The organism is Sediminibacterium sp. (genome assembly GCF_051861365.1).
Taxonomy (GTDB): Bacteria; Bacteroidota; Bacteroidia; order Chitinophagales; family Chitinophagaceae; genus Sediminibacterium.
In genome coordinates this window covers 1-47,196 of record NZ_JBHYCW010000027.1, presented here as the reverse complement: position 1 = coordinate 47,196, position 47,196 = coordinate 1, and the positions used below count along the sequence as shown (strand labels likewise).

The 47,196-nt window shown below is 37.8% G+C and carries 39 protein-coding genes; 5 read left to right on the top strand and 34 right to left on the bottom strand.

Going from position 1 to position 47,196, the window contains the following annotated elements; all coding sequences use genetic code 11:
* Positions 1-75: 75 nt before the first annotated feature.
* The 6 genes from ACTIEV_RS12185 to ACTIEV_RS12160 form a co-directional block, all read right to left on the bottom strand.
* Positions 76-474 (bottom strand): DoxX family protein, encoded by a 399-nt coding sequence (locus tag ACTIEV_RS12185; RefSeq protein WP_322196623.1) that lies wholly within the window; start codon positions 472-474, stop codon positions 76-78.
* A gap of 22 nt (positions 475-496) precedes the next feature.
* Positions 497-958, bottom strand: a complete 462-nt coding sequence (locus ACTIEV_RS12180; protein ID WP_322196624.1) for a YHS domain-containing (seleno)protein — start codon at positions 956-958, stop codon at positions 497-499.
* Positions 959-1,040: 82 nt separating this feature from the next.
* Positions 1,041-2,231 (bottom strand): NAD(P)/FAD-dependent oxidoreductase, encoded by a 1,191-nt coding sequence (locus tag ACTIEV_RS12175; RefSeq protein WP_322196625.1) that lies wholly within the window; start codon positions 2,229-2,231, stop codon positions 1,041-1,043.
* Positions 2,189-2,878: a methyltransferase domain-containing protein gene (locus ACTIEV_RS12170; RefSeq protein ID WP_322196626.1), complete on the bottom strand. Its 690-nt coding sequence runs from the start codon at positions 2,876-2,878 to the stop codon at positions 2,189-2,191. The genes ACTIEV_RS12175 and ACTIEV_RS12170 overlap by 43 nt, the downstream gene beginning before the upstream one ends.
* Entirely contained in the window at positions 2,875-3,960 is a 1,086-nt protein-coding gene (locus ACTIEV_RS12165) for a type III polyketide synthase (RefSeq protein ID WP_322196627.1), read from the bottom strand. Before ACTIEV_RS12165 ends, ACTIEV_RS12170 begins: the two co-directional genes overlap by 4 nt.
* Positions 3,953-4,762 carry a UbiA family prenyltransferase gene (locus ACTIEV_RS12160; protein ID WP_439516556.1) on the bottom strand — a complete coding sequence of 270 codons (810 nt, stop codon included), beginning with the start codon at positions 4,760-4,762 and terminating at the stop codon, positions 3,953-3,955. Before ACTIEV_RS12160 ends, ACTIEV_RS12165 begins: the two co-directional genes overlap by 8 nt.
* Positions 4,763-5,347: 585 nt before the next feature.
* Between ACTIEV_RS12160 and ACTIEV_RS12155 the strand changes: the two genes are divergently transcribed.
* Positions 5,348-6,994, top strand: a complete 1,647-nt coding sequence (locus ACTIEV_RS12155) for a sensor histidine kinase (RefSeq protein ID WP_439516555.1) — start codon at positions 5,348-5,350, stop codon at positions 6,992-6,994.
* Between the two features lies 1 nt (position 6,995).
* Here ACTIEV_RS12155 and thrC read toward each other — a convergent pair whose 3' ends face one another.
* The 13 genes from thrC to ACTIEV_RS12090 form a co-directional block, all read right to left on the bottom strand.
* Positions 6,996-8,297, bottom strand: coding sequence for a threonine synthase (gene thrC / locus ACTIEV_RS12150; protein ID WP_322196630.1), 1,302 nt, complete (start codon positions 8,295-8,297; stop codon positions 6,996-6,998).
* Positions 8,298-8,306: 9 nt separating this feature from the next.
* The gene (locus ACTIEV_RS12145) at positions 8,307-9,239 is read right to left on the bottom strand and encodes a homoserine kinase (RefSeq protein ID WP_322196631.1); all 933 of its coding nucleotides are present in this window, start codon (positions 9,237-9,239) and stop codon (positions 8,307-8,309) included.
* Positions 9,240-9,242: 3 nt separating this feature from the next.
* The gene (gene thrA / locus ACTIEV_RS12140; protein WP_439516554.1) at positions 9,243-11,687 is read right to left on the bottom strand and encodes a bifunctional aspartate kinase/homoserine dehydrogenase I; all 2,445 of its coding nucleotides are present in this window, start codon (positions 11,685-11,687) and stop codon (positions 9,243-9,245) included.
* A 196-nt stretch (positions 11,688-11,883) separates the two neighbouring features.
* Positions 11,884-13,131: a threonine ammonia-lyase gene (gene ilvA, locus ACTIEV_RS12135; protein ID WP_439516553.1), complete on the bottom strand. Its 1,248-nt coding sequence runs from the start codon at positions 13,129-13,131 to the stop codon at positions 11,884-11,886.
* Positions 13,132-13,141: 10 nt separating this feature from the next.
* Entirely contained in the window at positions 13,142-14,215 is a 1,074-nt protein-coding gene (gene ilvC / locus ACTIEV_RS12130) for a ketol-acid reductoisomerase (protein WP_439516552.1), read from the bottom strand.
* Positions 14,216-14,249: 34 nt separating this feature from the next.
* Positions 14,250-14,840 (bottom strand): acetolactate synthase small subunit, encoded by a 591-nt coding sequence (ilvN, locus tag ACTIEV_RS12125; protein ID WP_439516551.1) that lies wholly within the window; start codon positions 14,838-14,840, stop codon positions 14,250-14,252.
* Positions 14,841-14,844: 4 nt separating this feature from the next.
* Positions 14,845-16,578: a biosynthetic-type acetolactate synthase large subunit gene (gene ilvB, locus ACTIEV_RS12120; RefSeq protein ID WP_439516550.1), complete on the bottom strand. Its 1,734-nt coding sequence runs from the start codon at positions 16,576-16,578 to the stop codon at positions 14,845-14,847.
* Positions 16,579-16,601: 23 nt separating this feature from the next.
* Complete coding sequence (gene ilvD, locus ACTIEV_RS12115) at positions 16,602-18,284, bottom strand: dihydroxy-acid dehydratase (protein WP_439516549.1); 1,683 nt, start codon at positions 18,282-18,284, stop codon at positions 16,602-16,604.
* A gap of 26 nt (positions 18,285-18,310) precedes the next feature.
* Entirely contained in the window at positions 18,311-19,204 is an 894-nt protein-coding gene (locus ACTIEV_RS12110; protein WP_439516548.1) for a branched-chain amino acid transaminase, read from the bottom strand.
* A gap of 355 nt (positions 19,205-19,559) precedes the next feature.
* On the bottom strand, positions 19,560-20,672 hold the full coding sequence (gene leuB, locus ACTIEV_RS12105; protein ID WP_439516547.1) for a 3-isopropylmalate dehydrogenase: 1,113 nt from the start codon (positions 20,670-20,672) through the stop codon (positions 19,560-19,562).
* Between the two features lie 10 nt (positions 20,673-20,682).
* Entirely contained in the window at positions 20,683-21,267 is a 585-nt protein-coding gene (gene leuD, locus ACTIEV_RS12100) for a 3-isopropylmalate dehydratase small subunit (protein WP_439516546.1), read from the bottom strand.
* Positions 21,268-21,304: 37 nt separating this feature from the next.
* On the bottom strand, positions 21,305-22,705 hold the full coding sequence (gene leuC, locus ACTIEV_RS12095) for a 3-isopropylmalate dehydratase large subunit (RefSeq protein ID WP_439516545.1): 1,401 nt from the start codon (positions 22,703-22,705) through the stop codon (positions 21,305-21,307).
* Positions 22,706-22,752: 47 nt separating this feature from the next.
* Complete coding sequence (locus ACTIEV_RS12090; RefSeq protein WP_439516544.1) at positions 22,753-23,919, bottom strand: 2-isopropylmalate synthase; 1,167 nt, start codon at positions 23,917-23,919, stop codon at positions 22,753-22,755.
* Positions 23,920-24,217: 298 nt separating this feature from the next.
* Here ACTIEV_RS12090 and ACTIEV_RS12085 point away from each other — a divergent pair, with 298 nt between their 5' ends.
* Both ACTIEV_RS12085 and ACTIEV_RS12080 read left to right on the top strand, forming a co-directional pair.
* Positions 24,218-25,681, top strand: coding sequence for a hypothetical protein (locus ACTIEV_RS12085; RefSeq protein ID WP_439516543.1), 1,464 nt, complete (start codon positions 24,218-24,220; stop codon positions 25,679-25,681).
* Positions 25,682-25,779: 98 nt separating this feature from the next.
* Positions 25,780-27,360 carry an amidohydrolase family protein gene (locus ACTIEV_RS12080; protein ID WP_439516542.1) on the top strand — a complete coding sequence of 527 codons (1,581 nt, stop codon included), beginning with the start codon at positions 25,780-25,782 and terminating at the stop codon, positions 27,358-27,360.
* A 78-nt stretch (positions 27,361-27,438) separates the two neighbouring features.
* On the opposite strand, the gene ACTIEV_RS12075 is transcribed toward ACTIEV_RS12080, so the two are convergent.
* The 15 genes from ACTIEV_RS12075 to ACTIEV_RS12005 form a co-directional block, all read right to left on the bottom strand.
* Positions 27,439-29,673 (bottom strand): PAS domain S-box protein, encoded by a 2,235-nt coding sequence (locus ACTIEV_RS12075; RefSeq protein ID WP_439516541.1) that lies wholly within the window; start codon positions 29,671-29,673, stop codon positions 27,439-27,441.
* Positions 29,674-29,761: 88 nt separating this feature from the next.
* Complete coding sequence (locus ACTIEV_RS12070; protein WP_439516540.1) at positions 29,762-31,624, bottom strand: PAS domain S-box protein; 1,863 nt, start codon at positions 31,622-31,624, stop codon at positions 29,762-29,764.
* Positions 31,625-31,681: 57 nt separating this feature from the next.
* A complete protein-coding gene (locus ACTIEV_RS12065) occupies positions 31,682-33,466 on the bottom strand; it encodes an AMP-dependent synthetase/ligase (RefSeq protein ID WP_439516539.1) in 1,785 nt (594 codons plus the stop codon).
* Between the two features lie 58 nt (positions 33,467-33,524).
* Positions 33,525-33,800: a 2TM domain-containing protein gene (locus tag ACTIEV_RS12060; RefSeq protein ID WP_250687187.1), complete on the bottom strand. Its 276-nt coding sequence runs from the start codon at positions 33,798-33,800 to the stop codon at positions 33,525-33,527.
* Positions 33,801-33,891: 91 nt separating this feature from the next.
* Positions 33,892-34,905: a tetratricopeptide repeat protein gene (locus ACTIEV_RS12055; RefSeq protein WP_322196648.1), complete on the bottom strand. Its 1,014-nt coding sequence runs from the start codon at positions 34,903-34,905 to the stop codon at positions 33,892-33,894.
* Between the two features lie 31 nt (positions 34,906-34,936).
* A complete protein-coding gene (locus tag ACTIEV_RS12050; RefSeq protein ID WP_322196649.1) occupies positions 34,937-36,172 on the bottom strand; it encodes a DUF1015 domain-containing protein in 1,236 nt (411 codons plus the stop codon).
* Between the two features lie 53 nt (positions 36,173-36,225).
* The gene (locus ACTIEV_RS12045) at positions 36,226-37,164 is read right to left on the bottom strand and encodes a phosphatase PAP2 family protein (RefSeq protein WP_439516538.1); all 939 of its coding nucleotides are present in this window, start codon (positions 37,162-37,164) and stop codon (positions 36,226-36,228) included.
* Between the two features lies 1 nt (position 37,165).
* Complete coding sequence (locus tag ACTIEV_RS12040) at positions 37,166-38,476, bottom strand: DUF4833 domain-containing protein (RefSeq protein ID WP_439516537.1); 1,311 nt, start codon at positions 38,474-38,476, stop codon at positions 37,166-37,168.
* Between the two features lie 31 nt (positions 38,477-38,507).
* Complete coding sequence (locus ACTIEV_RS12035; RefSeq protein ID WP_322196652.1) at positions 38,508-41,060, bottom strand: DUF5686 and carboxypeptidase-like regulatory domain-containing protein; 2,553 nt, start codon at positions 41,058-41,060, stop codon at positions 38,508-38,510.
* An 8-nt stretch (positions 41,061-41,068) separates the two neighbouring features.
* Positions 41,069-41,440 (bottom strand): GtrA family protein, encoded by a 372-nt coding sequence (locus tag ACTIEV_RS12030; protein ID WP_322196653.1) that lies wholly within the window; start codon positions 41,438-41,440, stop codon positions 41,069-41,071.
* A 3-nt stretch (positions 41,441-41,443) separates the two neighbouring features.
* Positions 41,444-41,893: a phosphatidylglycerophosphatase A family protein gene (locus ACTIEV_RS12025; protein WP_250687180.1), complete on the bottom strand. Its 450-nt coding sequence runs from the start codon at positions 41,891-41,893 to the stop codon at positions 41,444-41,446.
* The gene (locus ACTIEV_RS12020; protein WP_250687179.1) at positions 41,893-43,218 is read right to left on the bottom strand and encodes an inositol-3-phosphate synthase; all 1,326 of its coding nucleotides are present in this window, start codon (positions 43,216-43,218) and stop codon (positions 41,893-41,895) included. The genes ACTIEV_RS12025 and ACTIEV_RS12020 overlap by 1 nt, the downstream gene beginning before the upstream one ends.
* A gap of 73 nt (positions 43,219-43,291) precedes the next feature.
* Positions 43,292-43,888, bottom strand: a complete 597-nt coding sequence (locus tag ACTIEV_RS12015) for a TetR/AcrR family transcriptional regulator (protein ID WP_250687178.1) — start codon at positions 43,886-43,888, stop codon at positions 43,292-43,294.
* A 70-nt stretch (positions 43,889-43,958) separates the two neighbouring features.
* Positions 43,959-45,029, bottom strand: a complete 1,071-nt coding sequence (serC, locus tag ACTIEV_RS12010; protein ID WP_439516536.1) for a 3-phosphoserine/phosphohydroxythreonine transaminase — start codon at positions 45,027-45,029, stop codon at positions 43,959-43,961.
* Positions 45,030-45,190: 161 nt separating this feature from the next.
* Positions 45,191-45,832 carry a DUF502 domain-containing protein gene (locus ACTIEV_RS12005; RefSeq protein WP_439516535.1) on the bottom strand — a complete coding sequence of 214 codons (642 nt, stop codon included), beginning with the start codon at positions 45,830-45,832 and terminating at the stop codon, positions 45,191-45,193.
* 211 nt (positions 45,833-46,043) lie between these two features.
* On the opposite strand from ACTIEV_RS12005, the gene ACTIEV_RS12000 reads away from it, so the two are divergent.
* Together ACTIEV_RS12000 and ACTIEV_RS11995 are read left to right on the top strand one after the other, a co-directional pair.
* Positions 46,044-46,658: a TetR/AcrR family transcriptional regulator gene (locus ACTIEV_RS12000; protein ID WP_439516534.1), complete on the top strand. Its 615-nt coding sequence runs from the start codon at positions 46,044-46,046 to the stop codon at positions 46,656-46,658.
* A 10-nt stretch (positions 46,659-46,668) separates the two neighbouring features.
* Positions 46,669-47,136, top strand: a complete 468-nt coding sequence (locus ACTIEV_RS11995; protein WP_439516533.1) for a TolC family protein — start codon at positions 46,669-46,671, stop codon at positions 47,134-47,136.
* Positions 47,137-47,196 lie beyond the last annotated feature (60 nt).

Sequence of the window (47,196 nt, the reverse complement as noted above, 5' to 3'; positions counted from 1 at the left end):
TATTAAAATCTTTCAAATTGACGACCCGCTGCAGTTTACAAAGAATTTACAATAAATTTAGTCGGACAATAATGATTACTTATGATTCAGTTTTTTTGCCAATTGTATTATTTTTTCTTTTTCCATCCAGATTATTATGGCACTACAAATCCAAACAACAAGTGCATACGCAAAAAGTTGCCCTCCGTCATCTTTGACTTCAATCCCTAAAACAGTCAGATGAGAAAGTATAGCACCACTCATAATACCGGCCGCTATAATGGCTCCAAAAAATTTTGTTGGACTATACAGTATTAAAATGGAAGCAATCAATTCAAATATTCCGGTTGCTATACGCCCCCAAGGTTCAATACCCATTTCTGTGAAAATAAAAACAGATTCTTCCGCTGCTGAAAACTTGAAATAAAGTGTTTGTAACATAATAACTGCAGCGATGATTCTTAATACCCACAATAGTATAATAGACGATTTCATTGATTTGTTTTTTAAATACGCATTAGTTGATAAATTTTTTCCATGCTATATCAGCCTTGGATTTTAAGTTAGCCTCATCTTTATTCCAATCTTTCAGTGTATTATTAAAGAAGCGGTTATAAAAGAGATAGAGTTTATTGTTGACAATCTTAAAAGTTTCTGGATCAACCGGAACTTTTTCACCGGTAGCGCCCATGGCATACGCACACCAGCCGCCATATTCAGGTTCATACGCGGAAGGATTTTTTTGAAAAGCCTCTAAGTTTTCCTTTGAAGAAAAATAATATGTAACACTCTTTTCAGTGACTGAATATGTTGATTTCCCTTTTATGGCTTTTTTGGCCGTGAAATAGGCAACAGGGTCATATCCACTGATGGCAAGATTATTGGAAAGATTATACTGCTTTTTTCGAGTTTCCGGTGTTTGGCTGAATAGAGAAAATGCCAAAATCATAGAAAAGAATAGCAAAAAGGATTGTTTCATATAACAGTTGTTGATTGATTATCCATAAAGACGGATCATCTTTTAATCCCTTACAACTGAATATTATCAAATTGTTAAAGCCCTAACTAAAAGAACTGCCATGAGTCTGGCGAATTAACCAGTTAGCAAGTTTGGGTGTCTTCGATATGGTGGACAAGAAAATTCTTGTCACAAAAGGATTTCCAAAAAAAGACTGTACAAGTCTTCCTATAGCCAATCTTTTTGAGAATTGATTCTTCCAAGCTTTACTGTATTGGTTTTCCATTTGCTCACGAGTAATACTTCCTTCGAGGAAAAGTTTCATCTGTTGAAATGCCAGACTTGAAGCATGCATCGCCATACTCATTCCATTGCCACAAAGAGGCGTAATAAGACCGGCAGCATCTCCTACCATTAATATACCGTTTTCAACTTGTTTTTTTTGATCAAAACTAATTTGAGCAATTGTAAGCGGCTTCTCGTACAAAAACTGTGCTTTTGAAAAAATATCAGCTAAGGCTTTATTTTTAGACAAAACAGTAGCTTCTAATTTCTCAATCGTATTTCCTGCAGATGAAAGTTGATCAGTCGTGGTTAGGTAGCATACACAACATATATCGTCCTCAATTTTAGATATGCCACAATATCCATTTTGAAAATTATGCAGCGCTATCAAATCCTTAGCTATATCATATTTGATATGATACTTTACTCCGATATAGTTATTCAATCTATTCTTACTCTTTAAAGAAAATCTTCTTCTCCATTTGATATCTAGATTAGACCTTTTGCCAAATGATCCAGCTACCAATTTTGTGGTATACTTTTTATTTTTGGTATCTATTGTAAACAAATCATTTTGAAATAGTACATCTTCCACTTTCGTCTCTTCACATAGCTCCACCTGTTTTTGCTTGGCAATTGTAGCCAAAGTGTTATCCAATTTAAATCTGCTAATACCAAAGCCACCTAAAGGCAACTGAAATTCGTATAGCTTTCCTTCACAATCGGAAATATGTAATTTAGAAATCATTGGTAAATTCCATTCTTGTAAAGGCACTCCACATTGCGATAAGAAATCATGGCTCTCCATACTGATATATTCGCCACAAACTTTATGAAATGGGTAGCTTTCTTTTTCAAAGAGAATGGTTTGATATCCTGCATTGGCAGATTGTATGGCAAGTGTAAGTCCGGCTAATCCACCGCCAATAACCGCTATGTCATATATTTTATCTTTTTCGCTCAATTCTATTTTTTTGACAGCACTAAATATCTGAATGCCCATTCCCATGATACCTCAGCGTTAATGAAAGCCTTGCCGAGTAAATACACCCACTCCTCTTTTCTAAATCCACGTTTAACACTTAAGGGTGCATCATTTTTCACTAAATAAGATTTAGAGAATACTTGCGTCAGAATTTTTATTGAATAATAAGCCAGCCTATGTCTGTGGAGATCATTGATGAAGAATCCCTTCGTTGAATTTTGATGCATCCATTGAAGTTGTTCTATAAGAGCTTCATCCGTGAAATGATGACAGAATAAACTTGAAAAAATAATATCGGGATACTCAGAAAAATTGACATTACGATAATCATTTGTAATCCATTTTACTTTAGAACCAATATCTTTTCTATTGGCAGCAACGTCTATACAATTATGATTGATATCTATACCCGTCATTTCAAGTTGAATATTTTTACTACTTGCCCATCGTGCAATAGCAGCTAGATTATCTCCTCCGCCACAACCTATTTCACAAACATGTATAACTTCTTGTTTACCGGCTAATAGTTTTACTCCTTTTATCGTGATACGATGCCCTCCTAAGTAAGTATTAATAGTGTCCAATTCAAGCATATTCAGACGAATAGCTTCAAAGGGTATAGTAATGTCATCTAAGAGTTCCTGTTCATATGATCTCTTTGCTAAATTCATACAAAATGTGCTGTAAAAGTTTCCATGGTTAAGCCCGGACCAAAAGCCATTCCCAATATGTTTTCATTAGGTTGATACTTATTTTCAAAGATATTTTTGAGTACAAAAAGAATGGTGGGTGATGACATATTCCCATATTCTTTCAATACAGCTCTAGACTGATCAAGCGTATCGCTTGATAAGTTTAATTTTCGTTGAATGCTGTCAAGAATTCTTTTTCCGCCGGGGTGGATACACCAATGATGAATAGATTCTTTAGTTATCCCTCTTTCTTCTAATACACCTGATAACAAGGATTCAATATCAGCTTCAATTAACTGGGGAATATACCCACTTAACCTCATTTGAAAGCCCTTAGACCCCAATTCCCAGGCCATATCTGATTTTCCTTCGATAGCAATTTGAGCATGAAATCCATCCATCCTGATCTTATTTGCTCGATGTATATTATTTGATATTAAAACAGCTGCACAACCATCAGCAAATAAAAGACTACTAGCTATATTATCTTCAGTCATCGTAGTTTGAAAATGAAGCGTACACAATTCAACCGCAACTATTACAATATTGGCACTGGGAGTTCCTTGTGCAATCATGTCTGCTAACTTCAAAGCATGTATAGCAGCATAGCAACCCATAAAATTGACTGAAGTACGAAAAATATTTTTATTCAGTCCCAATTCCTCCATCAATTTAATATCTAAACCCGGAGCTGTCATTCCGGTACAACTAACCGTTATTAAATGAGTAATCTCCTGTTCCGATATAAACCCACTGATACATTTTTGTATTGCATCAACAGAAAGTTCCAGAGAAGACTCATCGTAAATTTTCAGACGCTCTTCCAAACTAGGCTCTATTTTTTTACTATTGTTTAAAGAGAAAAATTTTTCAGCCGCTATTGATGAAAAATCTGGCACTACAGAATATCGCTGTTCTATTCCGCTTTGATGATACATGAACTTGAGTTTTCGTTTTTCTGTATCATCGAGTTGGAAAGCATCTCCCATATAAAGAAGAATATCATCTTGCGGATGACAGTATTGAGGTACGGTCGTTGCTATGGAAATAATATCAGTCAAAATATTTAATTAAGAGTATGGTTATAAATGCCAATGAAGTACAGGTTGATGCTATCCAATTCATTTTCATGGTATGTTCATAATCTGCTTTTTGAGGATTTCGCCAAACTTTTGATGCCCAAATAAGAAAATATACGGCCACGGGTAAAAAGAAGATTTGTACAACAGCAAATAGATGGAGCTGCTGTTGCTGATTAAAAAAAAGAAACAACAAACCAAAAGCCAGCAGATACAATAAACTACAGAAAATAAAAGTACCTCGCTTCCCCAATAGCATAGAGATGGTTGTGACATGATCATTTTCATCTGAATCGTGCTGATAAATTTGAGTAATAGGATAAAAGCCTCCAATCAATAAACAAGCTGTAATACAGCCAATAAAAGGAAAATCGAGATGAATATTATTAGTAACACCATTATAAATCATCAAAAAAACAATTCCTCCCTGATTAAGAATAACGGTCAGGTATCCTAAAACCGGATATTTTTTCAATCTCACACCTCTGTAACTATACAACCGAGAGCATACTATATAAATGACTAGCATTCCTGCAAACGATAATGAAATGATCAAAGACAATAACAAAGAAATGATATCCAAAATAATGGTGATAATAAATAATTCTTTCTCGGCCTTCGGAGGATTCTTAATACCACCTATACTGGATGTATCCTGATCCATGAAAGAATTATAGCCATTACTAGATGGATAAACGAATACATGTAATATGATAAAACTTATAACCGCATTCATCAAATGGATATTTTCAACAAAACTCAGACTAAACCAAAATACTGGCATTAAAAAGTAAGAAAACGGGATACGCAAAAGTTGTATGCTCGATTTTTTTATCATAGATTGATAGAAAGCTTATTTAGATACTGCTTTACTAGACGAACAATAAAATGATTCCTTTCACAGTATACGCTTTATTCAACATTATTGTTTAATTATGGCTTAAAAACATTGCAGATCAATTTATAATCTGAATAATTAATCATATTTTACCTTATCAGAATGGTTTTTTAAAACATGACTCAACAAAAAATAACATTCTTCATAAAATCTACATGCATTTTTGTATTTGCATTAGGTTGTATGGTATTATTAGGATGGCTATTGAATATTCCTTTACTGACTAGTATTATCCCTGGGTATGCGAATATGAAAGCCAATACTTCAATTCTTTTCATTTTATCATCTATTGAGTTATATAGGATAGCATCTAAAAAATGGTCTTTTTTAAATAGAATACTTTGCTTTTTTATAGCGTTAATTGGTTTAGCAACTTTAATCCAGTATGAATTTCAATTGAACTTTTCAATTGACGAATTATTTGTCAAAGATTTTTTATACAATCAAGACATAGATTCCTATCCCGGAAGAATGGCCAGAGGTACTGCTTTGTCTTTTTGTTTATTAGGATTTTCTTTTTGTTTAGTCAAGGGTACGCAAGAACGCTCGAGAAAAATTGCCCAATATTTATTGCATACCATCTCCCTTATTTCATTTCTAGCAATCATTGGTTATTTATTGGGGGTACCTGTATTCTATAAATTATCATCTATTGGGTCAATGGCCATACACACGGCTTTCGGTTTTTTAATATTATCAATTGCGACTTCTCTTTTAAATAGCAATCTAGGCATCACTGGTTTATTAACAGGGAATAAAATTGGGAATAGAATGGCGCGTCAGCTATTCCCAACATTAACTTTATCTGTGATTTTTCTAGGCGTCATTAGAGTTTATTTACATAGGTCTAATTTGGTAAGTGTAGAATTCGGAATTGGAATATTTGCTACTTCATTCATTTTAATAGGCCTGTTATTGATCAGTATTTCTGCCCGTCAGCTCAATAGAATTAACTATGGAAAAACTCAAGCAGAGGAAAAACTTGAAGCATTAAATAAAAATCTGGAACATACCATCCTTCAAAGAACAAATGAATTACGAAAAAAAGAACAACTACTAAACGCAATCATTAATAATACTTCAGCAGCCATTTTTGTAAAAGACATATCCGGAGACTATATTTTGGTCAATAAAAAATTTGCTTCAGATTTCGGACTTGAACCTGAATCAATGATCGGTAAAAATGCCTATGATATTTTTCCAAAAGAAACTGCTGATCAACTAACACAGGATGAGAATCAAATTATTCAATCTGCTAAGGGAATAACAAATGAAGTGAATGTTCAGGCCTATGAAAGTCAGAAAACAATGATGACGAATAAATTCCCATTAATCGATGAGCATAATCAGGTATTCGCTATTTGCTGTGTAGCAACAGATTTCACTGAGATGAAAAATGCTAAAACAGAGCAGGAAATCTTATCCTTACAACTGCAAAAGAAAAATCAGCAATTATTAAACTTTGCACATATTACTTCTCATAATCTTCGCTCTCCGGTTAGTAACCTCAATTCATTATTGTGGCTATATAAAGAAAGTGAAACCAGTGAAGAGAAAGCACTTTTATTCGAAAAGTTTGAAACCGTTATTCATAATCTATCTGAAACCCTGAATGAATTGGTTGATGCATTAAAAATTCAAGAAGATACAGATAAAAAAAGAGAAGTGCTTCTTTTTGAAGAAGTGTTCAAAAAAGTAAAAGAAAGTATGGTAGGTAAGATATTGGAAACTGAAGCCGTTGTAAGTTATAATTTTACCAAAGCACCTACTATTGAATATCCAAGACTTTATCTGGAAAGTATTTTGCAAAATCTGTTATCGAATTCCTTAAAATACAAATCACCTAACAGAACGCCTGTTATACATGTAGAAACGCTGTTTCAAAATGGTATACTCACTCTCAAATTTAGCGATAATGGCATGGGTATAGATCTTAAAAGACATGCTGATAAACTATTTGGACTCAACAAAACCTTTCATAAACATGCGGAAGCCAAGGGTGTTGGACTCTTTATTACCAAAACACAAGTTGAAGCCATGGGTGGATCTATTACAGCAGATAGCGAAGTGAATAAGGGCAGTGTTTTTACGATCTTCTTTAATAAGAAAGAAGTATAAGTCATAATCCACTTCGATACCAGATCCACTCTTTAAAACATTCATAAGAAGCTTCCATATCAATCATTTGCTGAGACAATGTATATAATGGCTTGATAGATTCCGGTATTGGAATAGATGTACCAATAACTTTCTCGACAATCTCCGGAAACTTTACCGGATGAGCAGTAGCCAATAGCACCCCTTTCCCTCCTTTTCTGAGTACTTGTTTCAAAGCACTATAACCAACTGCTGCATGTGGATCTAAAATATACTTATTGTTTTCATATACTGATTGTATGGCATAAATAGTTGCCTCATCCGTTTGTGTACTACTACTTACTTGTGATTTGATGAAGCTGAGATTATGCTGATACATTTCTAGGATTCGAATCAGGTTGCTCGGGTTTCCTACATCCATTGCATTAGAATAAGTCATCACTGCTTGTTTAGATGTATGGATTCCTGTTTCTAAAAAATCAGTGATACTGTCGTTGATATTACATGCCGCAATAAAATTACCCATCCCCAACCCGGATCTTTTTGCCAATAAGCCCGCCGCTATATTACCTAAGTTACCACTGGGAACTGCCATAACAGGAGCTGTTTGTGATGCCGGCCATTGTTGCATTGCCAGAAAATAATAGAGTTGTTGAGGCAACCATCGGGCAATATTAATAGAATTGGCAGAAGTGAGTTGTAGGCGTTCAGCCAACTGTTGATCCATAAACGCTTCTTTCACTATTTGCTGGCAGTCATCAAAAGTTCCGTTAATACGCACTGCAGTAATATTGTTACCGCAAGTGGTCAGTTGCAACTCTTGCACACGACTTACTTTACCAGCCGGATACAGAATTATGACTTCTACACCTTCTACATTCAAAAAACCGTTGGCTACGGCCCCGCCTGTATCTCCTGAAGTAGCTACCAAAACAGTAGTCTTAGTGGTCTTGTCATGCGAAAAATAGCCCAAGCAGCGACTCATGAACCTTGCACCAACATCCTTGAATGCGAGTGTTGGACCATGAAACAATTCCAATACATAAATATCTTCTTCCAGTTGAGTCAAAGGGAAATCAAAATCGATGGTTTCTGTCACAATCTGATACAATTGCTCTGCTGAAATATCTCCTCCTACATAAGGTTGCATAATTTGATAGGCAAGCTCTATTTTAGGAATAGATCGAATATTATTCAGCCATTGCTGATTTATTACAGGGATTCTTTCAGGAAAATAAAGTCCCTTATCTGGTGCTTGTCCTCTTAATGCAGCTTCTTTAAAACTGACGACCGGTGATTGTCTATTGGTACTATAATATTTCATGGTTGGTGATTATGCAGAAAACAACTGTACGCCGTTTGAACTAACAGTCGTAACATACGTATAGTGTAGCAAATTCATTTGTTGAAATACTGCTTTCATTTGTATCTCCACTAATTGGGCAGTTTCCAGACTGCGACTCAACATAAAAACAGAAGGACCCGAACCTGAAATACCACCACCTAATGCCCCTACTGATTTCGACCTTTCTTTTATTTCATCAAACCCGGGAATAAGAATACTTCTTACGGGTTCTATGAGTACGTCCTCTAATGATCTTCCAATCAATGCATAATCGCTCTGTAATAATCCGGATACCAATCCGGCGATATTCCCCCACTGTTTAATGGCATCTTTCAAATAGACTTGCTTTTTTAAAATACTTCGTGCATCAGCTGTTTTTACTTCAATCTGTGGGTGTACAATGGTAACAAATAATGGAGGTGGTTGTAATGGAATGATATCTAATGGAAAAATAGATCTGATCAATGTAATACCTCCATAAATACATGGAGTAATATTATCAGCATGTTTTACACCGGATGCTAATTTTTCACCGTGCATCGCAAACTGAACTAAGGATTCTTTATTGAATACTTCGCCTAATAAATAATTAGCTGCTACTACTGCCCCTGCTGCACTTGCAGCACTTGAACCCAATCCACTTCCCGGTTTGATATGTTTATGAATAATTACATCAAACCCAACAGGCATGGTTAGCTCAGACAACATAGCTTGTAATGCTACACCTGCAACATTATCATTGGGTTCAGTTGGCAATTGATGATCATCTGTATGAACGATGGAAATACCAGGTTCTTTTTTAAGCGTAATCGTCATTTCATCATACGGTTCTGCAACTGCGAATCCCAGTATATCAAAACCACAAACCATATTCGCGATGGTTGCCGGTGCTTTTATTTTTATTGATTGTCCGTATTCCATAGTTTATATTCTTGCTACACGAATAATATCTGCGAAAACACCGGATGCTGTTACTTCAGCACCCGCGCCGGCTCCCTTAATCACCAATGGCTGTTGATGATATCGATGCGTATGAAATAATACAAGATTGTCTTTACCGTATAAATGATAGAAATCGGACTCAGGGGCAACCGTTTCCAATCCAACTTTTGCCGTTCCATTTTCATAAGTAGCGATAAATTTTAGTTTACCGTTTTTTGTTGCAGCTTCTTTATATAGTTGTTGGAAATGAGCTTCCTGCTTGGCTAACTCTTCGTAAAAATCATCTACAGTTCCATCGAAACAACTGGAAGGAAGAAAAGAAGTATTGATAATATCCTGCATCTCCAAAGGCTGACCTGTTTCTCTGGCCAGTATCATTATTTTACGCATCACATCTGTACCACCTAAATCGAGTCGAGGATCCGGTTCAGTATATCCTTCTGCTTGGGCTTTTCTAACTACTTCTGCAAAAGGGATTGAAGTATCATAATGATTGAACACATAATTCAAAGTACCTGATAGTACTGCTTGTATTTTTTGGATCTGATCCCCACTTCTTAAAAGATCATTTAAGGTTCCGATGACTGGGAGCCCTGCCCCCACATTGGTTTCAAAAAGAAATAAGGCATTGTAGGATTTAGCCAAAGATTTCAAACGTTGATAAGAAGGATAAGAAGAAGAACATGCAATTTTATTACAAGCTACTATGGATATACTTTTTGTTAACAGAGATTCATAAACACCTGCTACTACATCACTTGCTGTAACATCTACAAACACACTGTTTCTTAAATTCTTGTCCTTAATAATAGCAAAATAATTCTCAATGGAGCTGAGTGGTGCATCTGCTAATCTCGACTGCCAAACGTCTAGGTCAATTCCATTTTCATCAATCAGTGCTTTTTTACTGTTAGCAATACCTATAACCCTAATCTGCACATGCAGTTGATCTCGAAGAATCGTTTGTTGCTGTCTAATTTGTTCCAATAATTTACCTCCAACATTTCCCGCACCTGCAACAAAAATGTTCAGTTGTTTATAAGTTGTTTCAAAAAAAGTTTCATGTAATACATTGATCGCTTTTTTTACATCTCGTGACGCTATAACAGCTGAAATATTTTTTTCTGATGAACCTTGTGCAATCGCTCGAACATTGATACCATTACGTCCTAATGAACCAAACATTTTTCCACTAATACCCGGATGGCTTTTCATCTGCTCACCCACCAATGCTAAAATTGACAGATTTGTTTCTACAATAAGCGGCTCTACTTTTCCACTTATAATTTCAATATGAAATGCAGCATCAATGGCTCTTTTTGCCTTCAACGTATCTGATTCATTAATAGCCACACAAATAGAGTGTTCCGATGAACTTTGCGTTATCAATATCACATTGATCTTTTCATTGGCCAATGCTTCAAACAGTCGCTTAGAAAAACCGGGAATTCCAACCATGCCACTTCCTTCCAAACTCAATAAACTAATACTATTGATACTGGATATGCCTCGAATGAAATCTGCAGAAGCAGCTGAATAGTTTTCAATCAATGTTCCATGCTCTTCAGGCGCAAAAGTATTTTTTAACCATACCGGTATTCGCTTATGCATAACAGGCTGTATGGTTGGCGGATAAATGATTTTAGCACCAAAATGAGAGAGCTCCATAGCTTCCTGATAAGAAATTTGTGCAATAGGCTTTGCATTGATGACCAATCTTGGATCTGCAGTCATCATGCCACTTACATCTGTCCATATTTCCAATACTTCAGCATCTAACGCTGCAGCATAAATGGCAGCAGAATAATCAGACCCGCCTCTCCCCAATGTTGTGGTATACCCTGCCAAACTGGATGCAATAAATCCGGGAGCGATGTAATATTTGTAGTCATGGCTTTTAAAATAGGTCTGTATCTTTTCATTAGTAGCTGAAAAATCTACAGCCGCATTACCGTGCTGCGTATCTGTGATAATCAAAGATCTGGAATCAATCCATTGCTGATTCATTTGCAATGATTGAGTTTTTGCAGACAGTATAACTGATGAAATTATCTCTCCGAAAGCAACAATTTTGTCTTGTGTACGAGCAGATAATTCTTTGAGTCGATACACTCCATCCAGCAACTCCTCTAACTCATTACAATACTGTTTGACCTTACTCAGTACTGAACTTTGTTGTTCTAATGGTAAAAGTTCTCTCACTGCTGTAAGATGTTGAAGTGCTAATAACTCTGCTTCTTTTGTATAGGACTCATCAGCACTGGCTGCCATTACAGCCATTTTGAGCAAATGATCTGTAACACCGCTCATGGCTGAAACGACTACCAGTAGACTATCTGTAGTAGACTGATTCAATAAAACGGATACGACTTTTTGAATATGATCGGAATTGGCCATTGATGTACCACCGAATTTGAGCACTTTCATAATAATAATTTGAAATAGAATGAAGAAAGGATGATCCCTGAAAACGATCCTAAGATCCTTGGATAATATAAAATGTATAACCCCTTACAGGGTCGTAGTAGTAATAGCAGTACCTGTCGCTGTGGAAGCGAAAGAGGAGGAAATATATAACTGCTTTTGATTCATTACAGAATAAAGATAAGGACTTATTAGATTATTAAACCAAATAACCAAAAAGATTATCGTTCTTATTGAGTTCCGTATAATTTATTTGATGAGCAATCAGGTTATCAACTAACAGCTGATAGTCTTTTCTTGATTTCAATTCAATACCTACCAATGCCGGGCCTGTTTCTTTATTATGTTTTTGCATGTATTCAAAGCGGGTAATATCATCATTTGGACCTAATATATCATTGACAAACTGTTTTAATGCGCCGGGTCTTTGTGCAAAACGGATCAGGAAATAATGTTTTAATCCTTCATGCTGCAATGATCTTTCCTTGATCTCTTGCATCCTATCAATATCATTATTGCTACCACTCACTACACATACCACTACTTTTCCTTTGATCTGTTCTGCATAATCGTCTAAGGCAGCTACCGATAATGCTCCGGCAGGTTCTACCACAATCGCATCTTCATTGTATAATTTGAGGATACAAGAACAGATTTTCCCTTCCGGAACCAGACATACATCATCCAATACATCTTTACAAATAGCAAAATTGAGTTCGCCTACTTTCTTTACGGCAGCTCCATCCACAAACCGCTCTATTGCTTCTAGTTCAACAGGCATACCGGCTTTCAAAGCTGCTGTCATAGAAGGTGCTCCTTCCGGTTCAGCCCCGATAATTTTTGTATGGGGAGACATGGTTTTAAAGACAGAACCGACTCCTGCACTCAATCCACCACCACCAATTGGTACAAACAAGTAATCAATATTACTTTGCTCTTCAAGTATTTCCACGGCTACAGTAGATTGTCCTTCTATAATCTTCAGATCATCGAAGGGTGGAATAAACGTCATTCCGTTTGCTGCTGTATATGCTTTGGCAGCCATCGCACAATCATCAAAAGTATCTCCGGTAAGAATGACTTCAATTGCATCTGAACCAAACATTTTAGTTTGGGTAATTTTTTGATTCGGCGTGATCACCGGCATGAAAACAACTCCACGAATTCCTAGTTTTTTACAACTGTATGCAAAGCCTTGCGCATGATTACCCGCACTGGCACACACGACCCCTTTCGATAATTGAATAGGGTCTAAGCTACTCATCATGTTATAAGCACCTCTCAACTTATAGGAACGAACGATTTGTAAGTCTTCTCTTTTCAGATACACATCACAATCATACTTTCTAGATAGGGAATGATTATAAGTAAGCGGTGTTTTAACTACTATTTCTCGCAAACGATTAGCCGCTGCATTAAAATCTATCGAATAGCTCATTGTTTTCATGCCGATACCTTTATGGAAGCACTACGGTCTCTTCTACTTTTTGATTTTCGGGGCGAAGACTTCTCACTGTTTTTCCTGCTTGCCACAACTCGCTCTCACGTAACTCTTTTAATTCTTCTTCCAGCTTTTCTCTATAATCAGCCTTGCTATTGCTTTCGATTGATTTAGCTGCTTCTTTTCCGGTGGCTACACTTTCATACAATTCTGTAAAAACAGGTAGTGTTGCATCTCTGAATTTTTTCCACCAATCCAAAGCACCCCTTTGAGCAGTGGTAGAACAATTGGCGTACATCCAATCCATCCCATTTTCAGCAACTAGTGGCATCAGTGATTGTGTTAGTTCCTCTACTGTTTCATTGAAGGCTTCTGAAGGTGTATGTCCTTTGGAACGTAAAACTTGATATTGCGCTGCAAATATGCCCTGAATCGCACCCATCAATGTTCCTCTCTCTCCCGTTAAATCGCTGTACACTTCTTTTTTGAAATCAGTTTCAAATAAATAGCCACTACCAATGGCAATACCCAATGCAATCACTCTGTCAAAAGCTTTGCCTGTTGCATCCTGAAAGATTGCATAACTACTATTCAATCCTCTTCCTTGCAAGAACATTCTGCGTAAAGATGTGCCTGACCCTTTGGGTGCAACAAGAAATACATCTACGTCTTTAGGAGGTACGATTCCGGTTTGATCTTTATACGTTACACCAAAACCATGAGAGAAATACAACGCTTTTCCGGGTGTAAGGTATCGTTGTACCGTTGGCCATAACTTTATTTGCGCAGCATCACTCAAAAGATAGCAAATGATGGTACCTCTTTGTAATGCCTCTTCAATTTCAAATAAAGATTCTCCCGGAATAAAACCATCACGTACAGCTTTATCCCAGCTCTTTGAATTTTTTCGTTGACCAATGATCACATTGATTCCGTTTTCTTTTTGATTCAATGCCTGTCCCGGACCTTGAACACCATATCCAATTACGGCTACTACTTCATCTTTTAATACTTCCTGCGCTTTTTCCAGCGGGAATTCTTCTCTGGTGACTACATTTTCTACAACGCCTCCAAAATTTAACTTTGCCATGTTGCTTGTTTTATATTTTAATAGATTGGGTTGATTACATACTAAATACTTCTTGTTGTTTTCCCAGGTATTCATTTTCGATCAAATCATCACTCGGGTCGGTTGCTTCAAATTCTTTGATCTTTTCATGAAAACCGCTACTGGCTTTGATAATCGCCACACGTGCGCTTCTCACAAACTCAATGAGTCCGTAAGGTTCTAAAACATTAATGAGTCTGTTGATTTCTTCGCGGTGACCACTGGTCTCAAAAATGGTATAGTCTTTTCTGATCACTACCGCTCTTGCACCATATTCTCTCAGTAATCGTTCAACTTTTACCTTCTCGGCAATTTCATCCGTAGATACTTTATAGAGTGCCAGCTCCTGCCAAATGATTTCATCATTGGTATTGTAATAAGCTTTTAAAACTTCTACTTGTTTTTCGATTTGGCGTACCAATTTTCTTACCACTTCTTCCAATTCATCGATAACAATCGTAAAACGATGAATACCTTCTACCTCAGAAGGTGAAGTATTCAGACTTTCGATATTGATCTTTCGTCTGGAGAATATAATTGCGATTCGATTCAGTAACCCAATATGGTTCTCTGTATAAACTGTGATGGTAAATTCTTGTTTTTGCATAAGTTTACTTTAATCTGATTTCACTAACACTGCAGCCTTGAGGAACCATCGGGAATACATTGTTTTCTTTCCCAACCATTACTTCCAGCAAATAAGTTCCCGGATGTAACAACATTCTCTGTAATGCATCTTTTAAATGACTTCGCTCTTTTACCGTTTCCCCGCAGATGCCATATCCTTTAGCCACTGTTACATAATCAGGACTGGCTATATCAACAAAAGAATATCGTTTATCATGAAACAATTGCTGCCATTGACGTACCATTCCTAAAAACTGATTATTAAGAATGAGAATTTTAATATCAATACCTGTTTGCATGATAGTTCCCAATTCTTGAATGGTCATTTGAATACCACCATCTCCAATAACAGCTACAACCGCTCTTTCCGGTGCTCCAAATTTTGCTCCGATAGCAGCGGGCAATGCAAATCCCATGGTACCCAATCCACCCGAAGTAATATTGCTTCTGGTCTGGTTGAATTTGGCATACCGACAAGCCACCATCTGATGCTGCCCTACATCTGAAACTACAATAGCTTCTCCTTTTGTTAATTCATTCAATACACGAAGCACTTCTCCCATCGATATTTGTCCCTCGCTAGGGTACAACTCATTGATGATAACTTCCTTTTCTTCCTCTTTTTGATAAGCCCTGAATTTTTCGATCCATTGAGGATATACTTTGGTTTGTATCAATCGTGTGAGCATCGGCAATGTCTCTTTACAATCGCCCCACACACCTACGGTTGCTTTTACATTTTTATCGATTTCAGATGGATCGATATCCAGATGAATCACTTTTGCTTGTTTAGCATATTTGTCTAATCTACCCGTAACCCTGTCATCGAAGCGCATACCAATCGCAATCAACACATCACATTCATTGGTCATCACATTCGGCCCATAGTTTCCATGCATACCCAACATGCCCATATTTAGTGGGTGATCTGTAGGCAGTGCACTCAAACCTAAAATAGTCCATGCGGCAGGTATCCCTGATTTTTCCAGAAAAGCCTTAAACTCTTGTTCTGCGTTACCTAGTATCACACCCTGACCGAAAATCACAAATGGTTTCTCTGCTGTATTGATCAATGCTGCCGCCGCTTCAATAAATTCTTTTCTGATATACGGTTTGGGTCGATAGCTTCTGATATGATCACAAGATTGATACCCATTATATTCAAATAGTTGCAACTGCGCATTCTTAGTGATATCAATCAATACCGGACCTGGCCTACCGCTTCTGGCGATATAAAAAGCTTTCGCCAATACTTCAGGGATTTCGCAAGCATCTGTGATCTGATAATTCCATTTGGTTACCGGAGTAGTAATATTAATGACATCTGTTTCCTGAAATGCATCGGTTCCTAAAAGATGCGCAAATACTTGTCCGGTAATACATACCAGAGGTGTACTATCTATTTGTGCATCTGCTAACCCTGTAACCAAATTGGTAGCACCCGGACCACTTGTTGCAAAAACCACTCCCACTTTACCGGATGTTCTGGCAAACCCTTGTGCAGCATGTATTCCACCTTGTTCGTGTCTTACAAGGATATGTTTTAGTTGTTCATGATAATCATACAACGCATCATAAATAGGCATGATGGCTCCACCCGGATATCCAAATATGGTGTCTACCTGCTCAGCAATCAATGTTTCGAGTAATGCTTGTGATCCGGTAATTTGTATGGTTTCTTTTACCGGCTTTTCTATGATATCCATTGCTGTTTCCATTATCATTACTTGTTCATGATTAATTAAATTTCATCGGTAACGCAACCCTCGGATGCATCTTTTACTGTTCGTGCGTACTTAAATAATAATCCCTTGGTTACAGCAAGAGAAGGTCGTTTCCATTGCTGCTTTCTTTGTTGTATTTCTTCCTCAGCTAGTTTTACATTGATCGATCTTGTTGTAACATTTAACTCTATGATATCTTCATCGTTCACCAACGCAATCAGCCCTCCATCATAAGCTTCGGGAGTAATATGCCCAACAACAAAACCATGTGTGCCCCCGCTAAATCTTCCATCAGTAATCAATGCCACTGATTTACCCAGCCCTGCTCCAATGATGGCTGATGTAGGTTTCAACATTTCAGGCATACCCGGCCCCCCTTTAGGTCCTACATAACGAATCACGACCACATCTCCTTTTTTGATCTTTCCGCTATTGATCCCTTCTATCAGTGCATGCTCCCCATTAAATACACGTGCAGGACCAATGAATAATTCACCTTCTTTACCGGATATTTTTGCTACACTTCCTTTCTCTGCCAGATTCCCATATAATATTTGCAGATGTCCTGTTGCTTTTACCGGGTTTTCGATTGGGTAAATGATTTTTTGTTCCTCAAAATTTAAATCTGGGACAGCTGCAAGATTTTCTGCGATTGTTTTTCCCGTAACAGTCAAGCAGTCACCGTGCAATAATTTTTTTGATAAGAGATACTTCATCACAGCAGGAAGTCCACCATATTGATGCAGATCTTGCATTAAGTATTTTCCACTTGGCTTAAAATCTGCCAGCACCGGGATACGATCACTGATGGTTTGAAAATCATCTTGTGTTAATGAAACATTCACCGCTTTAGCCATAGCAATTAGGTGTAACACTGCGTTGGTACTACCACCAAGAACCATAATGACTGTCATGGCGTTTTCAAAAGCCTTACGTGTCATGATATCACTGGGTTTGATATCTTTTTCCAATAATAATCGGATGGCTTTCCCTGCTTCCAAACATTCTTTCTTCTTTTCATCACTCAAAGCCGGATTTGAGGAAGAGTAAGGTAAACTCATCCCCAAAGCCTCAATGGCTGATGCCATGGTATTGGCCGTATACATACCTCCGCAGGCTCCAGCACCCGGACAAGCATGTTGAATGATACCTTTAAAATCTGCTTCAGAAAGTTCACCGGCAATTTTTTGTCCCAACGCTTCAAATGCAGATACGATGTTGAGATCTTGTCCATTATAATGACCCGGTGCAATAGTGCCCCCATATACCATAATGGATGGACGATTCAATCGACCCATTGCTATCAATGATCCGGGCATATTTTTATCACATCCGGGTAAAGCAATCAATGCATCATAATACTGTGCTCCACAAACAGCTTCAATTGAATCTGCAATCACATCTCGACTCACCAAAGAGTAACGCATGCCATCGGTTCCATTACTCATACCATCACTCACGCCGATGGTGTTGAAGATGAGACCTACCAGCTCATTATCCCATACACCTTGTTTCACCAATTTCGCCAAATCATTCAGGTGCATATTACATGTATTACCATCATACCCCATACTGGCAATACCCACCTGTGCTTTTTTTAAATCATCTTCCGTTAATCCAATACCATAAAACATAGCCTGTGCTGCAGGTTGCGTAACATCTTGTGTAATGGTTTTGGAATATTTGTTTAGTTCATTCATACTTATTATTTGCAAACAGATACTAATTAAGCTTCTGTCATTTCTCTTGTATATTCTTTTTGTAACACTTTTGCTTTATAAGCTTGTTGGAGAATAGCGCCTAATGACTCTTCCCATCTTTTCTGAAACGGAATATTATCCAGCGACTCTAATGCCACTACTTCTGCTGCTGTACCACAGTAAAAAGCACTATCTGCTCCACGTATTTCTTCAGGTCTGATCTTTTTTTCTACTACGGTAATATTCAATTCATCACATAGTTCCAATAAAGTAGCTCTCGTAATTCCGGGCAGTATATTGCCTACCGCAGGTGTATAGAGAACACCCTCTTTCTCAAAAAAAACATTTGCTCCGGGACCTTCTGCTACATAACCATCAATATCCAAGAGTAAAGCTTCATCAAAGCCTTGATCTTTTGCTTCTTGACAAGCTAATATTGAGTTTACATAATGACCCGATACTTTTGCGTTGATCTTAAATCCACTTGGATTGGGTCTTCGGTAAGAAGATGTCATCACACGCATTTGATTACTCAAATAACCATTGGTCCATTCCCATGCAGTAATGGCCAGATAACTTTCTTTTCCTTTTGATAAGGACATATTCGGAGAACAAAGAATAACCGGTCGTATATAAGCATCAGTAAACTCATTTTTTTGAAGCAGCTCATACGTGATATCAATCAATTCTTCAACGCTTACTGAGAAGGGAATACCCATAACCTGTGCTGAATAACAAAGCCTTTCGTAATGTTCTTTTGCCTTGAAAATAACCGTTCCCTGATCCGTATGATAGGAGCGAATTCCTTCAAATACAGCATACCCATAGTGTAGCGATTGACTATATATATCAATGCTTGCCTCTGTCGCTTTTACAAAGTTGTCTTTGAAGTAAATAATTGTTGATGACCCGTAATACATATATCTGTTTTGTGTAAATAAAAAAGCCCCGCCTTTTGGAGGCGGGGCTGTATAATTCAGTTAATTGATATTATAGTAAAACTCCTCCTCCGTTAGGTACAGGGATAATAATGACAACCACAATAATAATTGTGCTGATGATGTTGACAATATTAGTACTGTTACTAAACATGAGGAGATTCTATTCAACGAATATACTCCCACCTCTGATAAAAACAAAGAACTCTTCTATTATTTTTTCAGATAACGAACAACTGTTTGTTATCTGATATCCGAAAACAACAAGTGCAATACCTATGTATCGCACTTTAGTACTGACTTTAAAACTATACTTTACTCATTATCTGAAAGCCTATTAGATAATAGTAGATTTATTCAAACTAGCATTGGCACTCACGCTTAATCCAATGTTTCTCTCAATATGATCCGCTATCAAATCCCCAATAGCACTGGTGGAATAATTATTGACAGGATCAATATCCTTTGATACGAATCCATTCAATAAAGTCCATTCTACGGCTTTTCGAACCGTATGCGCCTCTTCAGTTAATCCGAAATGATCTAACATCATAGCTGCTGAAAGTATAGACCCTATTGGATTTGCGATATCTTTTCCCGCTGCTTGTGGATAGGATCCATGAATAGGCTCAAACAATGCTGCTTTATTTCCAACTGAAGCCGATGGCAATAAACCAAGCGATCCCGATAATACACTGGCTTCATCACTAATGATATCACCAAACATATTTTCTGTTAGCACTACATCGAATTGTGCAGGATTTAAAATGATTTGCATGGCTGCATTGTCCACATACATATAATTTACTGTCACTGTTGGATAGCTGATAGCAATCTCCTGAACAACAGTTCTCCAGAGTCGCGATGTTTCTAATACATTGGCTTTATCAATGAGGGTCAGCTTATTTTTTCGTTTTTGCGCATATTGAAAAGCCAACTGTGCAATTCTTTCGATTTCATACTTTGAGTAAGTACATTCATCAGTAGCCGCGTCTCCGTCAGCGGACTTTTCTTTTTTTCCAAAATAAATCCCTCCTGTCAATTCTCTAAAGATCACAAAATCTACATTTTCCAATAGTCTTGCTTTTACCGGAGACAAATGATGCAATGCTTTATAAGTATCAATCGGGCGAATATTGGTGTACAACTCCAATACTTTTCGCAATTTCAATAAACCTTGCTCCGGTCTTACAGTTGCTGAAGGATTGTTATCGTATTTAGGATCACCAATCGCACCAAATAATACAGCATCACTACTTAAACAAGTATCAATCGTTGCATCAGGTAATGGATTACCTGTTTGGTCAATAGCAATAGCCCCCACCACTGCAAAATGATAATCAAATGAATGCCCGAATCTTGCTGCAATAACATCCAGCACTTTAATACTCTGATTGGTGACTTCAGGACCAATCCCATCTCCCGGCAAAACAGCAATTTTCTTATTCATATATTTTTCTTTAGGCTACCTTTTGTTCAAACTGTTCAATTGCTGCTCGCATATTGATGAGATAATCAATATCATCATACCCATGTAACAAGCAGGTTTTTTTATAACTATTGATCTCGAAACTTTCTTTTTGACCAGATTTATCGATACAAACCGTTTGTGCTTCTAAGCTCACAGTCAGTGTATCTGCAGGTGACAACTGAAATAACTGTTGCAGAAACATATCACTAACGGTGATGGGTAATAAGCCGTTATTCAATGCATTGTTTTTAAAAATATCAGCAAAAAAACTAGATATCACTACTTTGAATCCATAATCCTTGATAGCCCAAGCTGCATGTTCTCTCGATGAACCACATCCGAAATTTTTACCCGCTACCAATATCTCACCACTGTATATTTTATGATTCAATACGAAATCTACTTTGGGTTGTGACTCATCATCATTGCTATATCTCCAGTCTCGAAAAAGGTTCTTACCAAAACCGTCACGTGTGGTGGCTTTTAAGAATCGTGCAGGAATGATCTGATCTGTATCGATATTCTCGATTGGCATGGGAACAAATCTGCTTTGTATGGTGGTTATTTTATCCATTTTTATTTTAGTAGTGTTTGGCTGATGGCTTATAGCATTACATTAATTCTCTTACGTCTGTTACAACACCTGTAATAGCGGCGGCGGCGGCTGTGAGTGGACTAGCCAATAATGTTCTTGCACCTGCTCCTTGTCTGCCTTCAAAATTTCTGTTGCTGGTACTGATGCAATATTCACCGGCAGGAATTTTATCTTCATTCATCCCTAAACATGCGCTGCATCCAGCTTGTCTGATTTCAAAGCCGGCGTCCTGAAAAATTTTATCCAATCCTTCTGCCTGTACCTGTTTTGATACCTGCTGCGATCCCGGAACAATCATTACTTGAACATGCTCATTCTTTTTTCTTCCTTTCACCAATAATGCCACTTGTCTGAGATCTTCAATACGAGAATTCGTACAACTGCCAATGAATATATGTTGTACCGGTAATCCTAATAAACACTTACCGCTTTCTAGTCCCATGTACTGTAATGCTTTTTCAATGGTATGACGCTCACCTTCATCGGGTATACTTTCGGCAACGGGAATGAAACCATTGATGGCAATACTTAATCCGGGATTCGTGCCATAAGTAATCATAGGTTGAATAGCAGTTGCATCAATATGAATTTCTTGATCAAAAACAGCATCTGCATCACTATACAATGCAGACCATTCTTGTATTTTTTGATTCCAAGATTCACCGGATGGCGCAAACTGACGACCTTTTATATATTGAAAAGTAGTTTCATCCGGAGCAATCATACCACCCCTGGCACCCATTTCAATACTCATATTACAAATGGTCATTCTTGCTTCCATAGACAATGATCGAATAGCTGAACCTGCATATTCAACAAAGTATCCGGTTGCTCCACTCGCAGATATCTGTGCAATTATGTATAAGATGATATCCTTTGCTACGACACCTTTATTTAATTCACCCTCTATATTGATACGCATTAGTTTGGGCTTAGTCTGCATCAAACATTGTGATGCAAATACCATTTCTACTTCACTCGTTCCAATGCCAAACGCGATGGCACCAAACGCTCCATGAGTAGAAGTATGACTATCGCCGCAAACAATCGTCATACCCGGTTGTGTAATACCTAACTCAGGACCAATCACATGAACAATACCCTGAAAAGGATGTCCCAATCCATATAACTCGATTTGATGCTTTTTACAATTCTCAATCAGTTGTTGTACTTGTATTCTCGATAACTCATCTTTGATCGGTAAATGTTGATTCAAAGTAGGTACATTATGATCTGCAGTTGCCACTACTTGTTGAGGTCTAAATACAGACAAGCCTCTTTTCTCCAGTCCTTTGAAAGCTTGTGGACTGGTCACTTCATGAATGAAATGTTTGTCGATATACAAAATAGAAGGCCCTCCTTCAATCTGTTTAACGACATGTTTGTCCCAAATCTTTTCAAATAATGTTTTAGCCATTGTATCGTATTACTTTCCAATCATTTAAATAGTTGCTATCTCAACACTTAAGCAGTAACAGGTTCTACCTGATAAGCCTGTGCCAGTACATGCAAGTCTGATTCTTCTACTTCTTTCTTTTTATCTGCTACTTTAAGAAACTCTTGATACAGAATATCGATATCGTTTCGATTGTACCGGTATCCAATCTTTTGAAACCGGTATGCCAGTGCACTTCTACCGCTTCTGGCCGTTAAAACGATCTTACTTCCTTCTGCTCCTACTTCTTCCGGATTGATGATCTCATAGCTTTGAGCATCTTTTAAAAATCCATCTTGATGAATTCCGGATGAATGAGAGAAGGCATTCGATCCAACAATAGCTTTGTTTGGTTGCACAGGCATTCGCATGATTTCTGCTACTTCTCTACTGATCGGATTTAATTGCTGTGTATGTACCTGTGTGTAAAAACCAAGATCTTTGTGTTGTTGTAAAATCATGACCACTTCTTCCAATGAAGTATTGCCCGCTCTTTCTCCGAGCCCATTGATGGTACATTCTATTTGTCTGGCACCATTGATCACACCTGCGATGGCATTGGCGGTGGCTAATCCGAGATCATTATGACAATGGCATGAAATAATGGCACGGTCAATATTAGAAACATGATTTTTGAGGTAGGCGATCTTTTCGCCATACTGATGCGGCAAACAATAACCGGTAGTATCCGGAATATTGACCACTGTAGCACCGGCTTTGATGACAGCTTCAATAACTGTTGCCAAATATGCATTTTCTGTTCTGCCCGCATCTTCTGCATAAAACTCAACATCATCCGTAAAATTTCTTGCCCATTTTACTGCTTGCACAGCTCTTTGTAAAATTTCCTCGCGAGTAGCATTGAATTTTGAACGGATATGATAATCAGATGTTCCGATGCCTGTATGTATTCTTGGTCTTTTTGCGTACTTCAACGCCTGGGCAGCTGTTTCAATGTCTTTTTGAACGGCGCGACTCAATCCACATACTGTTGCATATTTAACCGCTTTTGAAATCTGTTCCACCGATTCAAAGTCACCTGGTGATGAGATAGGAAAACCAGCTTCGATTATATCAACCCCCAGTGCTTCCAGTTGAAGTGCCAATTCCAGCTTTTCTTTGGTATTGAGTTTACAACCCGGAACCTGTTCACCATCTCGCAAAGTGGTATCAAATATGTGGACCTGCTGAGCCATGAATGGTTTATTATTTTTTTATGTAGGATAAAAAAGCAAGCTGTTTATATTTGTTAACGATTGCCTGTATTAACAAATTCACAGCCTGCTCATCATCGAATATAGATGCTCTGACCAGCGGCTTGAGATCAATTTTGCTGTTATTTTACGCCGTATGGAATGAGTTGTATTTGCTGAAACCCTTACTAGTAAAGGATCATAATCGTTTTGAATTACCATGCCCAACCGTAGTACAGATACTCTTTTTCAACTGATTCAGTCGCTTTCAGCCTCTGAAAAAAGGCATTTTAAACTGTATATGAAGTCCAGGTCGGGAGAATCAAGGGACTTGAAAGTGGTACAGCTCTTTGACGCTATCGATAAAATGAAGCAGTATGATGAAGACGCATTGCTCAAAAAGAACAAAAGCATTCTCAAACAACAGCTTTCGAATCTCAAAGCACGTTTATACCATGAAGTGCTCAGCAGTTTACGTTCATTAAAACAGGAAGAAAATATAGACCTGCAATTACATGAGCAACTCGACTTTGCTCGCTTACTCTATAATAAAGGACTCTATCTGCAGAGTTTGAAAGTATTGGATAAGATCAAGGAACTTGCTAAAGCGAATAATCAGGTTACTTATATTTTACAGGTTGTTTTTCTGGAGAAAAAAATAGAAGCCTTACATATTACAAGAAGTATGCAGGATCGTGCTGAAAAATTAAGTCTGGAATCTACGGAAGTTAATGAAAGACTGAGACTGATCGGTGCTTTATCTGATTTATCACTTCAATTATATAGCTGGTATATTCAGCATGGACATGCCAGGAACAATCATGACAGAGAGCAACTGGATGCTTTGATGAGCCAACCTATGATGGAAGCAGCTTCCAAAGCTGATAGTTTTTATGAGAAGTTATACCGATATCAATGTTTTTGTTGGTATGGTTTTATTGTTCAAGATTTTCTACTGTATTATCGTTATTGCCAGAAATGGGTTGATCTTTTTCATAAAGAACCTAAAATGATTGAAGTAGAAACCATGCATTATATCAAGGGTATGCACAATTTAATGGGGGCCCACTTTGATCTGCGTAATTATCAAAAATTTGATGAGACACTCAAACAGTTTGAAGCATTTTCAGAAAATCCGGGTATACAGCAAAATCAGAATAATCTGATTCAAATTTTTATCTATCTCTATACTGCAAAGCTGAACAAACACTTTATGGAGGGTACTTTTACCAAGGGGTTGGCATTGGTACCTGAGATTGAAGACAAGCTAAAACACTATGAGATCTATCTGGATCGCCATCGTATCCTTGTTTTTTATTACAAGTTCGCTTCCCTTTATTTTGGATCAGGCGATCATGAAAAGAGTATCGACTACCTGAATAAGATCATCAACTGGAAAGTAGATCTCAGAACAGACCTGCAATGTTATGCGCGACTTTTACATCTGATTGCACATTATGAATTGGGAAATTTCGACTTGCTGGAGTATTTGTTGAAATCAGTATATCGCTTCATGTCGAAAATGAATAATCTGAGTATTGTGGAATTAGAGATATTCGCTTTCTTAAAACAATCGTTCCGATTAACTCCGAGACAATTAAAACCTCATTTTGAAAAATTATTAGCCAAGCTTCGTAAGTTATCTAAGAATAAAATGGAAAGCCGTGCATTTATGTATTTAGATGTACTCTCTTGGCTGGAGAGTAAAGTGGAGGGTAAAGACGTACAAAAAGTGATTAGAGAAAAGTATTTGCACAATAAGTAATAGCTGGTAGTTACCACTGTTTGACAACTCTTTTATTAACCGATTTTCTCATACAGCTTCGGTTTTCTTTCTTACATTCATTGTTATAATTATGCTGTATGAAAAAGTTATTACTCCTGCTCAGTTTTCAGCTTTCCCTTTTCACTTCTTTCGCCCAAATTCCAAAAGCTCCTGAAGTAAAAGAAGGTGACGGACCTTACACACAATTAATTATTCGTGGTGTAACACTTATCAATGGTACCGGCGCACCACCGGCAGGGCCTGTTGATATTGTGATTGAGAATAACCGAATTGTTCAGATACAGACTGTTGGGAGTCCGGGTTTACCTATTAATCAAAGTAGGAGACCTGCTTTAAAAGAAGGTGGAAAAGAACTGAACTGTGAAGGTATGTTTGCCATGCCCGGATTTATTGATATGCATGGACATATCGGTGGTACTGCACAAGGTACGCCTGCAGAATATGTGTTTAAATTATGGATGGCACATGGTATCACTACCATCCGTGACCCATCGGCGGGCAACGGATTGGATTGGGTATTGGAACACAAAAGAAAAAGTGCTGCTAATACCATTACTGCTCCAAGGATTTTTGCATATACGGCTTTTGGACAGGGTCATCGTGGTCCGATCAGCAATGCAGAGCAAGCCAAAAACTGGGTTCGTGAAAATGCCAAGAAGGGTGCGGACGGAATTAAATTTTTTGGCGCTGCTCCCGAAGTCATGTATGCTGCTATTACCGAGAATAGTGAATTGGGATTACGTTCAACTGCACATCATGCACAAACAGATGTTGCTCGATGGAATGTATTGAATTCTGCTCGTGCAGGCATGACCAGTATGGAACATTGGTATGGTTTACCGGAAGCTTTGTTCACCAATAAAACGATTCAAGATTATCCTGCAGATTACAATTACAATAATGAACAACATCGCTTTGAAGAAGCCGGTAAATTATGGAAACAAGCAGCTCCTCCCTATTCAGATCATTGGAATAAAGTGATGAATGAACTGATCGCATTAGACTTCACAATAGACCCTACATTCAATATTTATGAGGCCAATCGTGATTTACACCGTGCGAGAAGAGCGGAATGGCATGAAGATTATACATTGCCTTCTTTGTGGAAATTCTATGAACCCAGCTATCAAAGCCATGGCTCATACTGGCATCAATGGGGAACAGAACAGGAAGTAGAATGGAAAAATAATTATCGTTTGTGGATGACTTTTATCAATGAATATAAAAACCGTGGTGGAAGAGTAACAGCAGGTTCTGATAATGGATTTATTTATCAAACCTATGGTTTTGGTTATATACGTGAACTAGAGTTATTACGTGAAGCGGGCTTTCATCCCTTAGAAGTAATACGCTCCGCCACCTTATATGGCGCACAAGCTTTGGGAATGGAAAAAGAATTGGGCAGCGTTGAAGCAGGTAAACTTGCCGATCTAGTAATCATTAACGCAAACCCATTGAAAAATTTACAAGTACTATACGGTACCGGTGCTATTGAGTTGACAAAAGACAATAAAATCGTAAGAACCGGCGGTGTACAATTCACTATTAAAGACGGCATTATATATGACGCCAAAAAACTACTTGCAGACGTAAAGAAAATAGTAGATGAGCAAAAAGCAAAGACCGGCTGGAAGTTGAAACAGCCGGGGGTGGAGTAGTTGATGGTTGACAGATGACAGATGACAGATGACAGTTGTGTATTGATGAAGAAGCTGTCAACTGTCAACTATAAACTGTCAACCAATCTCTCCCTGCTTTACTAAAATATCATTCGTAATCGGGAACTCAATTCTAAGTTGACATCCTTTTCCGGGTTCGGAATGGATATTGATTTGTCCGCCATAAAGTCCAACCCTCGTTTGGATATTGTGTATACCGATACCCTTTCTTTTCTTTTTAGTATCAAATCCAACACCGTTATCATTCACAGATAACCTGATAACTTCATCACGATACAATTCAATGACTACTTCTTTGGCTTTTGCGTGCTTTAAAATATTATTCATTTGTTCTTGCACTATTCGATAGATACTCAATTTGAATTCATAATGAATATCTTCTTCATAAAAGTTTTCACAAAAGAAATCAAAGTGTAGACTATTATTTGCGAGTTGAATATCTTCTAGCAAACCCTCAATAGCTTTGCAGAGTCCAAAGTCTTTAATGAGTGGCGTTACGAGTGCTTTTGAAAGTTTTCTAATCTCTTCAATAGCGTTGTATATAAAACTTGAAGACTGTTTCAGTAAAGCTTCCGCATTATTAGTTCCTTTTTCAGCAGTAGCAATGTACATCATGGCAACGGTTAGTTGCTGATTTACGTTATCATGCAATTCTCTACTTATTTCATATCGCTCTTTTTCTTGAACCCTGATGACTGCTTCTGTAATTTCCTTTTGTTTTGCCTCACGTTCTTCTTCTAGTTTACTTTCAAGTCTTACTTTTTCATCGATATTATTTGCCAATGCTAACACAGCAGTTCTTTCTTTAAAAAATATTTTCTGTGAATAGATTTCCATTGTCATCTCTTCCCCGTCCTTTCTCAGGTGCTTCCAAACACCTTGCATAATAGTATCCTGTCCTGTTTTTTTGAACTCCTCTACGAATAGTAGATACTTTTCAACATTTTCCTTTTTACGTAAGTCTTTCATATTTTTTGAAAGAAACTCATCTCGTGAGTACCCATATTCTTTCTGTGCGGTATCATTTACTTCTAGAATTTCTAAAGTATCAATATCCCATATATAAATAGACATGGGATTATTAAAAAACAAGCTACGATATCTTGCTTCAGAAGCTAAGATCGCTTCTTCTGCTTTCTTTTTTTCTGTTACATCCCTTGAGTTCGACACGATACCTTGTACAGCTGGATCTGCAAGTAGATTTGTAAGTTTTGTTTCCAGCCAACGCCACTCTCCTTTTTGATTTTTGAAACGGAAATACGGAATCTCATGATAGTCCGTTTTTTTGATGACTTCAAATCGATGAAGAATTTCCTGTAAATCATCCGGATGAATAAAATCAAATGTGCTTTGTCCTACAATCTCATCTTGACGATACCCTAAAACTTTCTCAACACTTGGGCTAGAAAAAGTAAATATGCCTTTGCTATCGAGTATCTTGATCATATCAGAGCCATTCTGTACCAATGATCGGAATCTCTTCTCACTATCCAGCAATTTCAATTCAGCCAGTTTTCTTTCAGTAATATCCTGCATAGAGCCAATCATTCGTATCGACTTCCCATTTACATACAGTAGATAACCTTGATCAAGAACATATGCGTATTCTCCATTCGATCGCATGAAACGGTATTCATCTTCCCATTGGTCGCTCTTTTGATCATTACATACATCTAATAAATTTTTAACTACCCGATCGCGATCATCCGGGTGAATTTTATCTGACCAAAAATCAAAATCAGTTTCTCCATTTTCAACATCATATCCGAATACGCGTCGCATATTCTCCTCAGCCCAAAGTATTGTTTTGGAAGAGAGATTCATATCCCATACTACATCATTCGTTACACGTGTCACAAATTTGTACCGATCAATACTTTCTCTCAGACTTTCCTGACTTTTCTTACGTTCGATACTATACTGTATGGACTTTTCTAGAAGCTTTTCATCAAATTCACCCTTGATCAGATAATCCTGCGCACCACTTGCCATGGTTTCAAGGGCTATTTCCATATCAATTAAACCTGTCAATACAACAATAGGTATTGACCCTGCATATTCATCTACTATTTCATAAGACTGAAGTCCGTTACTATCGGGTAAACTCAGATCTAATAAGACAAGATTTATTTCTTCTTTTTGTAAAACCTTACATGCTTCACCGGCGCTAGTAACTTTAATCAGTTGTTTTATGGGAAGCGTTGACCCCCTCAATAACTCTTCCAGTAGGAATAGATCACCGGGATTATCTTCAACAATCAATATGCTTAAGGGCAATCGGTAATCAGACATAACCTATGGTTTTAGGGAAATGATTGACACAGTTTTCATATAAGCTATACAAGATACTAAAATAAAGGGGTTATATATATCAATATATTCATCTTTTACTGAGTGTAAAAAAGAAAGAACTGCCTTGTCCAAGAGCTGATTTTACCCATATTTTTCCATTATGACGTTCAATAATCTTTTTACAAATAGCCAGTCCAATTCCCGTACCTGTATATTCAGATCGACTATGAAGTCGATGAAAAATCACAAATATTTTTTCATGAAAAGCAGGATCGATACCGATTCCATTGTCCTTGATTTCAAACAAATGGTCTTCTTCCTGTTCAGTGTAATGAATTGCAATGCTGGGAGTTCCTTCTTTATGGTATTTAATGGCATTACTAATTAAATTCTGAAAAAGCTGCAACAATTGTGTACGATTACCTTTCACAATCGGTAAATGATCAATTGTAATATTGGCTTTTACTTCATCAATTGATTTGCTAAGCAGGTTTTTGATCTCATCGACCAATAGATTCAGGTCTACATTTTCATTTGGTTCAGTATTGGATCCTACTCTGGAATAATCCAATAAATCCATGATCAGTATTTTCATTCTCTCAGCACCATCTACTGCAAAAGCGATGTATTGGTTCGCAGTTTCATCCAACTTTTCTTCATATCGTTTCTTTAGTAATTGTAGGAAACTTGTAACCATACGAAGAGGTTCTTGTAAATCATGAGAAGCAACATATGCAAATCTTTCCAGTTCTACATTTGAGTTAGCCAGTTCTTCTGCTCGACGTTTAAGCCTATTATTCAGTTCTACCAATAATGCTTCCGTTTCTTTTCTCTGTGATACATCCTGAGTGGCCCCAATCATACGAATAGGGGCACCATTCGCATCACGAATAATATATCCCTTATCGAATACATGTGCATAAGTATCATCTGATTTTCGAAATCTATACTCGTCTTCCCAGTATAGCTCTTGACTTCTGTAAAGAACAATTTCTCGCTTTGAAATCATGGCATCTATATCATCCGGATGTACTCTTTTGATCCAAAATTGATCATCAATACCTGCTATATCTTTATCGTACCCGAAAATGTTTTTCAATCCATCTCCTACTCGAAATACTTTATCGTTTTGGATATCCCAATCCCATATAGCATCATTGGTTGCCTTAGCTGCATAATAGAATCGTTCATTTGTTCTCAATAATTCTGCTTCCTTGGATTTGGTTTCAGTGATATCCCGAACATTAATAATAGCTCCCACTATCAAATCATTCTCATAAATAGGGCTATATCGAATATCTACAACAACTTTGGGATTATTATGAATAGGTGGAATCTCCACTATATTTTGTCTTACTGCCCCATTCAATACATCAGCATACAATTTTTTTAATATCGGAATTCTCTCCGGTTGTGCACTATCCAGAATAGACCTGCCCCTTTCAAATGGCACTCCCAATAACTGCTTTGATTTCTGTTCTGTAGCTTTATTAAAGTTAATAACCGTAAGATTTCTGTCAATGATAATAAACAACTCATCCGTATTATCAAGGATCATTCTCATATTCGCCTCTGAAGTGCGCAGTTCCTCTTCTCTTTTTTTACGCTCAGTAATATCTTGAATGATGGTAAAAGTTTTTTCTTCTTTTCCTTCCTCTTTAAAAATGACAGAAGATACCCAGATAGGAAATTTCTCACCATTTTTTTTAACTCCTATCAACTCACATATAATCTTCCCTTTTTCCTTTCTTTCTGCCAGCAACTCAGCTAAGCCGGGTGACTCTGGATCGATAATACCTTGTCGCCCCGCAATTTTAAACTCATCCAAAGAATAACCAAACATGGAACAGGCTGCAGCATTGGCATCCAGGATAGTGCCATCCGGTTTGGTCAAAAAGAAAGCATCCAGTGCATTTTCAATCATGACACGATAGATGCTGTGATCAGACATATTTCTGATATATGAGGTTATAAATAGTAAAGGCAGGAATGATTTTCCTCCTTTTTATCAAGCATAAATTCTCTCAATCGCCGATTTAAATTTCTCCATCACCACTTTTCGCTTTAAACTCATTTTTGGCGTCATTTCTCCTGTATCAATTGTCCATTCTTGAGGTAGTAATTCAAACTTTTTGATTTGCTCTACATGATTAAAGAAAGTATTATAGCTCTCTACCAGTTCTCTGTACAACTCCAGAACCCGCGGATGATGAATAGCATCTTCATTGGTGGTATAGGTAATACCTTTTTCTTTCATCCATTCTTTTAATGTCAAAAAGGAAGGCACTATTAAAGCGCCAACAAATTTTCTTTCAGAACCCACTACCATGATCTGTTCAATGAATGGACTCTCTTTCAATTTATTTTCAATAGGCTGCGGAGCTACATATTTACCACCACTAGTTTTGAATAGCTCTTTTTTGCGATCTGTGATCTTCAGGAATTTCCCATCTTCCAAAATTCCTATATCACCGGTATGTAACCAACCGTCGATCACTGCTTCTGCAGTAAGATCGGGTCTTTTGTAATAGCCTTCCATAACACTAGGACCCGCAACACATATCTCACCATCTTCTTCCAATTTGAGTTTTACCCCATTGATCACCGGACCTACGGTTCCGAACTTAGTGAGTCCTTTTGCTTGTCTATTGACACTGATCACCGGACTGTTTTCTGTTGGACCGTAGCCTTCAAACACCGGTATTTTAGCAGCATTGAAAATGCGAAGTAATTTTACCTGACATGCAGCACCACCGGTAACAATGAAAGAAACATTTCCACCAAGTGCTTCTCTCCATTTACTAAAAATAAGTTTATTGGCTATCGCTAATTGAATATTATACCAGAGACCTCCGCTTTTCAGGTTATCGTATTTTTCTGCAAGATCCACTGCCCAGAAAAATAATTTTCTTTTCAGTCCTGTTAATTCGTTCCCTTTAGACATTATTCTTTCGAATACTTTTTCCAGCAAACGCGGAACGGTTGTAAATCCATCAGGCTTGATTTCACGAAGATTATCACCAATCGTCTCTAAACTTTCTGCATAGTAAATACTAATACCACTGTAGAGATAGATATAAGTAACCGTTTTCTCAAAAATATGGTTGAGAGGCAGAAAGCTCAATACTTTTGAATCGGGCGCATCATTAAAAGGAAAACTTTCTTTGGAGAACTGAACATTGGAGTAAATATTTCTATGACTCAACATCACCCCCTTAGGGGTTCCGGTAGTACCGGATGTATAAATGATGGTAGCCAGATGTGAAACAGGTATGGTTGCTTTTACCTCATTTACTTTTTGCAATAAGGCATCATTGGCTAATGCAGTTACTTCAGACCAATGCTTTGCACCTTCTATTTTATCAAATGTATAAATCGCCTTGATAGAAGGCACTTTTGCAGCAACTGCTTTTGCTTTCTCTAATAACTCTGCATTACTTACAAAAAGATATTGCACTGCAGCATCATTAAGAATAAACTCTAGCTCTAAGGGACTGGTAGTTGGGTATACCGGTACCAATATCGCACCAATTTGTTGTGCTGCAAGATCTGTAAAAATCCACTCAGGTCTATTGTTACTGATGATAGCGATCTTATCACTAGACTCAGGTGTTATATCGCGAGCACTTACTCCAAGTTCAATCAAACCGGCACTGAATTTATTTACAATGTCTACTACTCGTTCAGTACTGTAGGTTGTCCACTGACCATTTTCTTTGGCAGCGAGCATATCGCTTTTAGGAAAACGATTCAACTGATGTTCAAGGCAATCAAATAATCTCTTTATCGTCATAGTGCAAGCATTCTAAAGTGTTCAAAAGTAAACGATAACAAATAAGAAAGACGATTTGTTATTGTTGTCTTTTTAATTTCTCATACTCTTCTTCCGCTAAGTCTCTGCCACTGCCATTGTACGCATTAAAATACTGAAAGCCAAGTGCGATTCCCCATCCCAACATCACCCATATTGGCCAAGGAGTGCCATGAAAGCCATGATATCGGCCCGTATTCATCCACCAAATCACCCATAGAAAAGCTATTATAATGATATAACTGTAAAGGCTTCTCTTAAATGAAGCACGTCTTTTGGCGATACGCCAGAGTTTGTCGTCTTTGGTAGGTTCCATGATAAGCAGTTTTAGGTTAGTCAATTTAAGCAAAAGAATACAAACAAAAAAGCCCGCAATAAGCTTGCGGGCTGCTATTCGCTTTTATCCTTTATTTGGAAAAATGATATTGTCCGGCAGGCAGCTTAAATAATCTTGTTTTTTGATATTCGCTAAACGCTTCTGCCTCTTTGGGATGAGTGTCTTTCCATACCTTATAAGCATTCTCATTGACTGATTCGCCGAAAATCCACTGATTATAAGCTTCAAATAGGCCTTCTCTGATAAAATACTGCTGTTGTTCAAACAAACGGAAAGGAAAAGCAGTTGCACTGGTTTTAAACCATTCCAATACAAACTGTGAGCGTAATGAAGTGCTATTATCTGCTTGAAATCCTGCTTTCGCCGTAGTGATTTGTTTCTCTAGAATTTGCAATACTGCTTTTTCAAATGAAGATACCCCGGCTTTTAACTGTTGACTGATTACCGTAGGCAAAAACATTTTTTGCCAAGCATTCAGCACCGCTTTTTTAACTTCTGTTGTTCTTTCTGTAAAACTTTCCAGATTTATAAAAATTTCACCATACAATGCCATTCTGATCCAGTTACCGGTTTTGGTATAATAGATGCAGGCATTATAATAGTTTCCACTGAAATTGGGATCAACCTGAATACCCTTCTCCCATTGCTCAATAGCTTCTGCAGGTGAATTGTCCATTGCCAGTAACTCACCATACTCATTGTAAATAATGGTGCTGTTGGGAAATTTTTTCAAAGCGGCTTTGTAGAGTTTGATCCCGTCTTTATAAGCAGCGATTGCTTTATAAGAGAGTCCGAGTATTTGAAAAACTTGCTCATCTGCATCCTGTCTTTCAGATAAGGGTCTTCCTACCTGAATTGCTTTTGCAAAGTCTCGCTTCAAATAACATGCATAGGAAAGGTCTTTTAATATACTTAAATCTCCCGGCGCCTGTTTTGCAGCAGACTCTAAAATGGCGATTGCATTCTCGAAGTCGCCTTGCATCAACATTGTTTTCGCTGTTTCTTGAAGTTTCTTACCAGGTTCTTGCGCCTGAACAGAAAAGCTAACCAAGGAAAAGAAAATCAAGAATAATAGGATACGCATTCGCATTTTTTTATTGATCAATAAGAGCTATTTATTCTCCGATTAAGTGTGTCAATAGTCCATCTCTAAGTTTGGGTTCAAACCATGTACTCTTAGGAGGCATTACATTGCCACTATCTGAAATATCGAATAGTTGATCGATCGTTACAGGATATAAACTAAAAGCCGCAGCAAAATCGCCACTGTTGACTTTCTTTTCCAATTCGCCCAAACCTCTGATACCACCAACAAATTCAACGCGTATATCTGTGCGCGGATCTTTAATGCTTAGTATATTATCCAGTATACGATTCTGTAGTATGGTAACATCTAAAACACCAATAGGATCATTGGTATAAGTGCCGGGCTTTGCGATCAACTGATACCAATTACCTTCAATAAACAAGCCAAAATGATGCAATTCGGATGGTTTAAACGCCTTTTCTCCTACTAACTTCACTGTAAAATCTTTTTCCAATGCAACAAGAAAAGATGCCGGTGTTAATCCATTCAGGTCTTTCACGATCCTGTTATAGTCTAAAATTGCCAGTTGATTGGAAGGAAATAATGTCGTTAGGAAATAATCTGCTGCAGGTCCCGATTGTTCTCCCAAAGCTTGACGTACTTTGGCTGCTGATGCCGCGCGATGATGTCCATCAGCAATATAAGTACAAGGAATTTCATTCGTGAACAAAGCCGTGATCTGATCACAAACATCAGAATCATTTACAATCCAGATGGTATGCTGTATTTCATCATCTGCTATAAAATCATATACAGGCGATTTGCTTTCTTTCCACTTTTCAATCAGTTCATCCACTTTTGTATTATTACGATAGGCAAGAAATACATTACCGGTTTGTGCGCCCGAAGTTTTAATATGATTGATGCGGTCTAATTCTTTTTCCGGACGAGTAAACTCATGTTTTTTAATGATATCATGCTCATAATCATCAATGCTACTTACACAAACCAAGCCTGTTTGCTTTCTACCATGCATGATTAGTTGATAGATATAATAACATTCCTTTGACTCTTGAAACAATACCTCTCGTTTGATAAAAGCATCCAGATTTGATTTCGCCTGCTCATATACTTCTTGCGCATGAATATCTATTCCATCCGGCAGATCGATCTCGCTCTTGGTAATATGAAGAAATGAACTTGGATTGCCTTGTGCTTCAATTTTAGCTTCTGCACTATTCAATACATCGTAGGGTCTACTGGCCACTTGCTTAGCCAGCTGTGGTTGTGGGCGCAAAGCCCTGAAGGGTTTTATACTTGCCATTGCGCAAATATCAGTAATTAATTATAAAAGAAACGTTATGAAAGCGTAGTTAACTAGGCTATCTTACGAGCATAGGCCTCTACCCACTTTGAAATAGTCTTTTGTTGGGATAGTTTAGAGAAAATAATAATTCCGATCGCTGCGCATGTTATTCCTGCCAATACATCCAATACATAATGATGGCTTGTATACACAGCAGAAAACCAAATACCCAACATAATGGTTGCAAAGAACAGATTGATCCATGTAAAGCGAAATCGCCATCCAAAATACAAAACAATCAAAGGATAAGCCGAATGCAAAGAAGGCATGGCTGCAAATACATTGGAGCTCTTTTCATAGAGCGATTTAAAAACAGAGACGCCAAAATAGGCATCAAAACGATGTAAGCCGGCTGTATTACCCGGTGTTCCGGCTATAAAATCAAAACCATATTGTTGTACATACCAAGGCGGCGCTGCAGGGTAAACGTAATAAATGATAAAACCTAGGATATTAACAAACAAAAATGTGAGTGAAAATTCCAGAAACCATTTCCTGTTTTTAAAAAATAGAAAGGCTGCAAATCCAAGTGGAACAGGCACCCAGCTGAGATAAAAAAATCCGGTGAGTACATCTAAAAAACGATTCGAGTGAATAGCCCAGTATTCGTTGGGAGTAATTATTTTTCCTGCTTCTTGTATACCCAACCATTGCTTCTCGGTTTCATACAGGCTTTGAATATTCACTTCCTGATAGTTATAATTAGGAAATGCTTTCATAAAATCAAAAATGATCCAGAAAATGATGAATATGGAAAACCCTAAAATAAATTTTCGAGTAATGAAAGAAAGATAGTAGCAAACATTAAATAATAATACCAAGCTCAGCTGATCTTGCTGATATCCGATCAACCAATAACTTAATAATAAATACGCCAATGAAACAAGCGAAGTAATCAATAGATCTTTCGCTGTAAAAAGTTTTTTTGTTTGCGTGAAACGACCTGTCATATCAGGGTTTGAAACGTTGCATGAGTTCTTTTCCGGTATATTCATCTACCCCTTTCATTTCCATATATACCACATTGGGCGACCAAAAAGTTCCTCCATCTACTTTAATGAATATCCTGCTCAATACTGCCTGTTGGTTATTGATGGTAGCATACACTTTGTATTGGTTGTCTCTTTGCGAGCGCATCAAGTAGAGAGGCTTCTTTTTATACGAAACAAAATGAAGTTTATAGGAATCTTTCTCCAGCATCTGAGATTTGATACCATAAGCAAATACTCGTTGTATATAAGATAACTCTTTTTTTACCCCACCTTCTGTATAACGTATCCAATAAACATGTACCGGGTCTGATACATTCAACAATCCATTTTTATCATAATTCAGCTCACATACAATGGTATTGGTATTCGCCGTTCTTTGCAGATAAAACAGTTGTTTACTATTGGTTTTAGGAACCGGGAATGTATCCTGAGGTTCAATTGCAGATTTTGTTACTTGTAGCGCACTTACTTCTTTCTGTGCCATTGCCGGTACTGCTGTCAAACTAATCAGTAATCCGATAATTACTGATGGTAAAATTGCTGATTTCGATTGTTTCATTTGTTCATCTTTCAAATCCAAGGCCTTTTTTGATCCTCTTAAACGATTGATCGCCGTTACATTGGTTAATACTGCCATTAAAGTAAGTGGTAAAGTAAAAATGGACATGGTCTCTAATACATGAAAACGGATTCCACTTACATACCATTTCCAATCACCACCAATAGATTCTCCCACGATACCACAAGCAATAGCAGATACGCCAATGGTAACTACTCTTTCCGGTCTTTGCATAAGTCCATCTTTACACTCTATGCCCAAACCTTCTGCTCTCGCCCTCGTGTAACTTACCATCATAGAGCCGATCATGGCAATGAACGCAAATAAAGAACTCAGAAAATAATGATGTGCAATAAGGTAATAACAAATACCCAAGAACATGATCAACTCGCTGTATCTATCCAATACCGAGTCAAATAAGGCACCGAATGAAGAACTCATATTCCCCAAACGGGCTACCTGACCATCTAACATATCAAATAAGCCAGCAAACAGAATTAAAGCACCTGCCCATCCAACATAAGAGAGATCACCACGATTCCCTCTTTCCCCTCCTTCTACAAAAATGATGGCGACTCCAATATTCAGAACAAACCCTATCATGGTAACCATATTAGGGGTTAGTCCGATTTTGATCAATCCTTTCACAAAAGGATCGATGACCACATAAATGGCTTTCTGTAATCTTATTCTCAAGGGTATTTTTTCCATGTACCGTTAACTGCTATACAAAATAATAGAATTAAAAATCAAATTTAAAACGCGCTCTCACACCCCAAGTACTGATGTTCGGATTTTCTTTATAGTTAAACCTTCTCACCAGATCCACTCTAAAAATTTTAAAAATATTTCCTACACCCACACTTCCTTCAATATATGGTTTCCTATTCAAGGAAAAAGTAGTTGTCTGACCGTTCAATTCAGGGAACTTGATCAAATCAGGATTTTTATCCGGATTGTTCTCATCTCTAATACCGCCATAAATTACTTTCATCGTCAACAATTCTCTCAACTTTAGTTTACGTAACAATGGAATACGGTTAAAGATGAGACCGTTGAAGTGATGATCAATAGACAATGCAGCAAACTGATCGCTCACAAACTCCTGAAAGTTCATTAGGTTATAAGAGTTCAACTGATAAGCATAGGTTTGGTTGGCACGATGAATGGTTAATAAAGGATAAGGCGCAGAGCCAAATGTATAGCCACCCTCAAGTACCATATCACTATAGCCTAATTGCGACATGAATACACGTTTCTCTACACGCAGATTGATGTTCTGATAATTGTATTCGCTATTGAATAATCCTTTCACACCGGCAGTATAACGCAAAGTGAAAATGGGGTATTTATTGATGATAGGAATCCTGTACACCTTACCCTGATAAAACTGTTCTTTAGGAGCCCAACGAACTTGTGCAGATATTTCACTGGTATTGATCGAAGCAACGTTTTGAAGAACCCCATTATTGAACTTATTGTACACAATAGATCCTGCCGGAGTATGACGCCAGTTTCTGAAACCTAATGTATAAGACAATCTGTTTTGAAATTCATGTACATATTCCAGTTTGAAAATATCGTTATAGATCCACTTATCATTCAAGCCACGTTTAAATGACAGAAAGAAGTTGTCTTCCTGCACAAATTGTAATTCCTGACCCGGAATTTTTGTATCGTGCTGATAACTGGCTCTGATAAATTTCAATGGGAAAGTATAAATCGATTTATTATTCAAAGAATAGGTAGTGCTCAAGAAATACTTCCATCTTTCATCTTTGAATCCATATGCACCATAGGTTTCAAAGTAAATGCGTTTACTGAGTTTAGGTGTTGTTCTTCCCCCAAGTCTTAATTTAAAACCTTCTACCGGATTAAATCCATAAAATGCTGCTGCAGGACCCATTTCAAAAGGGCCAAAAGAAGTATATCCGGCCAATAAGAAAGTTGCGAATGCCAGTGTTCTTCTGAAAGAAGGCATTTTTTCCAAACTATCGATATTGGAATACACTTTTGATTCTGTTGCCGTAAGTGTATCATGTCTGTTTTGTTGCCAGAAAGTATCAGGGAGTTTATCAACTTTTTCCAGTTTTACAGTTGCAGGACCATCATAGACACTATCCGGCTTGGCTTCATTGATCTTATAATTTTTAAAAGAAACGGTTCGCTCACCAAAGAAACCTCCGCTGGATCCCTTGGTAACAGCGGCTTCCGCCATTACATTACTTTTACTTAAGTGGTAACGACCATCGGGATTTTTTTCAAAGTCGAGATCAACACGTAATTCACGTACAAAATTCAGGTTCACATTCCTACTCAGGAACATATCCAGTTTTTGCACCGCATAGTTTCCATCCAGTGTGATATACATATTACCACGGAATAACAGATCATTGGTATTCCTCGGAGTGAAATACATTTTGATCAGTTTATTACCTGTTTCATCCGTGATGGTATCACGGATATAGTACATGTAAAAAGTGGGAGCCAGATCTGCAATCGGACTTAAAAACTGATAAGTGAACAATGGAATATTATTATCATAAATATCAATATCCATGATCAATCGATTCAGATAAGAGCTAACACCATCATTATCGATATACTCACCATAGTTCACTCTTTTCTCTCCACGAACAATGGTCTTGGTCTTCTCCGGATTTTTACGATAATATTTTTGCGCTAGTTTTTCTTCAAGATAAACAGGCAATAATGTTTTTCCCTGAAGCTTAGTAGAGTCTACGTTCTCAAATAGAAACTGGTACTTACGTAGCATTCTATTATTGGCCAGTTTTTCCGGAACACTGCTTAATGATACTTCCAATTTTTCATACTGATCGTATTCCACATAATCATATTTCTCCGGACGATTGAGCGGCTTGTTGTCAATCACTCTTCTGATAAGATCTACAGCAGGATTATTTTTATTTCTGTACTTGGCTCTTTTATTGGTAGATACCGTTACATTGTACACTGCTTTTGGATCGGTCTCTAGTTCAAGGTCAATGGTTTGTTCTTTTCCCACAACAATTTCACGCTGAATGGTTTTATATCCTACATAAGAAACAAGGATCACTGAAATATTTCCTGATGAACGTAAAGTATACTGACCTAAGCTATCTGTAACAGTGCCACGTCCTCCCTTGAATACTACACTTACATATTGTAATGGGTCTTTGCTGAATGCGTCAACGATCTTGCCTTTCACTACCGTTTGTGCCATGCTTTGAACAAAGCCTGCCAGGATGAATAAAGCCAGAAGCCCCCATTTTACAACGCCACTTTTAATTTTCATTTTTGTTATTATTTGAACACGAATTTTTTTTGTAACATATAATTATAGGTGAACCCTACAATTAGTGATACCATGATTTTTGATGCGAGGGGAGTGATTCGTGCGTATTCTGTAACCACAAACACACCTCCTGATACCAATAATAGATTACCGATCCATACCAATACATATTTCAATGCTTGCCTCGGGATTTTGCCCTGCGTAGCATCAAATACCCATACACGACCCAGTAAAAAATTGGTAACGCCTCCTGAGATGGTTCCTGTAATACTGGCTGCCAGGTACCAACAGTTCAACCATTCTGTCAATAAGATAAAGACAGAAAAATCAACTATGGTAGCCGCTAATGATGCAGCTTGTGCTTTTACAAAAGTAACCATCGGTCAAAAAACATTTAACCACATAATTGTGTGTAACAGTACGTTGGTATATAATCCGGCTATCATATCATCCATCATCACACCCCATCCACTAGGGAGTGATTCTGTTTTTCTGATCAGCAGAGGTTTGGTAATATCCAGTAATCGAAATAAAATAAAACCCGTTGCCACATAACTCAAGGTAACCGGTACAAACAGCAGTGAGATCATCATTCCTGCTGCTTCATCAATTACCACTCTGCTGCTATCTTTCCCCCAGTCTTTTTCAACACCTGTCGCAGCCCATACTCCCAATGCAGTAACGACAACAGTTACTACACATGCAATCGTTTGGAAAGAACCAACTGTCTGAGCGAAATACCACGGAATACAACAGAGTAAAGCAGCGATTGTTCCGCCTCCTTTGATATACCCGATACCCAGACAGCTGGCTATTAATTTTTTAACTTTCATTACAATGCTTCCACCAGATCCTGATAATAATCCAGACCCAGGTGAGTGATCAAATCTTCACCCATCATATGACGCAGTGTATTCTGCAACTTGATGAGTTGTTTGAAAATATCATGCTCCGGTCTTAATCCGGGTGCAGTTTGTGGCGACTTAAAGTAAAAAGACAACCACTCCTGAATACCACTCATATTGGCACGCTTAGCCAAGTCCATAAAGATGGCCAGATCCAATACAATCGGTGCTGCTAAAATAGAGTCACGACATAAGAAGTTGATCTTGATTTGCATAGAATAACCCAACCAACCAAAGATGTCGATATTATCCCAGCTCTCTTTATTATCACCGTGTGGCGGATAATAGTTGATACGAACTTTATGATACAGATCACCATATAATTTCGGATTGATGTCCGGCTGAAGAATATCTTCCAGTACACTCAGCTTAGAAACTTCTTTTGTTTTAAAGTTATCCGGATCATCTAAAACCAAACCATCTCTGTTACCCAAAATATTGGTAGAGAACCACCCACGAACACCCAATGCACGTGCGTGCAAACCAGGCGCCAGTATGGTTTTCATCAAAGTTTGCCCGGTCTTGAAATCCTTACCACCAATTGGTGTACCTGTTTCTTTGGATAATTCAATCAATGCAGGAATATCGCAGGTCAGATTAGGTGCACCATTTGCATAAGGAACGCCAATTTTGATCGCTGCATATGCATAGATCATACTTGGTGAGATAGCAGGATCATTGTTTTTTAATCCGGCTTCAAATGATTCAATCGTTTCATGAACGGCTGATTGCTCAATATATTTTTCAGTAGAACCACACCAAACAATCACCACGCGGTCGCAACCATTTGCTGTTTTAAAGTTTTCGATATCGTTGATCACTTCATTAGCAAGATCCCACTTGGTAGCTGCTTGTTTGATATGTGTGCCATCCAGATTCTTCACATAAGATTTATCAAAAACAGCCTTCATGGGTTTGATGGCTTCGAGTTCCGGTTTGATCGCATTGAGCAAGGAAGCTTCCAATACTTTTGCATTCATGGCTGCTTCATATACATTATCACTGTAAACATCCCATCCACCGAATACCACATCCTGTAATGGCGCCAAAGGCACAAAATCTTTGATGAGAGGGTAACGATTTTCTGTTCTTTTTCCCAAACGGATATTGCCCATTTGCGTAAGTGCACCAATAGGTTCAGCAAGGCCTTTGTTCACAGCCACAACACCTGCAATAACAGTGGTAGCCACAGCTCCCAATCCGGGAAGAAGGATACCCAGTTTGCCATTTGCAGGTTGGATTTGTTCTTTCATGTTTAGTAGATTTTCTCTGTTGTTGTAAATGATCGTTCCGCCTCAGGCGGGACGTATAAAACGCTTTTTTATTTTATTTTTTAATTCCTTTTACCATAATACTCACAATCGAATCGATTCTTGTTTCCAGTTTTGGATATTTATTACCCGCAAACAAGTCAAATTCCAGTCCGCGTAAAGAACTCACCACTACAGACGGTAAAATATCCAGGTCCTTTTTGATCGCATTACTGAACTCTCCGGTTTTAATACCAAAACTTAGAATATTCTTTACCAACTTTATTTCCTGCTGGTCATACTCTCTATGTACGTGTTTCATGCATCGATTGTTTTCTTGCATTTCGCCGCGTACCACTCTATATAAATTGGATTTTTTCTGAAGGGCTTTGATCTTGGTAATGGTGAAGACCCTCAGCTTGTCTTCTGCAGACTGGGCTTTTTCTGCAGCATCTTTAGCCTCATTAAAGACCTCCGTCATTTCTTTACTGATGACGGCATCGAATATCTCTTCCTTACTGCAATAATAATAATATAAGGTGCTTTTACCTTTGCCCATGGATCGGGCAATGTCTTCCATGGTGGTTTTCTTCAGACCAAATTGTTGGAATAACTTTTGCGCCTCTTTCAGGATGTCGTCTTTAACGATCTCTTCTTTCTGCGTAACTATCATTTTCGACCAAAATCGTTTTTCGGTCCAAAAGTAGGTAAAATTTATTTCCGGTCACAACCGTTTATAAAAATCATCCATGTTTAGATGCGAAGTCTTTCATGAGTTCACAAATGACTTCTACACTCGATAATGGTAATGCATTGTACATGCTCACACGTATTCCTCCAACAGTTCTGTAGCCTTTTACGCCAATCATATTTACCTGCTTACAGGCTTCTAAAAAAGCTGTTTCTAATGATGGGTCATTGAGGAAAAACACAGCATTCATAAGGCTTCTATCCTCTTTCGCTACATCTGCACGAAACAAAGGAATACTATCAATGGTTTGATATAAAAGTGCTGATTTTGCTTTATTTCTTCTCTCCATCTCCTCTAACCCACCTTCCTGAAGAATCCAGCGTAAAGTGAGCATACTCACATACACAGCAAATACCGGTGGTGTATTCATCAATGAACCGGCAGCGATATGTTTTTGGTAATCCATGATGGTAGGAATTTTTCTGTTTACTTTTCCTAACAGATCTTTTCTCACTACTACCATATTAACACCTGCTGCACCCATGTTTTTTTGTGCACCGGCATAAATCAATCCAAATCGTTTATAATCAGCAGGTCTGCAAAAAATATCACTGCTCATATCGGCCACCAACGGCACTTGTGTTTCCGGGAATTCATGCCACTGTGTTCCTTCTACTGTATTATTAGAGGTAATATGTAGGTAAGCCGCTGATCTAGGTACGGCAAAGTCTTTACTGATATATGTATTTTGTTTGTCGGTGCTGTCTGCTACCACTTCTACTTTACCAAACAAAGCCGCTTCCGTAGCTGCTTTTTTACCCCAGATACCATTCACATGATAAGCAGCTGTTGCATTTTCATCCAGCAAATTCATGGGTACTTGCATGAATTGCGTAGTAGCGCCTCCATGTAAGAACAACACGTCATGATCATCACCCAGATTCATCAATTGTTTTACACTGTTAATGGCTTCCTGTAATACCTCTTGAAAATGAGTAGTACGATGTCCGATCTCAAGAATAGATAAACCTGTTCCATTAAAATCATGGATCGCCTGTGCGGCTTGCTCCATCACGCTTTCGGGCAAAATAGATGGCCCCGAATTAAAATTATGAACCTTCATGTCGATTGCTTGAATGCGCAAGGTAGGGAAAGTCTTGAGCTTGTAGCATATAGTTCATGGCTTATAGCTAATGGGTCATAGCTAATAGTTTATAGTCAATATATTGTATCCCTGATCAACCATAAGCCATAAACTATACGCTATAACCTATAGGCCATCTGCTACTCAACATCCGTAACCCCACCCGACACCGTATACTTCATGGCATCGGCGGCGCTGATAGATGGTAGGGGTTTGATTTTTTCTTTGGGTACAAAATAGGTGATGCCGGAAATGGCATAAGAGTGTGGTACATAAACAGTTACATGATCTTTCAAGCCAAAATCTTCTGATGACTGTTGTGTGATGAATCCAATACGCCATATATCTGCTCCATCTACATTCACCAATACGGGTTTATCGAATTTCTTTTTATTGCCCGCAAAAGCTTCCAGAAAATCTTTTACTGATGAATAAATGAATTTGATACCGGGTGTTTTTTCCAGAACAGTGTCTAAAAGTGTTACCAATCTTCCTACCACAAAAAGAGAAGAGATCCATCCTACCAATAAAACCAATGCAACCACTACAATAAAACCCAAGCCGGGCAAGCTTCTCAGATTACCGGCTGCATCTTTTTCCAACAGATCAGGGAAGAGTGAATTGATGAGATTGGGAAGAAATCCATCGATCCAGCGAAACAACCCAACTACCACCCAAAGTGTAATACCGATGGGTGCCAATACGATCATGCCTTGAAAAAAGTATTGCAATAACTTTTTAAGGTATAAGCGAAGGCTATTTTTTACATCAACATTACTCATCTCTCTGGATTTCAATGTAAAGTAATTAAGAAATCAATAAATCTGCTATTTGTATACAATATACCATTGCTTCAACCGTCTAAAAAACTAACTGTCATAAGCATTTCATTCATCGTTTTTATTAACCGCTTAACATAAAAATCATCCGAAAAACACTTGGAAACTTTGGTAACGTTAAAAGTTTCCATAGTTTTGCGCCCGAATTTAGATTATGGAAACTCAGGAAAGAATATTAATCAAAGCTCATGAATTGTTCATGCGATATGGACTCCTTAGTGTGAGCATGGATGAAATTGCCAATCACCTGGGCATGAGCAAGAAGACCATTTACCAGTATTATGCGGATAAAGATGCACTGGTAGAAGGCACCATTGACATTGAGATAGAACGAAGCAAAAACGACTGTACCGGTCACAGAAATCAGAGTGAAAACGCCATTCATGAAATTTTTATGGCGGTAGATATGGTTCAGGAAATGTTGAAACACATGAATCCATCACTCATGTTCGACTTGGAAAAATACCACCCGAAAGCCTATAAAAAATTTCTAGACCACAAGAATAAATTCTTCCATGAAGTCATCAAAAGCAATTTGGAATGGGGCATCACAGAAGGGTTATATCGTGAAGATATCAACGTAGAGCTGCTGACGAGGTTTCGTTTGGTGACCATGTTTTTCATGTTTGATAAGGAAAATTTTCCTGCCCCCAAATTCACACCCGGCCAGGTCATAGCAGAAATCACTGACAATTTCCTCTTTGGCATGGCAACAGCAAAAGGACAAAAACTGATTTTAAAATACAAGCAACAAAGACAAAAAAAATAAAACTAAACCTATGCACGAAAGAAGGATCCCGAGACTGGTTTTACTGATGGGGCTGGCATTGATAAGTTTTCTTACCAACGCTCAAAATCCTGCAAAGCATGAATTTAGCATTCAGCAATGCGTTGATTATGCCAATAGAAACAATGTTCAGGTAAAAAATGCATTGTTGAATATTCAGGTGCAAAACCAAACCAACCGCGATATTACTGCGGCTGCATTACCCACAGTTACCGGTAACGTGAGTGGTAATGATTATTTACAATTACCCGTTTCCTTATTACCCGGAGAATTTTTCGGAGGAGCTGCAGGTACTTTTATTCCGGTTCGTTTCGGAGTAAAATACAATGCATCTGCTACTGTTCAAGTACAGCAATTACTGTTCGACGGACAAGTATTCATTGGCTTACAGGCTAGAAGAACTTCCATCGAATTCCAAACCAAGAATAAGGAAGTAACAGAAGAGATGTCAATTACATAAAAAAGGTTGACCTTTTTTGTTATCTAATAACCATTGGGCATATTGGAGCCCGCGGTTCTG

Bases quoted from the DNA above. Each gene is read 5' to 3' on its own strand.
- ilvD (WP_439516549.1), bottom strand. From the start codon at position 18,284: ATGAATGAACTAAACAAATATTCCAAAACCATTACACAAGATGTTACG.
- ACTIEV_RS12080 (WP_439516542.1), top strand. From the start codon at position 25,780: ATGAAAAAGTTATTACTCCTGCTCAGTTTTCAGCTTTCCCTTTTCACT.
- ACTIEV_RS12020 (WP_250687179.1), bottom strand. From the start codon at position 43,218: ATGAAAGAACAAATCCAACCTGCAAATGGCAAACTGGGTATCCTTCTT.
- serC (WP_439516536.1), bottom strand. From the start codon at position 45,029: ATGAAGGTTCATAATTTTAATTCGGGGCCATCTATTTTGCCCGAAAGC.
- ACTIEV_RS12015 (WP_250687178.1), bottom strand. From the start codon at position 43,888: ATGATAGTTACGCAGAAAGAAGAGATCGTTAAAGACGACATCCTGAAA.
- ilvB (WP_439516550.1), bottom strand. From the start codon at position 16,578: ATGGAAACAGCAATGGATATCATAGAAAAGCCGGTAAAAGAAACCATA.
- ACTIEV_RS12180 (WP_322196624.1), bottom strand. From the start codon at position 958: ATGAAACAATCCTTTTTGCTATTCTTTTCTATGATTTTGGCATTTTCT.
- leuB (WP_439516547.1), bottom strand. From the start codon at position 20,672: ATGAATAAGAAAATTGCTGTTTTGCCGGGAGATGGGATTGGTCCTGAA.
- ACTIEV_RS12160 (WP_439516556.1), bottom strand. From the start codon at position 4,762: ATGCCAGTATTTTGGTTTAGTCTGAGTTTTGTTGAAAATATCCATTTG.
- ACTIEV_RS12145 (WP_322196631.1), bottom strand. From the start codon at position 9,239: ATGGAATACGGACAATCAATAAAAATAAAAGCACCGGCAACCATCGCG.
- ilvA (WP_439516553.1), bottom strand. From the start codon at position 13,131: ATGAAAACAATGAGCTATTCGATAGATTTTAATGCAGCGGCTAATCGT.
- thrA (WP_439516554.1), bottom strand. From the start codon at position 11,687: ATGAAAGTGCTCAAATTCGGTGGTACATCAATGGCCAATTCCGATCAT.
- ACTIEV_RS12085 (WP_439516543.1), top strand. From the start codon at position 24,218: ATGAAGTCCAGGTCGGGAGAATCAAGGGACTTGAAAGTGGTACAGCTC.
- ACTIEV_RS11995 (WP_439516533.1), top strand. From the start codon at position 46,669: ATGCACGAAAGAAGGATCCCGAGACTGGTTTTACTGATGGGGCTGGCA.
- ACTIEV_RS12035 (WP_322196652.1), bottom strand. From the start codon at position 41,060: ATGAAAATTAAAAGTGGCGTTGTAAAATGGGGGCTTCTGGCTTTATTC.
- ACTIEV_RS12075 (WP_439516541.1), bottom strand. From the start codon at position 29,673: ATGTCTGATTACCGATTGCCCTTAAGCATATTGATTGTTGAAGATAAT.
- ACTIEV_RS12060 (WP_250687187.1), bottom strand. From the start codon at position 33,800: ATGGAACCTACCAAAGACGACAAACTCTGGCGTATCGCCAAAAGACGT.
- ACTIEV_RS12155 (WP_439516555.1), top strand. From the start codon at position 5,348: ATGGCCAGAGGTACTGCTTTGTCTTTTTGTTTATTAGGATTTTCTTTT.
- ACTIEV_RS12090 (WP_439516544.1), bottom strand. From the start codon at position 23,919: ATGGCTCAGCAGGTCCACATATTTGATACCACTTTGCGAGATGGTGAA.
- ACTIEV_RS12040 (WP_439516537.1), bottom strand. From the start codon at position 38,476: ATGGAAAAAATACCCTTGAGAATAAGATTACAGAAAGCCATTTATGTG.
- leuD (WP_439516546.1), bottom strand. From the start codon at position 21,267: ATGGATAAAATAACCACCATACAAAGCAGATTTGTTCCCATGCCAATC.
- ACTIEV_RS12050 (WP_322196649.1), bottom strand. From the start codon at position 36,172: ATGGCAAGTATAAAACCCTTCAGGGCTTTGCGCCCACAACCACAGCTG.
- ACTIEV_RS12070 (WP_439516540.1), bottom strand. From the start codon at position 31,624: ATGTCTGATCACAGCATCTATCGTGTCATGATTGAAAATGCACTGGAT.
- ACTIEV_RS12185 (WP_322196623.1), bottom strand. From the start codon at position 474: ATGAAATCGTCTATTATACTATTGTGGGTATTAAGAATCATCGCTGCA.
- ilvN (WP_439516551.1), bottom strand. From the start codon at position 14,840: ATGCAAAAACAAGAATTTACCATCACAGTTTATACAGAGAACCATATT.
- ACTIEV_RS12055 (WP_322196648.1), bottom strand. From the start codon at position 34,905: ATGCGTATCCTATTATTCTTGATTTTCTTTTCCTTGGTTAGCTTTTCT.
- ACTIEV_RS12030 (WP_322196653.1), bottom strand. From the start codon at position 41,440: ATGGTTACTTTTGTAAAAGCACAAGCTGCATCATTAGCGGCTACCATA.
- ACTIEV_RS12065 (WP_439516539.1), bottom strand. From the start codon at position 33,466: ATGACGATAAAGAGATTATTTGATTGCCTTGAACATCAGTTGAATCGT.
- thrC (WP_322196630.1), bottom strand. From the start codon at position 8,297: ATGAAATATTATAGTACCAATAGACAATCACCGGTCGTCAGTTTTAAA.
- leuC (WP_439516545.1), bottom strand. From the start codon at position 22,705: ATGGCTAAAACATTATTTGAAAAGATTTGGGACAAACATGTCGTTAAA.
- ACTIEV_RS12170 (WP_322196626.1), bottom strand. From the start codon at position 2,878: ATGAATTTAGCAAAGAGATCATATGAACAGGAACTCTTAGATGACATT.
- ACTIEV_RS12000 (WP_439516534.1), top strand. From the start codon at position 46,044: ATGGAAACTCAGGAAAGAATATTAATCAAAGCTCATGAATTGTTCATG.
- ACTIEV_RS12025 (WP_250687180.1), bottom strand. From the start codon at position 41,893: ATGAAAGTTAAAAAATTAATAGCCAGCTGTCTGGGTATCGGGTATATC.
- ACTIEV_RS12175 (WP_322196625.1), bottom strand. From the start codon at position 2,231: ATGGGAATGGGCATTCAGATATTTAGTGCTGTCAAAAAAATAGAATTG.
- ACTIEV_RS12005 (WP_439516535.1), bottom strand. From the start codon at position 45,832: ATGAGTAATGTTGATGTAAAAAATAGCCTTCGCTTATACCTTAAAAAG.
- ACTIEV_RS12110 (WP_439516548.1), bottom strand. From the start codon at position 19,204: ATGTATTACGGGTCATCAACAATTATTTACTTCAAAGACAACTTTGTA.
- ACTIEV_RS12045 (WP_439516538.1), bottom strand. From the start codon at position 37,164: ATGACAGGTCGTTTCACGCAAACAAAAAAACTTTTTACAGCGAAAGAT.
- ilvC (WP_439516552.1), bottom strand. From the start codon at position 14,215: ATGGCAAAGTTAAATTTTGGAGGCGTTGTAGAAAATGTAGTCACCAGA.